Origin of the sequence: Schinkia azotoformans LMG 9581 (assembly GCF_000307855.1) — a bacterium.
Lineage (GTDB): Bacteria > Bacillota > Bacilli > Bacillales > Bacillaceae_J > Schinkia > Schinkia azotoformans.
Map to the genome: position 1 here is coordinate 1 of NZ_AJLR01000036.1, position 57,671 is coordinate 57,671.

Sequence of the window (57,671 nt, forward strand, 5' to 3'; positions counted from 1 at the left end):
TATAAGGGGGTCGATCAATGCTACCCGCCGAATAATGTCGATGAATTCGACAAAAAACGGGTGGACAGGCACTTATATCAGTTACCCTTTTTACCAGATTGAGAGAAATCCGGCATTTTTGTTACAGATGGCAGACCAGAGATATAACCAATACCACCTGTTTTATTAATACCAATTTGTTCATCAACTGCTTTAAGTAGTTCTTCTTTATTAACTGCTGTAATGGCCTTACCATCCACTTCGTCACCAGGATGCTGGAAATTACTTAAAATGTATGAGAATCCATTACGGTCATCAGCAGCAAATAAGCCAGTTGCTTCCGCTCCTGCTGGAACAGATAAAATTCGAGCTAATTCTTTAGTATCAACATTATAAGCCCAAACGAAGTTATTTGTGTGTGCACCACTATCTTCACCAATAAATAGTACTCTCATAGCTTCAGAGTAACTTAGGTTATCTGGATTCGCTACTTTATCTACATTCGCAGTGTTTCCGTATGCATCAGCTTCTTTTAAATCTTCACCAACAACTAATCCAGACATTGAAAGTGCTACATATGAGCTATTAATTGCCTTTCCTTGACTATCTTTTTGGCCACCTTGTAGGTCTAATTGATAAGTTACACCAGCTTTAATTTTTGGCAATTGAATATGGTCTGCTGGGTCTTTTCCTGTTGAATCTTTTTCCATAGCCTTACTTTGATCGGAAATTGCAATATAAACTTTTTTATCCTTTTCGTTTAGTGCTACGCCTTCCATTTTATTAAATTCTGTAGTCGCACCAAGAATAGCCGCATATCGACGAGTTTCAAGGAAGGCTGCTGCTTTTTCTTTGCCAGGTTTAAGTTTTAAGTATTCAACTTTTCCTTCATTTGAGTATGTTTTAATAGCGGTGAAACCTTCTTTAGGAGCATCTGAAGTTTCAAAAATATCATTGAATGTAATGCCGCTATCAATAATATCTTTCACTTCTTTATCCGTTGCATGTCCTAAATTAATCCATTTTAAATCTCCTGAGCCACCGTTTTCAATACCTGTTTGTTTAAATGTAGCTGCATATAATGTACCTGATGATAAATCCTTTTCTTTGTCCGCTACATACATAAACATTCCTGTATTACCACCATCATCCCCGTAAAAAACAGTTTTGTTATCAGGCATGACTTTAGCTAACTCATGAGAGAAACGTCCTGTACTGTAATGTTTTACAACTGATGTTTTACCATTCTTATCTACTGTAATTTCAGGAGTATAGCCATAGAAATAAGGATTAGCCTTTGCTGTATCTCCGAAATAGAATTGAGAGAATGTTTCAACTTGACTTCTTACTTTCGAAGTTGGGTCTAAGAAAAGACGTGCATCTGGTTCATACTCTTCAGAACCTAAATGTGTATTCCATGGAGATAATGATCCGTTACATGGAATCCAAAGTCCATTCACGGCTGAAAAATCAATTTTTTCTACTTTTACAGTTTTAAGTTCACCTGTTTTTTTGTCCTGTTCCAACTCAGTTAAAGACATAGATGCTGGAACTAAACCGTATGCTGATTTACCAGCAGCATCAACAGTTTGATATTCATAATGTGTAATCATATAAAGTTTACCGTTAATAGGCATTAATAAGCTGTTTGAATCTGGAGCATCGGAGACAAAGTAGCCTCCGTTTGTGCTGCTTGGATCCTTAATTGGATTTCCATTTACATCAATGGGAGTACCTGCAGGAATTTTTTCCCCTTTAACTGTTGCTACCTTATCTTCGGATTTAAATAGGTAGTTGTAAGACAGCGGAAATGTTTTTACTTTTCCATTGATATATTTCACATCAACTGTTGCATTTGTATATGTTTTTACCATTTCATCAATAGTAGTAGGTGCTGCCATTCCATTAAATTTAACAGATTCTATTTTAATATTTTCCTGAGAAGCCGCTACTACTGGTGTTACTGCTGGAACAGTAATAGCTAATGTAAGTGCTAAAGTAGCCCCTTTTTTCGCTAGTTTCTTATTAATCATCTAAAAAATCCCCCTAGTAGATTTATAGTTTACAGTTCAATTAAACCAAATAATTGTTAATACAATATTAACCTTGTGTATGTTTTTTATTAGTTCTAAATATTCAATGTTAACAGGGGCTTTTTTGATAACATTCCATTTTTAATTGATCAAGGTGAACTCAGGGGTTTGGATGTAAACGTAAATAATCCCCACCTGTTAAACCAGATGGGGATTACAAGGGAGGTGAAAAAAGTTCATCCTCCCTCTACAGTTGTCTTCGAATTATAATCCAATTGGAGAGAGGTCCACCATTCAAAGCATGGGACATAATGTAACAAATTCACACTATAAAATCTGGTAGTATAATAGTAAGGTACCAATGTCCACTCGTTACGATCTATTTCTTAGTCGTCTTCATGATGAATTTTTTCGGAAGGAGCAATTGCTAAACCACTAAAGGAAATTGGTCCTACAACAGCAGCTTCCGTACCATTAGTAATATTTTCAACTGTTACTTGATAAAGATGTTTACCTGCCCCCACATTCGTATCTATAGCTTGAAATGTTGCTATATAGTTTACCTCTGAGGTAGGGTCTGATTCCACTCCTTCTTGAGCCCTGAAGATTTCCCTTCCATCACGGAAGATCTTAAACAAAAGTTGAGATGTACCAGTAACTCCACGCACTCCCACTGTCGCAATTAATTCTACATTATTATTATTTGCATTTCTTCGAGGAATAGTTATATTAATATGTGCTACTATCAATCTTTTCGGAGAATGAGGAATCATTTTTGGTCTAATTGTATCAACCTTACTAACCGGTTCTGTTGCTTGATAATCAATTATACGAAACATTAAAGTCACCTCCTTATACAGTAAAATATGCAATTAAAGAGATATAGCTTGGACAATCTAATCATAGTAAGTGCAAAAAGATAAAAAATGCCATACATCAAAATAAGACTTTACAACTTTAGATGTAATTAATTCTTTCTACAAACCTTTTCGCTGCACGTGATAACGAAACGTTTTTTAAATAACAAATACCAATGCTCCTTTTTGGAATTTCCTCTTCTAACAATACCTCGTATAAATATCCCTTTTCTATGTAATCCTTTGAAAACTCTTTTATGATACAAGAAATACCTAAGTTTATTCTTGTAAATTCTATTAATAAATCATAGGATCCAAGTTCGAATACAGGTGAAACCTGGAATCCCTTCTTTTTCAAAAAGTTTTCTACAAAGATTCTTGAGTTTGATTTTTTTTCTAAAAATATTAACGGCATTTTCATTAAATACTCAAAACTAATTGGCTTCTTAGTTATTCTTTTATATTTTTCTCCACAAACAAAAATATCCTGAATCTCCTTACATGGTATGGTTTGAATATTCTCGTCTTGTATAGGTAAATTACATAAGCCTAAGTCCGCTTTGCCAGTTTTAATAAGCGCACAAATTTCGGTTGTTGTTCCATTTAATATAGTTAATTTAATTCCGGGGTATCGGAGATGGAATTCCTCCAAATAAGGTAACAGAAAATAACGTGAGATTGTATCTCCAACCCCGATTCGTAATTCTCCAAACTTTAATTGTTTAAATTCTAATAATTTATCTTCTGCAACATTAATCATTCCTATCGCTGAGTTCACGTGTTCATATAATAGACTTCCTTCATTTGTTAATTCTACGCCCTTTGATGTTCGGTAGAAAAGCTGTATATCTAATTCATTCTCCAGCTTTGAAATCGATTGACTGACAGCAGATTGTGTCATATATAGTTCCTGTGCCGCCTTTGAAAAACTTTTATTTCGACCGACAATGTTAAAAATGCGATATAAATCCAATTTCCCAATCACATTACCACCCCTTATATCACATATTATAAACATTAATTTTACTAATATCACTTAAAAGGATATAGTAGTATAGGATAAAAAAATCGTACTTCATTAATTAACAATAAATACTCTTATTAGAGGAGAGATTATATTGGAAAGAGTAGTTGGAACAGTCGTACGCGGACTTCGCGGACCAATCATTAACAAAGGCGATAACATTGAAGAAATTGTCGTAAATACTGTATTAAATACAGCTAAAGTAGAGGGTTTTTCTATTCAAAATCGTGACATCGTTACGATTACTGAATCCGTTGTAGCCCGTGCCCAAGGGAACTATGCGACTATTGACGATATTGCTACAGATATTAAGAGTAAATTTGGAGAAGAAACAATCGGTGTGACTTTTCCAATCCTAAGCCGTAATCGATTTGCGAACTGCCTAAAAGGGATTGCAAAAGGAACAAAGAATGTAGTCTTAATGTTAAGTTATCCCTCTGATGAAGTGGGTAATCACCTAGTAGATATTGACGACCTCGATATTAAAGGAATTAACCCTTGGACAGACGTATTATCAGAAGCTGACTTCCGCAAGCATTTCGGTTATAACAAACATCGATTCACAGGTGTTGACTATATTGATTATTATAAAAGTTTAATCGAAGCGGAAGGAGCAAATTGTGAAGTTATCTTCTCAAACAATGCAAAAACCATTTTAGACTTTACAAAGAATGTGTTAACTTGTGATATTCATTCTCGCTTTAGAACAAAGCGCATCTTAACAAACAATGGGGCTAAAAATGTATTGGGCCTTGATGACATTCTCAAAGAATCAATCAATGGCAGCGGATTTAACGAGGCCTACGGCTTACTAGGATCCAATAAGGCAACGGAAGACAGTGTTAAACTATTCCCTAATAACTGTCAGCCAATTGTCGATAGTATTCAAGCTAAGCTTAAAGAAGAGACAGGAAAAACAGTAGAAGTCATGGTTTACGGCGATGGTGCATTTAAAGATCCAGTGGGTAAAATTTGGGAACTCGCAGACCCTGTTGTATCACCAGGATATACGGCCGGGCTTGACGGCACACCAAATGAAGTGAAATTAAAATACTTAGCAGATAACAATTTCTCACACCTTCGTGGAAAAGAGTTAAAACAGGCTATTTCTGAATATATCCAGAATAAAAATGAAGACCTTGTTGGTGCAATGGAAGCACAAGGAACTACACCACGTAGATTAACGGACCTAATTGGATCATTATCTGATTTAACTTCCGGCAGCGGTGACAAAGGAACCCCAATGATCTATATTCAAGGATACTTCGATAACTATACAAAATAAGAGCAGTACAAAAGGGTGTCTTTTAAATTAAGACACCCTTTTGCTTTATCGTTCATAAACTGCAGCTATTTATGGTTAGGTTCATCGCACCTTATATACCTGCGGTTTTTCCACTAAATATCTCACCATAAGTAAATTAGCTTTATTTTCTTAATTAAAAAGACGAAGTAAAACCACTAAAAATAATAAAGGGTTACCTCGTCTGATTATTAATTTCCATAATGTCCCCATTATGTCCCTATTTTGTCCCCATTTTCACAATTAGTATTTGAATACTAATTATTTAAGCTCTAATGATGTCCCTATTTGTCCCTATTTTATGGTGAATAGATGTACTTCGTTCCCGCTCCTCTTCCTATAGTCTTTACACCATCAGGTTCTAATTCTTGTATTAAACGTTGAACTTGTTTACGATTCATTCCAGTTAATTGTCTTATTTCCTTATTAGTTAGGCTTCGATCTGTCTTTAAAATTGATAGGATTCGAATTTTGACTACCTCTTTATCTAAACTTTGTTGCCGTTCATATTTCAATTCACCTTTTAACATTTCATAAGCATTTCGTGAAAGGGTGAAATACCTACCTTTCCCACGACCAATTGATTCTAATAAGTTAAATTCATTATGCATACGGCTAAGTAGTTCACGGGCTTGTTCCATACTTCTTTGTGCGACATCAGCAGCTATTGAAGTATCAATTTCTTCATGTCTTATTAAATATTGCAATATAAGCAAGTGGTCAACATCAATGTGATGATTTTCTTTCGCCATATAATCAATCAAGTTTTTAAAGTCTTTATTTAGAGGAGAAGATATAAAAGTAAGCTCAATGTTACTACCAATTTCCCTATAGATAGGTGGCTCTTTTCCTTCAATTAATAATGAGCGAAATATCCTTGAAACGCCCAAATTTGAGCGATTGACTAATTTTAGCCTATCTAGTAAATCCATTAAGTGGTTATTCCTCGCTACTGGGGGATGGTGGAGGATGTTTTGAGGAGTAATACCCCCGACAAACTCCCCTGGATTAGTTAGGATTAGCTTATCCTTATATTGTTTCAACATTATAGTTCCAATCATTCGATAGTCCCGATGACCAAATGCATTAAGTAACGCTTCTCTTAGTGCTATTGTCGGATAAGTGCTAAACTCTGGATGTACAAGTCCTGATTCAACAGTTACCATTGGATTATCAACAGCAATATATCGTTCGAGTTCATATAATGCCACGGGAATAGCGTGCGTTCCGTCATCCCTAAGGGAATAATCTGTATCACTGATCATCTTTCTATACGACCATTTATGTTGAGGAATCAACCTTGAAATAGCCTCAGGTTTCCCAACAAGTAACAAGGAACCTTTTGTAAAATAATTATCTTTTAACGCTCCAATTGACCGTAATAAATCCTCATCAGATAATGATAAAAGTTTTTCGTCTACCCTTTCTCTAGACATAATTTCACGTACTCGTTCCATTGCGGAATGTGAGAAAAGACTTTTCCAATCCTCATGTATAATTTCAGCAGTGAAGTCCATTTGAGAGGAAGAATCCATCATTTTACGCCTTAATGACCCAGTATATGGAATACAATCTTTGCCCTGTCTTATTGTTGCTGACCCATCAGTTGTAGTATAAGGCGGCATACCCGGATACACATTCATTAACAATAAGCGCTTTGTTCCCTCAGGTATAACAATATCCTCAAATACCGGAGTTAGATGTGGATCTGTTTTTTCATAAATTCTTTTTTGAAGTATTGTGATTTCCACATCTTGCGGAACACCTAATATTGCATTAGATCTCCCTTTAACTTTATCCGCAACACCGAATACAACACTTCCCCCTCCACCATTGGCCATGCACACAGCCATTCTTAACATCAACTTAATATTGTCATCAAAACTTCTTGTAATCCATTGCTTAAAATCTAATTGTTGTGACTCGAGGTCATCAGCAATATTTGTTTCCAACTTATCTAGTAGACGGTAAATTTCATCTTTAGATATCATCATCTTTAACACCTCCTCCTTTTCAAATTGAATTTTTATACTGTCTGCACAAACTTGAGCATCGGATTACTATCCTTCCTAGTTATATCAAGGCTTATTGGCCAATTTCATTCTGGAAAAGTCGTGTTATTTATTATAAATTCTATATATGTGATTAATTCCCTTCTTAAAAATATTCACTAAAAAGGTAATACAGAAGACTCCGTATCACCTTTCCTAATACTTCATAATAACCATTATTGGACTTATTTCTCTAAAGGCCGCATCTATTTATGATAAGGTTCGTTCCTATTAATCCTAAAAGCCCGATATATCTGCTCCACCAATATTAGCCGCATCAATTGATGAGGAAAGGTCATTTTTGAAAATGATAATGCGTAATCAGCCCGCTTTTCGACTGCCTTGCTTAATCCTAATGAGCCTCCAATGACAAAAGCAATTTTACTTTTACCGTATGTCGCCAGTTGATCAATTTCCCGCGCCAATTCTTCAGAGGTAAGCATTTTCCCTTGAATGGCTAAAATAATAACATACGTATCATCGGAAATTTTTGCAAGAATGCGTTCTCCTTCTTTATCCTTCACTTGTTCCATTTCAACTTCGCTTAAGTTCTCCGGTGCTTTTTCATCGGCCACTTCGATGACTTCTATTTTTGCATAGGGTCCTAATCTTTTTAAATATTCATCGATCCCCTGCTTTAAATATTTCTCTTTTAGTTTGCCAACACTGAAAATTGAGATATTCACATTTGTCCTCCTGCTATAAACAAGTTATCCACAATATTTATCCACATATCCACAAAACTAATTCCGTATATTGTGGACGAATATTAGTTCGACACAACATATACTGCGGTATTTTGACAATATTCACAGGTTGTTGATAAGTCATTTCCTTCTATCTTCTCTATAGTAGGTGCAACTTCATATTCATCAACTATTATATCTAACGCTAATTCAACGTGTTCTTCACAGCATTTAATCATCCTTGTTCACCCTCTATCCACAAAATTTTACTAACAAAACTACTATCAATTATTTTACATGATTAGACATAATCCACAATCCTATTCCATCAAAAAAGGAGATCAATTTATCCACATTGGTAATAACTTGTGGATGATTGATCCCCCTTTTATTCTTAATATGTCTCTTCCTGAGTTAACTTCATTGTCGTTGTGAATTTCTTTCCATCGCGATAATAGGTCACTTCCATAGAATCACCAATCTCTTTGTCAATATACAGATGTTTACGCAACTCAAGCACATCGACGATTGGTTTACCATCTAACTCTACAATCACGTCTAACTCTTTTAAACCGGCAACTGAAGCAGGAGAGTTTGGCATAACACTCACAATGAAGACACCTTTTTCAACGTTCTTAGGCAGTTTTAATGTTTCTTGCCAGTGATAACTTGGGATCTCATTTAATGATCTTAGCCCCACTCCCATAAATGGACGACGGACTTCCCCGAATTTCTCTAGGTCTTCTATTACTGGGATTGCGCTATCAATTGGAATTGCCAGACCAATTCCTTCAACGGCTTGCTCGGCAATCTTCATCGAGTTAATTCCAATAACCTGTCCTTCGATGTTAACAAGTGCACCACCGCTATTACCCGGGTTAATTGCTGCATCCGTTTGAAGAACTTCCGACTGCCAATCAGGTATTCCATCCTTATTAAAGTCTTGAGGAATCGTTCTTTCAACACCACTTATAATACCTTGGGTAACGGACCCTGAAAATTGCAGCCCGAGCGGGTTTCCAATTGCCAGTACAGGCTCCCCAACTACTAAATTATTGGATGTTCCAATTTCAGCTACAGTCTTTACTTTAGCAGCGTCAATTTGGATTACAGCTAAATCCATTAATTCGTCGCTGCCTAGCACTTTGGCTGGAACTCGTTCTCCATCGCTTAAACTGACCTCAACATTTGACGCTCCTGCAATGACATGGTGGTTCGTTACAATGAAGGCTTTCCCATTTTCCTTTTTATAAATAACACCTGAGCCCGTTCCAACCTCACTAGTGTCTTGCCAAAAACCAGTTTCTTGAATGTTAATAACACCAACTACAGCATCGGATACTTTACTGACTGCATCCGTAACTGCAGATGAAATATTTACATTTACGGTTTGTGCTGTACCAGGTACTCCACCCTGATTTGGAACTTCTGATGCCTGCTCAATTGTAGTTCCTTTCGGTATTAAGTTATAAGGGAGAACATCATATTTCAATAAGGTTGGAATTGTAAAAATGATAATTAATGCCCCTAAAATTGCTCCAACCAGTGATGCTATAAAATATCCTCCGCGACTGCCATTCTTTCTTCTGTTGTCATAATCCTCATTAATATATCCCAATTAGATTCACCAATCCTTTCGCTGATGAATGATATTTCTAGGATGTGCGATCTGAGCTGTTACTACTCAAATTTTTCACATTCGCTCCAGTTTTTTCGTCGCTGAGCGGGTGCCTCCGCTTTTCTACACCACCGCAAGTTTTGTGGGGACTTTTGGATCTGTATCGTACAGCTTAAAGTCTTCGCCGACGGCAAATCCTTTTTCCTGCAATGTCTGGGAAACAGACATTCTTGCCAAATCTTTAATGTTATTATCTTTACTTAAATGGGCCAAATAAATACGCTTTGTTTTATCGCCGATGCAATCTGCTAAAGCAAGGCCGGCATCTTCGTTGCAAACATGACCGACATCACTAAGGATGCGGCGTTTTACATTCCAAGGATAAGGGCCCATTCTTAACATTTCAACATCATGATTGGCTTCAAAAATAAAAACGTCTGAATTGCGAATGGTTCCTTTAATTCGATCGCTTACATACCCTAGATCGGTTACTAGCGTTACCTTTTTTCCCATGCTGTGGAAGCAGTAAAACATGGGCTCTGCTGCATCATGGGATACCCCAAATGACTCCACATCAATATCAGCAAATGTTTTAACAGACCCAACATCAAAGATGAACTTTTGCTCTGTTGGGATGGCGCCGATTAATCCCTCCATCGCTTTCCACGTCTTCTCATTCGCATAGATCGGTAATTTATACCTTCTGGCCAATATCCCTAACCCTTTAATATGGTCACTATGCTCATGCGTGACTAATAATCCATCTAACTCCTTTGGGTCAAGGTTAACAGTATCCATCAACTGCTCCATTTGTTTCCCACTAAAACCTGCATCTACTAGCAATTTTGCTTTATCTGTTCCAATGTAAAAGGCGTTTCCCGTACTGCCGCTGGCGAGTACACTAAAATGCAAACTCATTTTCTCCAACTCCAGTTTGAATTAATTCAAGTACTTGTCCGTCGATGGCATTGACAAAAAAGTCTTCTTTATTATTAACAACGATATGCCAGGTCGGAACGAATATTTGAACATCACCTGATAATGGAACATTCTTGTAGTATCCTAATTCTACCTTGGTTATATGTCCACCAGATGTCAAATAATCGTTATTATATAAATTTTCAATTGCTTTCAGAGGAAGTAAAACTTCTTGATTCGACCCTTCCTCTTTAATTTCCTTTATATTCGTCAACATCGTTTGCTCATAACTGATAATTTCATTGTCTTCATTTAACTGAATCGAAAGCATTGCATTTTCGTTGAAATATAAAGGCCTTCCCCGATAGGTTTGGAAAAAGATCAGCTTATTTATCTTTTTATTCCAACCCCAATACTTATAGGAATAGCCTGAAATCACATGTTCCTTTAAAAACCCCTGCAAAAATGGCTCAATATTTGTATTTGGGAGTGGAATGGGTCTGTTCAGCTTAGATACAATCCATTCCTGGGTTAAAAATGATACCTTTTGATCTGTCAGTTTTAGTAAATCAGATGAAATAAACCTTTTTCTTTTACCGGTAATATAAGACTCACGTTCGACTTCTTCTGGAAGGCCTACATAGGTGATCTCATCTGCCTCTAACTGCTCTTCAATTGTAGACTCTGTTATATATTCAAGTTCAGCAGTCGTTCTTTTTTCAATAATTTGGAATACCAAAAACAAATCAAGGACAAGAAAAATTAGAATAAAAATAGTCTTAGTTTTACTCCAATCCAAGCTTTTCTCCCCCTTGACTAATAGACGTACTAGAAATATAGATTCCTTCCCACTTTCCGTCATATTTTATATACCATTTCGGTTTTACTGTTGCGACAGCTGTGTTTAATTTTTCTTTTGAAAAGTCATAGCCTACTAGTGCGGCCTCTAATGAACTCAACGTAAAGTCCGGTTTTACTTGCGTTAAATAACTAAGAAGCTCTCTTCCAGATGGTAAAATCACTTGTTTTTGCTCACTATCTATAGCAAATCGCAAATTAGTTAAGGACCGAACATATTCATAAATTTCATTATCTCGCCATGATTCATAGATCATTGTTGCACCCTTGTCATTAAAGACAAGATGGCCGTTCACCATTAATTGAAATTTCACTGTATGTTTAGCCCTGCTCCAATCTATTAATGAAAAAGAATCGGTCCAGCCTGAATGGTCATTAATAAACTCAATTGATTTTAAAATCATTTCTTCAGGTTCCAGCTCGTACACTTCCTGATTAGCTGGATTTACAAATCTCATCATATCTTGATTTTGTGAGATTTCTAATGCCCTTGTTCCATCGGTAAAGGATTCCTCCCCATTATTTAAACGATATTGTTTAAGAGTATTTGGATCGTTAAACAATGCATTTTTAAAATCAGAAGATAAAATATTTTGGGTTGAAAAAGTAAGCTGCTTTATCGCTATCCGTTGTTCCGGTAAATATAAAGTGTGGCCTTGGTTGCCGCTGACAGTAAAATACGGTGAATTCTTAAAATTGCTATGCAGCAACAATTCATTTATTTTGCCCGCCTCATTTTGTTCAACTTTCAATTTTACCGCTTGGTCAGTAGCGTATGAAATCAAATAAAGAGCAGGTTCCTTTGAAAAGCTTACGATAATACGATCAAAATAATTAATATCCCACTCTTGTCTTATTGGCCCCATAATGTAGTTGGAAATATTGATTGGTAAATTAACTGGAAATATCATTTCCAAGCTTCGTTCTTTCAACAAAATGGAATCCAATTGTTCCGGTGTTGAAAAAGTGATATGTTCATATTCCAATGAATTAAGGTCCATCACCATTTGATAAATTTCATCTGTAAACATAGAGTCGGTAACCCCATAATGAAGACCATCCTGATGATAAATAAATTGCGTTGGTTTGATTACTTCATTGAATTGCCGCTTTTCACCAATTGCAACGGAGTTGAGGTTATTTACCTTTTGGCGAAAGTCATACTGGGGCTGAAACGTCCATAATCCCCATGTCAAAGCTAAACTTAATAAAACGAGTAAGGCAAGAATAATTGATTTTATTTTTTCAATCCTTACTTTCATGACAAATCCTCCTCCCTTCGCGGGATGTCAAGAGGAAGCGTAAAGATGATAGTCGTTCCTTTTCCTTCTTCACTATCAGCCCAAATTTCTCCGCCATGAATTTCAATTATTTCCTTCGCGATCGCCAACCCTAAACCAGTACCGCCCATTTTCCGCGAACGGGCTTTATCGACACGGTAAAAACGATCGAATACTTTTGGCAAGTCTGATTTAGGAATACCGACTCCTTCATCTGATATTCTTACATGAAGAATATTTTCCTTTTGCAATAATTCAAATCTCACCTTTCCGCCTTCGGGTGAGTACTTTAATGCATTCGAAATAATGTTATCCAGCACTTGGGTAATCTTATCTTTATCAATCGTGACAAAGCGATCTCGGTGCGAAAAGGCCCTTTCGAAAATAAATTGATCCTCTTTCGCCATCTCAAACCGATCAATAATTTGCTGAAAAAATCCTGTGAAGTTTATGCCTTTCTTAACAAATTGATAATCCTTACTATCTAGTCGAGACAGCTGCAAGAGATCGTTAACAAGACGAATCATCCGCTCCGTTTCCGTCTGTGTAACATTGATGAATCTTGGAGCAAGGTCTTCATTTTCCCATGCACCATCAGCAAGCGCCTCTAAATAACTTCGCATTGTTGTCAGCGGAGTTCTTAATTCATGTGAAACATTGGCAACAAACTCACGGCGTTCCTGGTCGATCGTTTCTTGTTCCGTAACATCCTGTAGAACTGTAATTAATCCTGTTAATTCACCATGGTCATCTTTAATGACAGAGAAGTTAGCACGTAAAATATATTTATTTCGAAAAATATCACTAAAATCAAGCAAAACAGAATCCTTGCTATCAAAAAGCTTTTCCAAAGTTACTGTTTCCTCAAGTTTTAGTAATGACAAAATAGATGTATTTAGAACTGTTTCACGTGAAACATTCAGCATCTTTTCCGCAGGCTCATTCATTAAAATAATATATCCGTCCTTATCGGTAGCGATAACACCATCGGACATATGTGCCAAGACTGTACTCAACTTTCTTCTTTCGCCTTCCGTTGTTTCCTGGGCGATCTCGAGCTTATTCGTCAAATCATTAAAAGTCTCAGCAAGCTGACCAATTTCATCTTCCCCAAATACATTAACCTTTCGAGAAAAATCCCCTTCAGCTAAGACAAGGGCTTGTTTCCGCATATCTGCGATCGGTCTTGTAATCGTGCGGGCGACAAACACCCCTAATAATGCGGTTATTACCAGGGCAATAATAGTACCTGAGGCTAAAATAGCATTGATAACACGCATTTGTTCATAAACTTTTTCCATTGAAGCGATGATGTACATGCCGCCAATCACATCTTCATTCATCTTAACAGGGACTGCCCTTACAAACATCCTGTTTCCTGTTCGAGGATCCAATAAAATTTTCTCTGACTCAATTCCACCAATAATAGCCTTCTTTATTCGGACCTCTGTAGTTCTTCTACCAATCATCCCACGATTATACGGGTCGGAAATACCAATAACACGAAAACTGCTGTCTGCAACTTGGACAGATGTAATATCGTCTGAAAGAAAGTCTTGTAAAATCAAATTAATTTTGTCTTCAAGCTGCAACGTTCTACCACTTCGTTCTTCTTTCATTTCCTGCCCAATATTATAGACTAATAGCCTAATCCGTTCATTAATCGATTCGGTAAAATTGTTGACTAGCTGCTGTTCAAGCTCACGAACAAAGTATACGCCAATAACCTGGATGGCAAATAAGATGAGCAAAACATAAATTAATACGAATTTAAAATAGATCGATTTAAAGAAACCGACTTTTTTCATTGCTGTTACTCCTGATCTGGATTTCTGAAATAATAACCTACTCCACGACGAGTGACAATCCATGATGGATGACTGGGGATGTCCTCTATCTTTTCTCTTAACCTCCGAACAGTCACATCAACTGTGCGAACATCACCAAAATAATCATACCCCCACACAGTTTGTAAAAGATGCTCACGAGTCATCACTTGGCCTATATGTTTAGCTAAATAATGAACAAGCTCAAATTCACGATGTGTCAATTCAATCTGTTCTCCTCTTTTTGTGACAACATATGCATCGGGATGGATCGAAAGTGCTCCTACAACGATCTCCGATAATTCCCCATTGCCTTTATCTGCATCTTGTTGATGTCTTCGTAAATTCGCTTTAACCCGAGCAATTAATTCTCTATTACTAAATGGCTTTGTTACATAATCATCTGCTCCAAGCTCTAACCCTAATACTTTATCTATTTCGGAGTCCTTCGCTGTTAACATAATAATCGGCATTTCATATTTTTTTCTAACTTCACGACAAACTTCCATTCCATCCTTGTGCGGTAACATAATATCTAATAAAATTAAATCCGGTTTTACTTCTTCCACCTTGCGAAGAGCCTCTAACCCATCATAAGCACAAGTAACCTTATAGCCTTCTTTCTCTAAATTAAATTGCAAAATATCCGCTATCGGCATTTCGTCATCGACAACTAGAATGTGCTTTTCCAACTAATTCACTCCCCCATAATCGTTCAGAAGTTTCCTATTTTACTTTACCATTTCTTTAGCTTTTAAGCATCCCTTGACGTCCACTTTGTAAGATATTCCCGAGTTTTTCCCATTAATTCCAATGACAAAAAGGGCTACCCAAATGCAGCAAGCACACGCTCATTTGAGAAGCCCTATTATATTATGATTCTACAATTGTTTTCTTGGGTTTACTAATTTACCATTTTCATATACTTCGAAGTGCAAATGGGTACCTGTTGAATTACCAGTTGAGCCCATTACACCGATCTTTTGACCTTTTGAAACAGTTTGACCGACTTTTACTTCAATTTTTGATAAATGGCCGTACAATGTTTTCATGCCATTGCCATGGTTGATGACAATCTTATTTCCATAACCACCATCATAGCCTGCAGACTCTATTTTACCATTATCAGCTGCCATGATTGTGTAGTTACTTGGTCCCGCAATATCAATACCCTTATGCTGTCTTCCCCATCTGTATCCCATTGGACTTGAAATATATCCACCAACAGTTGGCCAGCTTAAATTGCCAGTTCCACGAGATGGGATCACCTTTGTTCCTTTAATCATAATCTTCTTTGTAGGTTCCTTCACGATAGCCTCATCTACGACTACCTTTTTTGCAATCGAACCATTCTTTTCAATAATGGAGTATCTTACTACTTTTTCTCCATTTACACCTTCTTGCTTAACATTGGTTGTGCCTTTAAATACGGTTTTATCCTCGATGACCTCTGTTTCGAAAGGAATTACTTCATTTCGAACAGCATTTTTTTCAACTGCTACATGAACTAACGGTTCATATGACTGTATGTTCACTTCATCCCCAATATGTATGGTTGCCTCTTCGTTTAAATTTGGATTCAATTTAAGAAATTGCGCTAATGTTAAACCATTATCATTTGCAATTTGGCCTAATACTTCCCCTTCCTTTACTACATGTTTCTTCGGTTGGAGAGTACCTTTTACTAATAGCTCCACTGCTTTATCAACAGATAAAATATCTTCCGGAACAACTTTCTCAGCGGCTGATGTAACATTTTCTTCTAGATGAACGTCAATATATACGAAGTCATCGTATTTAACTTCTTTTGAACCATTCTCCAGCTCAGTCAGAACTTTTTCTGGAACATATTTCATCTTTAACCTTTTAATAACTCGGTCAGCCTCTTCTTTATTGGATACAAATGCAACAGCCTTGCCATCAACGGCAATTCCTTCAGCATCTGCCAACACATTAAATGAACTATTTACATTTTTAATGGCTTCTTTATTATCGTATAAAGGTGTATACACTCTTTCTGGTACATATGTAATCTGATCATCTATGGAAAAATCTAATTCACTATATGTATTTTCAGCTTCTTTAATCTTTTTCTTTAGTACATCGTTAATTACGGTCTTATCACTAACAGTACCAAGCAAATTACCTTCGGAATATATGTGGTATACAGTATCAACATCTTTATCTTTATCTTTATCGTTAGCAGCATATACAGAACCAATTGACAAAGTAGCAACAACAGAAGTTGCAATAATCGCCTTTTTAATCGTTTTATTGGAATGAGGTGGTTGGAATAGTCGTGTCATATTAGCAGTCATCTTTTGTAAAAATTGAACCACGGAACTTCCTCCTATGTTTCTTCCTACTCCTTCTTTCTGTAAAGAAAATTTCAGAATTTTTTTAATGAAACATGCCCATATTTCACCTTTTTTAATTTACCATAAATTAATCTAAAACTCTACCAAAATCCTAAATTTGTCGAAAATACCCGAAAATAGAAATAGGCTATACCATATGTAGTGTACAACCACATATAATACCCAGATATAGTTCTAGGTATTATATATAGATGCTACACCTATTTAGGACAGCCAATTATCACTTTATTTTATGTTATCACTGTCTAGCTCCAGCCACCCAGCGGCTCGTAAAACTTCACTCGCCTCCCTACGATAAGTCAACATCGACTCATTTTATTCGTCGTGTTTCCTATATCTCAGTCGACGCGCTCCAGTTTTTTCGCCGCTTAACGGGTGGCTTACGCTTTTCTAATTTGAAGCATAAACGCTGCGAATCACATTTGTTTGGTTTCTGTCAGGGCCTACTGAAAAAACAGAAAGTGGAATACCTGTTAATTGTGAAACACGTTCAACATAATGGCGTGCATTTTCAGGAAGCTCATCTAACTTTTTAACACCAGTAATATCCTCAGTCCAGCCTGGCATTTCTTCATAAACTGGCTCACATTCTGCTAAAACTTTTAAGCTTGCTGGGAACTCTTCAATAACTTCACCTTTATATTTGTAAGCAACGCAAATTTTTAATGTTTCAATGCCTGTTAAAACGTCAATAGAATTTAATGATAAATCTGTAATTCCACTAACACGACGTGCATGACGAACTACTACACTGTCAAACCAGCCAACGCGGCGTGGGCGGCCTGTTGTTGTTCCATACTCACGGCCCACTTCACGAATTTGGTGACCAATTTCGTCATGAAGCTCAGTTGGGAATGGGCCATCGCCGACACGTGTTGTATAGGCCTTACAAACACCAACAACATGGTTGATTTTTGAAGGCCCCACACCAGATCCAATTGTAACTCCACCAGCAACTGGATTGGAGGATGTAACAAACGGATATGTACCTTGGTCAATATCTAACATAACCCCTTGCGCACCTTCAAATAATACACGTCTTCCCTCATCAAGGGCATTATTTAATACAACAGATGTGTCACATACGTATTTTGCAAACTGTTGTCCATAGTTATAATATTCATCTAAAATATCTTCAATCTTAAAGCCTTCTGCATCATAAAGCTTTTCAAGAATACGATTCTTTTCCGCTAAGTTCTGCGTTAACTTTCTTTCAAATTCCTCACGGTCTAATAAATCAGCAATTCTAATGCCAATACGAGCAGCTTTATCCATATAAGCCGGACCAATACCTTTTTTAGTAGTACCTATTTTGTTAGCACCTTTTCGTTCTTCGTCTAACTCATCAATTTTTAGATGATAAGGCAGGATAACATGGGCGCGGTTGCTAATTCTTAAATTATCAGTATTTACACCTTCGTTATGTAAGTATTGTAATTCCGTTACTAACGCTTTAGGGTCAATAACCATTCCGTTCCCAATTACACAAATTTTATCGTTAAAGAAAATCCCGGATGGAATTAAATGTAGTTTATACTTTTTGCCACCAAATACAATCGTGTGACCTGCGTTATTTCCACCTTGGTAACGAGCAACGACCTCTGCATTTTGTGATAGAAAGTCAGTAATCTTTCCTTTACCTTCATCGCCCCATTGTGATCCTACTACTACTACTGAAGACATTTTTGTCTGCACCTCCGAATATAAATACGGCATAATTTTTCCATGAGTCTATTGTCACTGAATTAAGTATAAATTTGCTTAAGGAATGCAAATAAATACCAAAGTAAGTGTAACAATATACAACTTTAAAGTCAATTAAACACGAACAATTTTTAATAAAATTGAATACTTTGTTCGTAAAAAAGCAACCCAATGCTTAAGCACTAGGTTGCATATCTCGATGACGTTCTAGATTAACGAATTTATTATATTCCTTAACGAACGCAAGCTCTACCGTCCCTACAGGGCCGTTACGCTGCTTGGCAATGATGATTTCAATTATATTTTGGTTTTCTGTTTCTTTATCATAGTAATCATCGCGGTATAAGAAAGCGACAATATCCGCATCCTGCTCAATACTTCCTGATTCACGAATATCTGACATCATCGGGCGCTTATCCTGACGTTGCTCAACACCACGGGAAAGCTGTGACAACGCAATAACTGGAACACTTAATTCACGTGCCAATGCTTTCAGGGATCTGGATATTTCTGATACTTCCTGCTGACGGTTCTCACCTGAACGTCCGCTGCCTTGAATTAATTGCAAGTAATCGATTAAAATCATGCCAAGTCCATGTTCCTGCTGTAATCGGCGGCACTTGGAGCGGATTTCGTTAATTCTAACCCCTGGAGTATCATCGATATAAATACCTGCATTCGATAGGCTCCCCATCGCCATTGTGAGCTTTTTCCAATCATCTTCTGACATTTTTCCAGTTCTTAAGGCTTGTGCATCAATATTTCCTTCCGCACACAGCATCCTCATAACAAGCTGCTCTGCGCCCATCTCTAGACTAAAAATCGCAACATTTTCATCCGTTTTCGTGGCAACGTTTTGGGCAATATTCAAGGCAAAGGCGGTTTTACCAACTGATGGACGGGCCGCGACGATAATTAAGTCATTGCGTTGAAATCCAGCCGTCATTCGGTCTAAATCAACGAAACCGGTTGGAATTCCCGTTACATCCCCTTTACGGTTATGAAGGACCTCGATATTATCATAAACGTTAGCCAATACATCTTTAATATTTCTAAAACCGCTCGTATTTTTTCGATTTGCTACTTCAAGGATCGATTTTTCCGCGTCATTTAATAATGCTTCCACATCATCTTCACTGTTAAAGCCATCTGTAACGATGACAGTCGCAGTACGGATGAGTCGTCTTAATATAGATTTTTCTTCCACAATTCGAGCGTAATATTCTATATTGGCAGCTGTTGGAACAGCATCAGCTAAATCACTCAAATATTGAAGTCCACCGACTTCCTCCAAAAGCTTTTTGTCAGCGAGTTCTGAAGTCACTGTTACGATATCAACCGGCTCGCCCTTTTCTGAAAGATCAAGCATAGCAGTAAATATTTTCGAATGGGCTGTTCGATAGAAATCATCAGGCACCAAAATTTCTGAAGCAGTTGTTAAAGCAGACGGCTCAAGAAAGATTGCACCAATGATCGCTTGTTCTGCCTCCAGATTATGCGGTGGTGTTCGATCAGTAAATACATCACTCATATTGACTGCCCCTCTCATTTAAGTTAAATCTTGCATTTGAAAAGAGGCTGTCCAGAATCTTTGTGGCAGCCTCTTTATAATAATTTGCGTATATCTGTCTAGCTCCTGTGCCCAGCGACTCGAAAAACTTCCGCTTTTCTATTTAGTTTCTTTTACATGTACCTTTAATGTAGCTGTAACCTCATGATGAAGCTTAACCGGTACATTTGTTACACCTAGTGAACGAATAGAGTCGTCTAGGTCTAATTTACGTTTATCAATTTTAATGCTGTAGGCTTTGTTTAGCTCATCTGCAATTTGCTTCGAAGTAATCGACCCAAATAGTCTACCGCCTTCTCCTGATTTAGCAGATAGCTCAACTGTAAGCTTTTCTAGCTTTTCTTTTAACACTTTTGCTTCTTGTAATTCTTCAGCAGCTTCGCGCTCCTGTTTTTTCTTCTGCGCTTCTAATGATTTCATATTTGCAGGTGTTGCTTCAAGGGCTAAATTATTCTTTAAAAGGAAATTATGGGCATATCCGTCAGCAACATTCTTGATTTCACCTTTTTTTCCTTTACCTTTAACATCTTGTAAAAATATAACTTTCATTATTTTTTTCCCCCTTCGAGATAATCATCGATAGCATCTTTTAATAATTGTTCAACTTCATCAATTGTTTTTCCTTCAATTTGAGTGGCTGCATTTGTTAAATGACCACCCCCACCTAAGCTCTCCATAATGATTTGAACGTTAACATCACCTAATGAACGAGCACTAATACTTATTTTACCATCTTGCCTTTTAGAAATCACAAATGAGGCGATCACATTATTCATTGATAATAGTGCATCCGCTGCTTGGGCTATCAATACTTGGCCAAAGGTTTGATCGGCTCCGGCTTTCGCAATAGCAATTCCTTTTTTATAGATTTTACTATTTTCAATTAGCTTTGACCGTTTAATATATTGGTCTAAGTCTTCTTTTAGGAATCTTTGGACAAGTACCGTATCGGCGCCATGCGAGCGTAAATAGGAGGCTGCATCAAAGGTCCGCGAACCGGTTCGCAATGTAAAACTTTTCGTATCAACGATGATCCCTGCTAATAATGCCGTTGATTCTAACATATCAATTTTTAATGTTTTCGGCTGATATTCTAATAACTCCGTAACAAGCTCTGATGTAGAGGATGCATAAGGCTCCATATACACCATAACTGGATTCTCAATGAATTCTTCACCGCGACGATGGTGGTCAACAACGACGACATTATCAAGCTTATTAAGTAGCCTCTGGTCAATGACCATAGATGGCTTATGAGTATCAACAACAACTAGTAAAGAATGGTCAGTAGCAATTTCTAAAGCCTCTTCAGGTGAAATAAATCTTTGCCATAACTCACCTTTCAATCTAACCTCGGCCATTAGCCTTTGGACACCTGAATCAATATCGTTTTCATTAAGAACAACATAGCCTTCCGTATTATTTGCCTCTGCAACCTTTAGAATCCCTATCGCTGCCCCAATCGCATCCATGTCAGGCGCTTTATGTCCCATTATAAAAACTTTATCACTAGCAAGCACCCATTCACGAAGGGCATGAGAGATTACTCTTGCTCTTACTCTCGTCCGTTTCTCCATTGGATTCGTCTTACCGCCATAAAACTTCACTTTTCCATTCAGGCTTTTAATCGCAACCTGGTCGCCTCCTCTACCAAGGGCGAGTTCCAAACTGGATTGCGCCAAACCTCCAAGCTCCGGCAAATTAGAAGAATCACTGCCAATCCCAATGCTAAGCGTCAACGAAACATTTTGTTTTGTTGTTAATTCCCGAACTTCGTCTAAAATATCAAATTTTGTTTTTTCCAGCTGGGTTAAGATTAATTGATTAAACACTGCAATAAAACGGTCCGATGAAGTTCTTTTAAGGAAAATACCGTATTTACTGGCCCAATTATTAAGGATAGAGATCACTTTGCTATTGATTGTACTTTTGGTTTGATCATCCATTCCTTGTGTTACATCATCATAATTATCTAAAAAGATGATTGCTAATACAGCTTTTTCTTCCTCGTATAATCGCTCAATTTCCTCTTGGTTCGTTATGTCGAAAAAATATAGAAGTCTTTCATCTCGTTTAATATGAACGTGGAATATTTGTCCATCTAAAATTATTTTGTTATGATCTGATTCACCTTTTAAAAGTGAAATCATACCATCAGATATTGTGTTTAAATGGCGCCCTATTAACGTTTCCTCATTTAGAACATCCGCCAAATAATGGTTAGACCACTCAATTTGATGCTCATCGTTATATAATAGAATTCCGATAGGCATTTCCATCAGCGCTTCATCGCCAACTTTTTTTACACGATGGGATAATGTTGAAATATATTGTTCCATCTCTTCATACAAATTAAGCTCATATCTTAATAAGTAATAAACGATTACGCCCATGATTACAAAGAAGATTACCCCAAACACCCATTGAAAATAAGCTATGGTTGCCATCATGGCTATTGATAATATCAAGAAGAGAATAAACGGAATGCTTCGCCATCGTTTTTTGATTGAATTTGGCATATCTTCATCTCCACATCATTGTGGGTCTTTCATGCGCTTCCGCAAATTAAACCCTAAATCAATTATACCTAAGATTCTTATTATAGATAGTAAAAAAGTCATAAACAAAGATAGAATTATGATAACAACAGGTATTGTTAAGGGCTTTTTATTTATATGAAAGTAAAAAAAGATAAACGAAAACCCTTGTATTGTCATTATTATTTCAAGCACGATAAATAGGTTAATAATTATTGTAAAAAGTATTGTACCCTGTTCCGGCCCTGTCATGAAAATAATGGTAACAATTAAATAGTACCATAATAAGCTTTTTGGAAAAGACCATTTTCTTATCGGTGGGAATGATTTTATTTCATATTTAAATCCTTTTAATATTTGATTTGCAAAAAATTGAGTTACAAAAGCCAACACGATGCTTGTAATGACCATTGCACTTGGAACAATGTAAGAAATCATCTCAATGGATTGATACATCATTTCAAATTGATCTGTAGGTTGTCCAAGCGATGTTACCATTTTTTCAGCTGTTTCCATCGATTGATACATCATCTTTTTCGTATCTTCAATAAAATTTATATGAAAGAAGACATTAGTAACAATGAACAACAGAACAAAGTTTGCGATGAAACCAAGGCTTCCACTAAGTAATATGGCATAAGCACCTTTTTTTAGTGAATATATGTACCCCATGATAAGACCGGTTGTTCCAAACATAAGGGTAATTGGCAGCGTTGCGATTGAACCAACCATATATGTAATAAATAATGCGACCGTTAACATTAATAGCCCTTTTTTCAAAGTATGACGGGTTACATAGATAACAAAAGGAACTGGAAGTATAAAAAGAAATAAGCTACCAATGAGCGGTATAAACAAGACAGCTAATAAAAGAATAGAATATAACGCTGTTAATATGGCCCCTTCAGTTATTGAACGTATTGAATTCAAATCTTCACCTCATATATCCTTTTTTTCCATTCTCTGTATGTACTATTTTATGTATTTATTTCGTTAGTTTCAAGAAATTGAAAAAAAGACAGCAAGATAATCCTGCTGCCTTTTTAAAATTCTATCAATAAATTAATCGTTAACGTATGGTAACAACGCCATTTGACGTGCGCGCTTGATAGCTGTTGTTAATTTACGTTGGTATTTTGAAGATGTTCCTGTTACACGGCGAGGTAAAATTTTACCGCGTTCAGAAACGAAACGTTTTAATAGATCAACATCTTTATAGTCGATGTGTGTAATTCCGTTTGCTGTGAAATAGCACACTTTACGACGCTTAGTGCGACCTTTACGAGCTCCACCCATTGCCATTTGAAAGTCCCTCCTTACGTATTGTAAATTGTTTAGCTTCAGCACTCGGGCGCTTCCGCTTTTCTTATTTAAAACGGTAAATCATCGTCTGATATGTCAATCGGTAAACCATCATCTTTAAATGGGTCATCATCGACAGTAGAAAAATTATCGTTCGAACGTTGATTCTGATTTGGACGATATCCGCCACCAGATGGTTTTTGGCCTCCATATCCTTGTCCAGATCCGAAGTTTCCACCCCCAGGGTTTCCTCCTCCAAATCCATAAGGATCTGCTTGACCGCCTCCTTGGCTAGCACCTTTAGGCTCCAAAAATTGTACGCTATCTGCCACAACTTCTGTTACATAAACCCGGCGACCATCTTGTCCCTCGTAATTACGAGTTTGTAAGCGGCCATCAACACCAGCTAAGCTTCCCTTTTTGAGGAAATTCGCTACATTTTCAGCTGCACGGCGCCATACAACACAGTTAATAAAATCTGCTTCACGGTCACCTTGTTGATTAGAAAATGTGCGATTAACAGCAAGTGTAAATTGGGTAACAGCAACTCCGTTTGGAGTATAACGCAATTCAGGATCTTTCGTTAACCTGCCAACGAGTACCACGCGGTTTAACATCAGAATCACTCCTTAATGGAAATTCAAACTTAAATCAAATGCGCCTTGGCGTATTTGTGCCCAGCGGATATTATCGAGCTACCATACTCGAAAAACTACCCCTGAAAATCGCAAGGCTCGCCGGAGGCTTTAACTTTATGAATAAAATTAATTACTTATCTTCTTCACGTACTGCGATGTGACGGATGATGTCTTCGCTGATCTTCGCTAAGCGGTCAAATTCGCTGATCGCTTCTGGCTTCGCCACAACGTTAAGAAGCATGTAATAACCTTCACGGAAATCGTTGATTTCGTAAGCTAAACGACGCTTACCCATGTCAGTTGACTTAGCGATTTCAGTGCCTTCGTTCGTTAAGATGTCGTTAAAACGATCGATTACAGCTTTCTTTGTTTCTTCTTCAACGTTTGGACGAATAATGTACATAATTTCATATTTACGCATATCTTTCACCTCCTCTTGGACTAAACGGCTCACTTTTTAAAAAGGAGCAAGGAGCAATATATTCATATAATTACTCACGAAACAAAATTATACCATGATTAATTAGCGTACGCAAGTGCCTGTTTACGGGGACAAGCACCTATACGTTAAATCTGAAATGCATAACGTCTCCGTCTTGAACTACATACTCTTTCCCTTCAAGGCGAACTTTACCTGCTTCACGGGCAGCTGTCATAGAGCCACCTGCCAGTAAATCTTCATAAGAAACTGTCTCTGCACGAATAAAACCGCGCTCAAAGTCAGTATGAATGATCCCTGCACACTGTGGAGCTTTCATTCCTTTTTTAAATGTCCATGCTCTTACTTCCTGTTCCCCAGCTGTAAAATACGTTGCTAAACCAAGTAATGAGTAAGCAGCCTTAATCAACTGATCTAAGCCTGATTCTTTAATGCCAAGTTCTTCAAGGAACATTTGCTTTTCTTCCCCATCAAGTTCAGCAATTTCAGATTCAATTTTTGCACAAATGACGATAACTTCAGCATTATCACTTTTTGCAAATTCATGAACCTTTTGAACATACTCATTTCCAGATGGGTCCGCCACTTCATCCTCACCAACATTGGCTACATAAAGCATTGGCTTGATTGTTAACAAATGAAGATTCTTCACAAGTTTCAATTGCTCTTCCGTAAATTCAATCGAACGAGCCATCTTGCCTTCTTCAAACGCTTCTTTAAGGATAACAAGAATTTCATGTTCTGCTGCCGCATCTTTATCTTTTTGCTTCGCTAATTTACCAACACGGTCAATACGCTTGTCCACTGTTTCAAGGTCAGCTAAAATTAATTCCAAATTAATCGTTTCAATATCTGAAATTGGGTCTACTTTACCCGCTACATGTGTTATTTCATCATCTGCGAAACAACGAACAACCTGACAAATGGCATCCACTTGGCGAATATGGGATAAAAACTTATTTCCTAAACCTTCGCCTTTGCTCGCCCCTTTAACGATACCGGCAATATCTGTGAATTCAAAAGCAGTTGGCACTGTTTTTTTCGGCTTTACTAATTGTGTTAATTTATTTAAACGCTCATCTGGTACTTCAACAATCCCCACGTTAGGATCGATTGTACAGAAAGGGTAGTTTGCTGATTCAGCACCTGCCTGTGTAATTGCATTAAAAAGCGTTGATTTTCCAACGTTCGGAAGACCAACGATTCCGGCTGTTAAACCCATTAACCATTCACTCCTTAAAAAATCTTCGTTCTAAGTATTCTTAACCAATTATAGGAACTGTTCCTTAAAAGCGCAAGCATTGATTAAAACGAAACAAGCCAACCATTACCCAAGAATCAAGCGCAATAATTGACTTGCCTCATTAATTAACTATACTTTCATGTAGTATGCTACTCTTCATGCTTAACAAGGATTTTCTTTAACTTTCTTGTGAACTCTTTTCGGGGAATTAAAACACTATGATCACAGCCTTCGCATTTAATGCGAATATCCATGCCGAGGCGAATGATCTTCCAGCGATTAGTTCCACATGGATGCTGCTTTTTCATTTCTACAATATCATTTAGACCAAAATCTTTATCAACCATTTTGCTCCCCCCTTCATTTATTCACGGTCACAATTTGTATCAGACTGCTTGTTTATATTTTACCAATTTTTCGTTACCATTTGTAGCGATTTGCTATAGGATACAACAAAAGCGCGGCCAACATATATAAATTTAACAGTCCATATAACGGATAAAGAACTGCCACTAATGTTGAAAATCCAAACGTTGTTAATGGCACCATAACTAAAAGTATAATGAATGCCAATAGCCATAATGGCATTGATGTTTTCTTTCTAAATCGTGTGGTTAAACCGACAACTCCCGAAGCAGCTGTTGTATAAATGGCACACCATAAAACAACTGACATCAATATTAACATAATATAATGATAATTTTTTAATATAGCAAACAAAGGAATTTCGTAGAGTACTATATCTGAAGCCATTTGTGACAATATTTCATTATATAGAAATGTTAGGACCCCTAATAATATCCCGCTTCCTAAACTCGCAATCCAAATTTCACCCTGATGCTTGATTTCTTTTCCGATTGCTGCGAGGACTGCAACCAATGGCAAGATATTTAGAGCTGTAAACGTGAAGGCAGATGGCCAATTCCCCTGCTCCCGCCAATCGATGATGATTGGCTGTCCATATTTTAACGTGAAGGAAAGAAGTGCCCCAATTAAACCGGCAACTAATAATGGAATGATAAAAGCATTAATGGATACCATTCCTTGAATATCCCAAACAAATAAAAATACCAATAAAATAACTGTAACGGCAATTCCAACCCAAAATGGCAAGTAAAATACTTCTAAAGCAGCTCCTGCACCAGCCAACATTACAACCGTAACTGAAAATAAATACAATATAATCATAAAATCATAAAGGCCAGCCAACTTCTTTCCCAGCAAAGTCTCCAATACTGGCAAATAGTGAACGGTTTTCTTTTCATAGCTAATTTTCATAATAAAATAACAGCTGATTATAAATAATACGGTAAATAGTAAAATGGCAAGTCCACTTTCATACCCAAAAAATTGCCATATTTCTCGTCCTGATGCATATCCCGCGCCAATCGTCGTACCCATAATAAGAAACATCCATTTAAGACCGGCTTTCCACATTATTTATCTTCCTTTCATAATCAAAGTTAAAAATTATCAACTTTATGTATAGGAACTTAATAAATTCCGTATACTGTTACTACTATTAAAGAGGAGTGGATCCTATGAATCTAAAACCAAAGTTTTTTGAAAAAAAAGAGGTCTCCTCCTACCGTATTTCTTACGAAGAGCAAAATGCCCCTTTATATATTGGCGAGAAATTAGTTGAACTTTTGCCACACCATATCCTTCAACCTGTCGTTATCGCTTGTATTGGAACTGATCGCTCAACTGGGGATGCGCTTGGACCATTAATTGGAACAATCCTTCATGAAAAAAAACCTTCTCATTTCCATGTATACGGTACACTTGAACATCCTATTCATGCTGTTAATCTAGAAGAGCAATTAGAATTAATAAATAATACACATCAGAATCCATATATTGTTGCAATTGATGCATGTTTAGGTAGATTAAAAAGTGTTGGGGATGTTACTTTAAATGTCGGCGCGTTGAAGCCTGGAGCCGGTGTTAACAAACAACTTCCACCAGTTGGAGAGGTTCACTTAACTGGAATTGTAAATGTCAGTGGATTTATGGAGTTTTTTGTTTTACAAAATACGAGGTTAAATCTTGTTATGAAAATGGCACAAACAATGGCAAGCGGCATTATGGAAGCAGATCAATTATTAAAGATTAAAAAAAATCCCCTACTTCGCAGGTAGGGGGGCAAGGTTTACTATAAACATATTACATTGTAAATTGATGATAAAAATATTGTCCAGCAACTAATAAAGCAACTACAAGGATGGCAGGCAGCATATTAGCAACTCGTATTTTTGTAATTTCCAACATATTTAAACCAATCGCTAAAATCATAATCCCACCGGCGGATGTCATCTCAATAATAAAGGCATCCATAATCGGATCTGGAATCCATTGTTCAATTTGCGTTGCAAATAAGGCAATCATTCCTTGATAGATCATAACCGGAAATGCCGAGAATAGAACGCCTACTCCCAGTGTAGTTGCAAGAACGATACTCGTAAAACCATCCAAAAGTGACTTTGTATATAAAACTTGATGGTCTCCTCTAAGACCGCTGTCAAGGGCACCAATAATGGCCATCGCGCCAATTGCAAAAATCAATGTTGCCGTTACAAATCCTTTTGCTATTCCACCTTCTTCAGTAGAACCCATTCTCCGTTCTATCCAAAAGCCAAGTTTATTTAATTTCCCATCAAAATCCATAATTTCTCCGATAATACTTCCAAATAACAAACTTAGGATGACAATCAGAAATTGTTCACTTTTGACTCCCATTTGTATCCCTAAAATGACAACGGCTAGTCCAATTGATTGTAAAACCAATGTTTTTACCTTTTCGGGAATGCGATGCATCACTTTCCCCAGAAAAGTCCCAGCAATAATCGCAATCCCATTCACGATTGTACCTAGCAAAACCATATGTCTTTTCTCTCCCCTAGGCTAAATATCCTGCTCTAATCTCATCTATAGCTTGTACAAATTTTTCAACTTCATCTACTGTATTAAAGATGCCAAAGCTTGCCCTTAATGTGCCGCCTTGTCCAATCGTTCCAATGGACTGATGGGCTAATGGAGTACAATGAAGACCTGCCCTAACTGCAATCTTATAATGTTGATCTAAAATCATCGCCACTTCTTGACTATCGACTCCATCAATATTGAAGGAAACGACAGCAAGCTGTTTGATATCTTCATCAGGTCCGTATACAGTTACACCATTCACTTTTTTTAATCCTTTTTTACAGGCGTCTATCAAAAGCTGTTCATGCTTAAAAATTACATCAAGCCCTTTTTCCTTGATAAACAGGACGCCTGCCAATAGCCCTGCAATTCCTGGAGTATTCAATGTCCCGCTTTCTAATCTTTCAGGAAGTTCATCAGGCTGTTCAATTTTTTCCGAAAAGTGGCCTGTTCCACCGGTTATAAGGGGCTTCAACTCAACATTTTTATTAATTAACAAAGCACCCGTTCCTTGTGGTCCCATTAACCCTTTATGGCCAGCAAAAGCTAAAAGGTCGATATTCATTTCTTCCATATTTAATGGTAAAATTCCCGCTGTTTGTGAGGCATCCACCATAAATATGAGATTATGTTTTTTGCTTATTTTCCCTAATACTTCAATGGGAATAATAGCCCCGGTTAAGTTGGAACCATGGGTAACTACAAGTAATTTTGTATGGGCTGTTATCGCCTTCTCAAACTCTTCAATATTAATTTCACCGTTATGGTTTGGCTGAATGTATGTAATTTCTATACCGATTTCACTTTTCAATCGTTCTAGAGGCCGGCGAACTGAATTATGCTCATAGGCGGTTGTAATCACATGATCTCCGTGCTTTAATGCAAGTCCTTGAATTCCTATATTAAGAGCTCCGGTAGCATTTTGGGTAAATACAACCCGTCTTGGATCTGCTAATCCAAAAAACTGCGCCAACTGAACCCGTGCTTCATAGATTTTATTTCCCGCTTCATTTGCTAAGGCATGGCTGCCCCTTCCAGGGTTAGCGCCATATTTCGTCAACGCTTCTACTACTGCATCTGTTACTTCTTTTGGTTTTGGAAAAGATGAAGCTGCTTGATCAAAATAAATCATAAAATGCCTCCTATCGATAAAAAATAAAACCACCTTGAAGATGGCTTTTTTACAACGACTCTTTATCAAGCAACTCTAAAATCCGATTCAAATCGTCTGGGGAGTAAAACTCAATTTCAATTTTCCCTTTATTTTTACTTTGCTTGATAGCAACAGCTGTTCCAAAACGGTCGCGGAGACGGGACTCCTGCTGCTTAATAAAAATATCCTTTGGCTTTTCCTTCTTCTTTGTTTCACGTGAAACATTTTCGTTTAGCCTTTGGACAATTTGTTCTAATTGACGTACGTTTAAGTTCTCTTTTTTTATCTTTTCTACAAGTGGAAGCATAAGTTCTTTGTCTTTAAGTCCTAATAGTGTCCGGCCATGCCCCATTGTTAAGTCGCCATTGGAAATCAATGTTTTAACTGGCTCCGGCAATGCTAGCAGGCGAATATGGTTCGCAATATGCGGGCGGCTCTTTCCTAAACGGCCAGCAAGCTCCTCTTGTGTTAACTTAAGTTGTTCAATTAAGGTTTGGTAGGCTAGTCCCTCTTCGATTGGATTTAAATCTTCCCGCTGTAAGTTCTCGATCAATGCCAGCTCCATCATTTGTTGTTCAGTATAATCCTTTATAATGACAGGGATTGTTTCTAAGCCGGCTTCTTTAGCAGCACGAAATCGCCTTTCACCCACGACAATGTCATAGCCTTTAATGCTCTTTCTTACTACAATCGGTTGTAGGATTCCGTGAGTTTCAATCGACTCTTTTAATTCTTTAATAGACTCCGGATCAAATGTTTTTCTAGGCTGATAAGGATTCGGACGGCATTCCTTTAATTTTACATTCTGGATTTTATCTGAAGGCTCCAGTACATCATCTACTGAAAAATAGGCCCCCAAGCCTAATCCTTTCCCCAAACCTTTAGCCATTAGCAATCACTTCCTTTGCAAAATCTAGATATACCTCTGCCCCTCTTGACTTAGGGTCATAAATGATAATCGGTTTACCGTGACTAGGTGCTTCGCTTAATCTAATATTGCGTGGAATGATAGAATGGTAAACTCTGTCCTGAAAATATTTTTTAACTTCATCTATTACTTGAATTCCAAGATTTGTTCTTGCATCAAGCATCGTTAATAAAACCCCATCAATTTTTAATGATTGATTTAAATGCTTTTGGACTAATCTTACTGTATTCAATAACTGACTAAGACCTTCAAGTGCGTAGTACTCACATTGTACTGGAATAATGACCGAATCCGCAGCCGTTAAAGCATTTAGGGTTAGCAATCCCAACGAAGGAGGACAATCAATAATAATATAATCGTACTCTACTATAAGCGGGTCTAGCGCCCTTTTTAACCGGACTTCTCTTGAAATAGTTGGCACTAATTCTATTTCCGCACCGGCTAACTGGATGGTTGAAGGCAATACATAAAGGTTTTCTACGTTAGTGGGCAGGACGACTGATTTTGCTTCTTCATCGTCAACTAAGACATTGTATATACATTGCGCCACGTCTGCCTTTTCAACGCCAACCCCACTAGATGCATTCCCTTGCGGATCTATATCAACAAGTAACACTTTTTTCCCTAAATAAGCCAAACATGCACTCAAATTCACCGAAGTTGTTGTTTTTCCAACTCCACCTTTTTGGTTTGCAATTGCAATAATTTTACCCATGCTGTCACCTACCTTCCTTAAAAAGAAGCTTGTCCTATAACAGATATCCTTTTGGACAAAGGATTACATTACTTTAGTTTTTCATACTTTACTATTTTATCATGAATTCCAATGAATTTCGTTTTAAAAGTAAAAAACCCATCTACTTTTTTAGAGATGGATTAAATATAGTGCTATTTTTTCGGTATTTTTATCGTAAATTGAATATAATCTTCATGTTCCTCTTCTTGGCTATCTATTTTCATTCCAGTGCTGGCTACCATGTTAAGTGATTGGCGAATTGTATTCATCGCAATTCTAGTATCCTTGCTAAATGCTTTTCTTTTCGGCTTGGGCTTTTTTACTTTACTTTCGAGCATTTTTATAACACGATCTTCTGTTTGTTTTACATTTAAGTGTTTTTCAATGATCTCTTCTAAAAGTTTTTCTTGTAATTCCTGTTCCTTAAGTGGAATCAATGCCCTGGCATGTCTTTCTGTAATTTTCTTTTGCAACAATGCCTCTTGAATAGCTTCTGGTAATTTTAATAGACGAAGTTTATTAGCAACAGTTGATTGACCCTTACCTAATCTTTGTGCTAATGCTTCTTGAGTTAAATTATGCAACTCTAAAAGTCTAGCATAAGCAATGGCTTCTTCAAGCGGAGATAACTCCTCCCGCTGAAGGTTTTCAATTAAAGCAACTGAAGCTGTTTCCGTATCATTGAAGTCTTTTATGATAGCCGGAATTGTATCCCATCCAAGCTTTGTAACAGCCCGCCATCTTCTTTCCCCAGCAATAATTTCATATTTACCTTTTTCGTATTCTCTTAAAACGATAGGCTGAATGATTCCATGGGTATGAATCGTCTGCATTAATTCATTAATTTTTTCATCAACGAATACAGTACGTGGCTGAAAACGATTTGGGACGATATCCTGAATTGGGATCCGCTTCACTTCTTCATTTTCCGTTATTAATTCTTCCTTTAGTTCTACATTATTTGTCTCTACAGTCTTTTCCCCTATACCAAAAAAGCGCGAAAAAGGGTGTTTCATTTTTCATACACCGCCTTTTGATTACTACAAAAAAAACAATACAATTCGACATATACTTCTATTCTCTATAGAAATACAAATTCCTGCAATATCAAAATTTAAAATGTCATAAATAAATCTAATAAAGAACTCCTATGTTTCACGTGAAACAATTCGAAAAGCTTAGGCGCTGGAGATAGACATTGATATACAAAATCGACCTGTTTACTCAATTGGAGTTTTATTAGGTGTTCCTGGTTTCCTTGGATACTTATTAGGTGTTTTACGTTCCTTTTTAAGGATCACGATATTACGCTCACTATTTTCAATAGGCAGTTGAAAATTATGTATACTTTCTACTTTGCAGCCTAATACTTCAATTGCTTTTTTTCCGGCATTCAGTTCTTCTGCTAGATTAGCACCTTTCATCCCTATAAAGTAGCCTCCAACCTTTGCCAATGGAATACATAATTCACTTAATACCGACATCCTAGCAACAGCCCTTGCCATTACTATATCATATGATTCCCTTATTTCAGGTCTTTTTCCGAATGTTTCAGCACGGTCATGGTAAAAGGTAACCTGATCTAATTGCAAAGTGGATGCTAATTCATTTAAAAAGGTGATCCTTTTTTGCAGTGAATCAACGATTGAAATGGAAAGATGTGGGAAACATATTTTTAAGGGGATACTAGGAAACCCTGCCCCTGCCCCGACATCACAGATTTTATATTCTTTTGTAAAATCAAAATAAAATGCTGCTGTTATCGAGTCATAGAAATGTTTTAAATATACTTCCGGCTTATCGGTAATGGACGTTAAGTTCATTTTTTCGTTCCATTCAACAAGTGTGTTATAGTACAGGTCGAATTGTTCTAGTTGCCTGGAGGAAAGGGAAATCCCCTTCTCCTCTAGGCTTGTTTGAAATAATTGAATATCCATAATCAATCCCCTTTTATAAGAAAAGCTCAAAGCTAGTTCAGCGAAGTCCACTAGTCGCTGGGCGCTGAAGCTGGACAATAATGTACCACCCTATTGTTGTATCTTCGCTATTTTCCCTTGCTCCAAATAAACTAAAAGAATAGAAATATCAGCAGGGTTTACACCGGAAATCCGGGACGCCTGTCCGACTGATAGTGGACGGATTTGTGACAGCTTTTGGCGCGCTTCGGATGCAATTCCTGTTATAGCGTTATAATCAATATCAATTGGAATCTTTTTATCTTCCATCTTCTTCATACGCTCAACCTGCTGCAATGATTTTTCGATATAGCCTGCATATTTAATTTGAATTTCAACCTGTTCCGTAACATCGACGGGCAGTTCTTCTTCAGATGGGGCTAATTGCATCAACAGTTCATACGTCATTTCTGGACGTTTTAATAAGTCAGATGCCCGTACACCATCTTTAAGTGGGCTGCCTCCCAATTGTTGAATCAAATTTTGTACCTGTTCATTAGGCTTAATAATAATACCTTCCAGCCTATTTTTTTCTCGTTCTACTTTTTCTTTTTTCTCCAAAAATCTTTCGTATCTTTCATCAGAAATTAAGCCGATTTGATGGCCAATTTCTGTAAGTCTTAGATCAGCATTATCATGACGCAATAATAATCGATATTCAGCTCTCGATGTTAATAAGCGGTATGGATCGATTGTTCCTTTTGTAACTAAATCATCAATTAATACACCGATATAGGCTTGGGAGCGATCCAAGATAACCGGTTCTTTATTTAAAACTTTACAACCAGCATTAATTCCAGCCATTAATCCTTGGCCAGCTGCTTCCTCATAACCAGAAGTTCCATTGATTTGGCCAGCTGTAAATAAATTTTTAATCAGCTTTGTTTCTAATGTTGGCCATAATTGAGTAGGATGCACCATATCGTATTCAATCGCATAACCTGCTCTCATTAATTCAGCATTTTCTAATCCAGGTACGGAGTGAACCATCTCCACTTGGACCTCTTCAGGTAAGCTTGTGGAAAGTCCTTGGACATATACTTCTTCGGTATTTCGACCCTCTGGCTCAAGGAAGATTTGATGGCGTGGTTTATCATTGAAGCGAACAATTTTGTCTTCAATCGATGGACAGTACCGTGTCCCAATCCCTTCAATCATCCCTGAATACATTGGACTACGATGTAGATTGGCATTAATAATTTCGTGTGTTTTCGGACTAGTATAAGTCAACCAACAAGGGATTTGATCCGTGATGAATTTTGTCGTTTCATAAGAGAATGCCCGTCGCTTTTCATCACCGGGTTGAATTTCCGTTTTACTATAATCAATGGTTTGTCCCTTGATACGCATTGGTGTACCTGTTTTAAATCGCCCCATATCAAGTCCTAATTCTTTAAGGTTTTTGGACAAATCTATGGAAGCCCGTTGGTTATTAGGACCACTCTCATAAGCAAAGTCACCAATAATAATCTTTCCTCTTAAAAACGTACCTGTAGTAATAATGACAGCCTTGGAATAATACATGGCGCCTGTTTCAGTTACGACGCCTTTGCATTCTTCGTTCTCCACAATTAGGCTCTTGACCATGGCTTGTTTTAATACTAAATTTTCTTCCTTCTCTAACGTGTGCTTCATTTCCTTTTGGTAATGATATTTATCAGCCTGTGCTCTTAACGCTCTAACAGCAGGGCCTTTACCTGTATTCAACATTCTCATTTGAATATGTGTTTTATCAATATTTCGTGCCATTTCGCCGCCAAGGGCATCTATTTCACGAACAACAATACCTTTTGCCGGTCCTCCAATCGAGGGATTACAAGGCATAAACGCAACCATATCTAAATTTAAAGTTAGAACTAAAGTTTTAGCACCCATTCTTGCTGAGGCAAGTGCAGCTTCACATCCAGCATGCCCTGCACCAACAACAATTACATCATACGAACCAGCATGATATTCCATAAAAAACCTCCTATATCGAAAAGCGTAAGCACCCGTTTAGCGAAGTCCACTAGTCGCTGGGTGCTGGAGCTAGACACCTATTTACCTAAACAAAATTGGGAGAATAATTGATTAATCAAGCTTTCATGTACAGTATCTCCAATTATTTCCCCTAAGATTTCCCACGTTCTTGTAAAATCTATTTGAATTAAATCAATTGGGACCCCTGCATCGATCCCTGAAAGAACATCATCAATTGCCTTTTGGGCCTGATTTAATAGTGCAATATGACGAGTATTAGATACATAGGTCATATCTCCCGATTCTATCCTTCCTGTAAAAAATAATCCTGAAATAGCTTCCTCCAATTGGTCTATCCCGGACTCTTCTTTTAAAGACGTTGAAATGACCGGATAATTGTCAGCAAGCTTTTTCACTTCATCCATATCAATTTTTCTGTTCAAATCAGTTTTATTTACAAGTACAATCACATCCATGCCACGGGCCGCTTCAAACAGTTTTTTGTCCTCCGCCGTTAAAGGTTCAGCATTATTTAGGACTAATAAGATTAGATCAGCTTCTTTAAGAACCTGTCTCGAACGTTCGACCCCTATTCTTTCAACAATGTCCTCTGTTTCCCTAATACCGGCTGTATCAACGAGTCGCAATGGGACACCGCGAACATTAACATATTCCTCTATGACATCACGAGTTGTTCCAGGAATATCAGTAACAATGGCTTTATTTTCATGCACTAAACTATTTAATAGTGACGACTTCCCAACATTCGGACGTCCGATAATCACTGTCGAAATGCCATCACGCAATATTTTCCCTTGCTTTGATGTCTCAAGCAACTTCGCAATTTCAGCTTTAATTTCAGTCGCCTTTTCTAATAATAATCGATGTGTCATTTCTTCGACATCATCATATTCTGGATAATCTATGTTCACTTCAACATGGGCAAGCGTTTCAAGGATGGTTTGCCTTAATTGCCGTACCAATTTCGACAATCTCCCTTCCATTTGACCAATCGCCACATTCATCGCCCGGTCAGTCTTAGCCCGAATTAAATCCATTACAGCCTCAGCCTGTGACAAATCAATTCTACCATTTAAAAAAGCACGCTTAGTAAACTCTCCAGGTTCTGCTAAACGTACTCCCTGATTTAATACAAGCTGCAAAACCCGATTCACGGAAACTAGACCACCATGACAGTTGATTTCGACAATATCCTCTCTCGTAAAGGTTTTTGGTGCCCGCAAAACTGAAAGCATAACCTCTTCCACTTTTTCATTCACTTCCGGGTCTACGATAAACCCATAGTGAATGGTATGGCTTTCTACTTTCTCTATGTTTTTCCCTTTAAAAATCTGGTTGGCTGCCTTTACTGCCTCTGGTCCACTTATTCTTACAATTGCGATGGCTCCTTCCCCCATCGGAGTCGATATCGCCGCAATCGTATCCATTTCCATCATACTATCACCTCTCTTATCCACAACTGCTTTTTTGAATTTTTTTATCGGAGTGATCTATAATTTATCCACAGTGGATAACTTTTCTGTTTTTAAGCAATATATCTAGTTTAACTTATCCACAACAGGGAACGCAACTGCAAAACTTTCACATATTAGAAAAACACGATATTTGCCCACAATGGCAAATATCAATATCTTTTCTTATACTATAATCCATAAAATAATAATTTCTTATAGTACAAAAAAGCATGGCAACTACTAGAATTAATCTAGTACTGCCATGCTTCTTATTATCATTTTTAGTTCGGGATAATCACGATGTGACGATTGGGTTCTACTCCATCAGAGGAAGTTGTTACACCATCTACATCGTAAAGAACAGAATGGATGATTTTCCTTTCAAACGACGGCATTGGTTCCAAAACGACTTTTGTTTTTGTCTTCTTAGCTTTTTCCGCTAGCCTTGTTGCCAGCTGTTCCAATGTTTCTTTACGTCGTAATCGATAATCTTCAGCATCTACAATTACAGTTAAGTACTCTTCTGAATACTTGTTGGCCACTAATTGAACTAAATATTGAAGAGAATTCAATGTTTGGCCGCGCTTTCCAATTAGGATCGCGACATCTTCACCTGATACTTTAAATGAAAGCTCTTTGCCATGTTGGGATTTTTCTACAGTAGCTGAAATCCCCATCTTTTTAATGACATCTTCTAAATAGGTTTGAGCTTCAAACACAGGGTCAATCTTAACTGTAAGCTTTACAATCGCAGGTCTGTTTCCAAATACACCGAATAAACCTTTTTTGCCTTCATCGATGATCGAAACATCCACTTTATCCTTTGAAACATTAAGTTCCTTTAATCCAGATTCAATCGCTTCATCAACTGTTTGCCCTGTACCGGTAGCTGTTACTTGTTTCACTTCTTCGCTCCCCCTGTAGTATTCACTTCAGTTTTTACTGGACCTTTAATGAAATAAGTTTGGACAATCATAAAGATATTACCCACTACCCAATATAGTGATAATGCAGCTGGGAATGAAACTGCGAATACAACGATCATGACAGGCATAATGTACAGCATCATTTTCATTTGCGGGTTATTTTCCATACCATGCATCATCATTTTTTGCTGCAGGAATGTAGTCAGACCAGCTATTAAAGGTAAAATATAAAATGGATCCTTATCTCCAAGGTCAAACCATAAGAAACTATGATTTGCAATTTCAGCTGTCCTCATAATGGCATGGTAAAATCCGATTAAGATTGGCATTTGAATAACTAGTGGGAAACATCCTGCTAAAGGGTTAACACCATGTCTTTGGAATAATGCCATTGTTTCTTGTTGAAGCTTTTGTTGTGTTTTTGGATCTTTAGAAGCATATTTTTGTTGAAGTTCTTTTAATTCAGGTTGAATAGCTTGCATCGCTTTTGAATTTTGTGTTTGCTTGATCATTAAAGGCAAAATGGCCAAACGAATAATAATTGTAACAACAATTATAGAAAGTCCATAATTAGCACCAAATAGATTAGCAACATACGTTATTAACCAGGATAATGGATATACAAAATACTGGTTCCAAATCCCTTCACTCTCTGCGGTGATTGGCGTGTTCACTTGCGAACATGCAGATAAAACCGCTAATAGACCCACTAAGGTCAAAATCAGGGCGATTCTCTTCTTCAAACTCCGTTCCTCCTTCTTGCGAATTCCTATGTATGATAGATTTATATTACCATTATAAATATGACACTTCCTAATATAAATCCTTTATAATTTCGACTTCTTTATATGCTTATTTTCTTTGTAAACGCTTTTGCTATTTTTAATACATGGATTAAGCTTTTCTTTGTCTCTTGGAAGTTCATTTCCGCTGTCGGTTTACGGGCAATTATGACATAATCGATATTTTGCTTTAAGTCTTCCTTCAGTTCCAGAAAAGTCTGTCTGACATTTCTTTTGATCTGATTTCTAACGACGGCTTTTCCGATTTTTTTGCTTACAGATAAGCCAATTCTCATTTCAATTTGCTCCGGTTTTTCTAGCATATAAATGACAAATTGCCGATTGGCTACGGATACTCCTCGTTTAAAAACCGCTTGAAATTCATCATTCTTTTTAATTCTATTCCTTTTGTTCACGAAAATTCACTCCGGCGCTTCTGCTTTTCTTTGTCCAGCTCCAGCCACCCAGCGACTCGAAAAACTTCCCCCCGCCTCCCTGCGATAAGTCAACATCAACTCTCTTCGCACGTTGTGTTTCCTTTATCTCAGTCGCCGTGCTCCAGTTTTTTCGTCGCTAAACAGTCACCTTCGCTTTTCTAACCTTTATAGAAAAAAAACCACTGATCTTATTCAGTGGCCTATGCTGATAATACTTTTCTTCCTTTTCTACGACGACGAGCAAGAACGTTACGTCCATTTGCAGAGCTCATACGAGCGCGAAAACCATGTACTTTTTTATGCTTACGATTATTTGGTTGATAAGTACGTTTCATTATATTTGCACCTCCCTGAGGAAAAACTCTTAAAGACAGTCCTACTAAGTATAGCGGTCAGTAGGCATATTGTCAATCTTCCATGTAAAGTTCAAGTTTTCCCAAAAATTCTTTACGTAATATCCAAAATTCATCATGTGGATATCCTTTTCGACATTTTTCTACATGTTCACTAGTTATCTACAACCTTTACACAAAATATAGTGTTGTTGATAAGTTGGCTCCACAAGGTATGGTAATTGTGGATAAAGTGCCAAAACCCATTGCAATTAAGGGTTTTATTTGTTATTATATTTGTGTTTTCCCTTTTCTTACTATATATACTTATCCACATATGTGGACAACCTGTGTATAATTTTATTAACTATTGTGGAGAAATTTGTCCACACAGCTGTGTAAAAAGTCGAATAAACACTTTTCTACTATATTATATAATTATACACTTTTCTTGTGGAATTTATTTTTATGCAATTATATACATTTATCATTTTTGAGGGTGTACAAAAGCTGTACAAGCTGTTTTTTATGCCCTCCTTCGTTTTTTTTAAATCCTTTTCAAAGGAGGGAGTCTTTCTGTAATGGAAAACATCTCTGATTTATGGACCAAGGCTTTAGAAGCGATCCAGAAAAAATTAAGCAAGCCCAGCTTTGAAACTTGGTTAAAGTCAACAAAAGCTCACTCACTTACAAATGACACTTTAATCATTACTGCACCGAATGACTTTGCTAGAGATTGGCTTGAAACAAGGTATTCAAAACTAATAGCCGATACCATTCTTGATATCACGGGAGCGGAATTGGAAATAAAATTTGTCATCCCACAATCTCAAGAAGAGGAAGTGCTAAAATTTGAAGGCCCGGCCAAAAAGAAACAAGTTGAAGAGCATTCTGAAGAAATGCCCCAAAGTATGCTGATCCCTAAATATACCTTCGATACCTTTGTTATTGGGTCAGGCAATCGTTTTGCACATGCCGCATCCCTAGCTGTTGCAGAGGCACCAGCAAAAGCCTATAATCCATTGTTTATTTATGGGGGGGTTGGACTGGGAAAAACCCACTTAATGCATGCCATCGGGCATTATGTATTAGAACATAATCCTAATGCAAAAGTGGTTTACCTATCCTCTGAAAAATTTACAAATGAGTTTATTAACTCGATTCGTGATAATAAAGCGATTGAGTTTCGCAATAAATATCGCAAGGTTGACGTTCTTTTAATTGATGATATTCAATTTTTGGCTGGAAAAGAATCGACTCAAGAGGAATTTTTCCATACCTTCAATGCATTACATGAGGAAAGTAAACAAATAGTAATTTCAAGTGACCGCCCGCCAAAGGAAATTCCAACATTAGAGGATCGCTTGCGTTCAAGATTTGAATGGGGCCTGATTACGGACATCACACCACCTGATTTGGAGACAAGAATTGCCATCCTTCGCAAGAAGGCAAAGGCCGAGGGTCTCGATATTTCCAATGAAGTTATGATTTACATTGCTAATCAAATTGATACGAATATTCGGGAGCTGGAAGGTGCCCTTATCCGTGTAGTAGCATACTCCTCATTAATTAATAAAGACATTAATGCGGATTTAGCTGCGGAAGCACTTAAAGACATCATTCCAGGAACGAAGACAAAAGTAATCACCATTCAAGAAATTCAACGGGTTGTTGGCGAATTTTATCACGTGAAATTAGAGGATTTTAAAGCTAAGAAAAGAACAAAATCTGTCGCATTTCCACGGCAAATTGCAATGTATTTGTCGAGAGAGATGACGGATTCATCACTGCCGAAAATCGGTGAGGAGTTTGGCGGTAGAGACCATACAACAGTCATTCATGCCCATGAAAAAATCTCAAAACTCTTGCAGTCGGATACAGAATTCGGGCGGAGGATCCAAGAGATAGAAGAAAAACTTAAATTATAAAAGTATGGATTATGTGAATAACTTTAACTTACTTATATACAGTCTATCCACATGTGGATAGACTCTTCTACTGTTTCAAAATTACACTTATCCACAAATCCACAAGCCCTACTATTATTATTACTATATTTTTATTTCTTAAAATAATAATATATGCCAGCCAGTTTGAAAAAATAACAAATAGGAGGCATTTAAAAAATGCAATTTTCCATTCAACAAAATAAATTAGTAGATGCTGTTAACGATGTAATGAAAGCTGTATCATCAAGAACAACAATTCCAATTTTGACGGGAATTAAAATATCGGCTACTCATGATGGCGTAACCTTAACAGGAAGTGATTCAGATATTTCAATTGAGAGCTTTATTCCAGCTGAGGAAGAAGGTAATCAACATGTGGATATCCAAAGAACAGGAAGCATTGTTCTGCAGGCTAAATTTTTCAGTGAGATTGTAAAAAAATTACCGAAGGAAACTGTGGATATCGAGGTTCAAGATAATTTTTCCACTAAAATTGTTTCTGGAAGTGCTGAATTTAATTTAATTGGATTGGACCCTGAAGAATATCCACAGTTGCCGCAAATCTCCGATCATCATGCTTTTCAAATGCCAATCGACCTGCTAAAACAAATGACACGCCAAACCGTTTTTGCGGTGTCAACATCTGAAACAAGACCAGTTTTAACAGGTGTAAACTGGCGAATTGAAGATCGAGAATTGATTTGCGTAGCAACGGACAGCCATCGTCTGGCCATGAGAAAGGCTCCAATTGAGAGCGGGGAAATATCCAATATTACAAGTGTAGTTATTCCAGGAAAAAGCTTAAATGAATTAAATAAGATTTTAGAAGATACAAATGATCTAATCGATATTGTCATTACTGATAATCAAATATTGTTCAAAACAAAGTATTTATTATTTTTTTCACGATTATTAGAAGGCAATTATCCTGATACATCAAGACTGATCCCAACTGATTATAAGACCGAAGTTATCATTACGGCCAAGGATTTTCTGCAAGCAATCGATCGTGCCTCCTTACTAGCAAAAGAAGGACGAAACAATGTCGTTAAATTAACGACATTTGATAACAACAGTGTCCAAATTTCGACAACATTGCCTGAGGTTGGTAAAGTAGAGGAAGATGTAAATTGTGAATCCCTCATTGGAGAAGAATTAAAAATTTCTTTTAGTGCTAAATATATGATGGATGCTTTGAAGGCTTTGGATAGTACGGATATTAAAATAAGTTTTACAGGGGCTATGCGTCCGTTTTTAATTCGACCTTTAGATAATGATTCAATTCTTCAGCTTATCCTACCAGTAAGAACATACTAAAAGCGGAAGAGCTGGATAAAGAAGCACCAACTTTTATTTGAAAGCTGAACGGGAAATAAATTCAATAGTTCCTGTTTTAGCTTTCTTTTATATTTATCCAACATTTAGTAAAATGAAACTAACAGCAAAAAATGTGATCGAATACAAAATTGAGGTGAGAAATGATGGCTACTGAAGTTACCATTTCAACGGAATATATCACGTTAGGTCAATTTCTAAAATTGGCTGGAATCATTGATACCGGTGGTGCCGTTAAATGGTTTTTAAGTGAACATGAAGTTTTCGTCAATGGTGAACCTGAAAATCGAAGAGGCAAAAAGCTGATACACAATGATGAAGTATCTGTTAAAGGGATTGGGGCTTTTAAAATTGTTTTTAACTGAACTATCATTAACAAACTACAGAAACTATAAGAAAACCAGGCTTTCTTTTGAAAATAAAGTAAATGTAATCCTTGGTGAGAATGCACAAGGGAAAACAAATTTGATGGAAAGTATATATGTGTTAGCGATTGCAAAGTCTCATCGGACGTCAAGAGATAAAGAACTTATCAAATGGGATGAAGAGTATGCTAAAATAGAAGGAAGAGTGCAAAAAAGAATGTCCGCTCTTTCACTTGAACTTGTAATATCAAATAAAGGCAAAAAAGCAAAGGTAAATTCGTTAGAACAAAAAAAATTAAGCAGCTATATTGGTTCATTAAATGTCGTGATGTTCGCACCTGAGGATTTAAATCTTGTCAAAGGAAGTCCTCAGGTTCGTCGACGTTTTATAGACATTGAGATCGGGCAAGTTATGCCAGTCTATATGCATGATTTAAATCAGTATCATCATATTTTGCAACAGCGGAATCATTTACTAAAACAATATAATCGCTCCCCTGAGAAAAATAAGGTTATGCTCGAAATATTGACAACCCAGCTTGTCGAAATTGCGGTAAAAATAACGAATCGTAGAATTCACTTTTTACATTTGCTGCAAAATTGGGCTGAACCCATCCATAAGGGCATCTCAAGAGGTCTAGAAACGCTGAAAATTCAGTATAATCCTTCTGTTGATGTATCAGAGGATATAGAGTTGTCAAAAATGGTAGAAGTATATTATGAAAAATTTTCAAAAATTAAAGAAAAAGAAATTGACAGAGGGATTACATTGGCTGGTCCGCATCGCGATGACATGCAGTTTTTTGTAAATGATAAGGATGTTCAAGTGTATGGCTCTCAAGGACAGCAGCGAACAACGGCTTTATCAATAAAATTGGCGGAAATTGAATTAATTAAATCAGAGGTTGGAGAATACCCGATTCTACTTTTAGATGATGTACTTTCGGAACTTGATGACTATAGACAATCACATTTACTAAATACCATTCAAGGCAAAGTTCAAACATTCGTTACAACGACAAGTGTGGAAGGAATTGATCATGAAACATTAAAAAAGGCTGCAAAATTTTATGTAACAGCAGGTGGCGTTGAAAATTCCTAAACTTTGAGCGAGGGGTGGATAAGTGTTTGTTTCTGCATTTAGGTGAGGATATTGTTCTACAAACAAAAGAAATCGTGGCTATTATTGATTCGAATTTAGCCGAAGAATCGGAAATTTTAAAGGAATTTATCGATGTGAATAACAAAAAAAATAATATTGTTCACATCTCAGATGGAACGGTTAAATCTATTGTTGTAACTGAAAATAAGGTTTATTTTTCACCGTTAACAGCCGTCACATTAAAAAGACGGTCCCAATATATCTATGAGTTGGAAATGGTAAGCGAATAAAGGTAAACAAAGTGAAGGTGGTTTTAGTGGCCATGGAAGAAAAACAAACAGTAGTAGAAACAAGCTATGATGCTAATCAGATACAGGTTCTTGAGGGTCTAGAGGCTGTAAGAAAGCGCCCAGGAATGTACATTGGATCTACTAGTGGAAAAGGTCTTCATCATCTCGTTTGGGAAATTGTTGATAATAGTATTGATGAGGCATTAGCCGGCTATTGTACGGAGATCAAGGTAACAATTGAAGCGGACAATAGTATTACGGTAACAGATAACGGGCGTGGGATTCCTGTCGGTATTCAGGAGAAGATGGGACGTCCGGCGGTTGAAGTAATCATGACTGTCCTTCATGCCGGCGGTAAGTTTGGCGGTGGCGGCTATAAAGTGTCTGGTGGTCTGCATGGCGTTGGTGCATCTGTAGTTAACGCTTTATCGACTGAACTAGAGGTTTTTGTTCACCTTGATGGTAAGATTCATTATATAAAATTTGAGCGCGGCGCTGTTGTCGAAGAGTTAAAAGTTATTGGGGAAACTGATAAAACTGGAACGATCGTCCATTTTAGTCCTGACCCTGAAATTTTCCAGGAAACAACCGTTTACGAGTACGATGTATTAGCGACTCGTCTTCGTGAGCTGGCTTTCTTAAATCGCGGTTTAAATTTAATCATTGAAGATAAGCGCCCGGAAGGAAAAACGCAGCATTGGTGCTATGAAGGCGGTATTATTTCCTATGTTGAACATTTAAACCGTTCTCGTGAAGTTATTCATGAAGAGCCTGTCTATGTGATGGGTGAAAAAGATGGGATTACTGCCGAGGTGGCCCTTCAGTACAATGACAGTTATGTTAGTAATATATATTCTTTTGCAAATAATATTCATACATATGAGGGCGGAACCCATGAGGTTGGTTTCAAAACAGCTTTAACACGTGTTATTAATGACTATGCAAGAAAAAGCGGTATGTTTAAAGAAAATGACCCCAATTTAACCGGGGACGATGTTCGTGAAGGGTTGACAACGATTATATCCGTTAAACATCCTGACCCACAATTCGAGGGCCAGACAAAGACAAAGCTTGGGAATAGTGAAGTTAGAGCGATTGTTGATTCTGTATTCTCAGAGCAATTAGATAAATTTTTAATGGAGAATCCTTCAGTAGGTAAAAAAATTGTCGAAAAAGGATTAATGGCTTCAAGGGCAAGAATTGCTGCTAAAAAGGCGAGAGAATTGACACGCCGTAAAGGTGCCCTGGAAATATCAAGTCTACCTGGAAAACTGGCTGACTGTTCATCCAAAGACGCTTCTATTAGTGAATTATATATCGTTGAGGGTGACTCTGCGGGTGGTTCAGCTAAATCAGGAAGGGATCGCCATTTCCAAGCCATCCTTCCATTACGCGGTAAAATCCTTAACGTAGAAAAAGCACGTTTAGATAGAATTTTATCAAATAATGAGATTCGTACGATTATTACAGCACTTGGAACTGGAATAGGCGAAGATTTTGATATTTCAAAGGCAAGATATCACAAGATTGTCATTATGACCGACGCGGATGTTGACGGAGCACATATTCGTACACTGCTGTTAACATTCTTCTATCGCTTTATGAAGCCAATCATCGAAAATGGCTATATTTATATTGCTCAACCACCTTTATATAAGGTGCAGCAAGGGAAAAAGGTGATATATGCTTATAATGACCGTGAGTTAGAAGCGGTTTTAGCCGAATTACCTGATAACCCTAAACCAAGTTTACAACGCTATAAAGGTCTTGGGGAGATGAATCCAGAACAGTTATGGGAAACTACAATGGACCCGGAAGTTCGGACATTGCTTCAAGTACAGCTTCAGGATGCAATGGAAGCAGATGAAGTATTTGAAATCTTAATGGGGGATCAAGTAGAGCCACGACGTGAATTTATCCAAGAAAATGCCCGTTATGTTAAAAATCTAGATATATAGAGAGGAGGGGCTTAAGATATGCAGGAAGAACGTCAACAAATACAAGAAATAAATTTAAGCACTGAAATGAAGACATCCTTTTTAGACTATGCCATGAGTGTTATCGTATCTCGTGCTTTACCTGATGTAAGGGATGGCCTGAAGCCAGTGCATCGAAGAATCTTATTTGCGATGAATGAGTTGGGGAATACAGCAGATAAGGCACATAAAAAATCTGCCCGTATCGTTGGTGATGTAATCGGTAAATATCATCCACACGGTGATTCTGCCGTATATGAAGCAATGGTTCGGATGGCTCAAGATTTTAACTTTCGCTATATGTTAGTGGATGGTCACGGAAACTTCGGATCCGTGGACGGAGACCCAGCAGCTGCGATGCGTTATACAGAAGCACGGATGTCTAAGTTGGCAATGGAAATGTTGCGCGATATCAACAAAGATACGATTGACTATCAAGATAACTATGATGGATCGGAAAAGGAGCCAGTCGTATTACCTGCAAGATTTCCAAACCTTTTAGTAAATGGAGCTTCAGGTATTGCCGTAGGGATGGCCACTAATATTCCCCCGCATCATTTAGGGGAAGTCATTGACGGAGTTTTAGCAGTCAGCCGTAATCGTGACATTACCATTGCTGAATTGATGGAAATTGTACCTGGACCTGACTTTCCAACAGCTGGACAAATATTAGGCCGCAGTGGTATACGCCGGGCCTATGAGACAGGAAGAGGGTCCATTACCCTCCGTGCTAAATCATTTATTGAGGAAAAGGCAAACGGAAGACAAACAATTATCATCAATGAAATACCTTACCAGGTTAATAAAGCAAAGCTGATTGAAAAAATAGCGGAGCTTGTGCACGACAAAAAAATTGAGGGAATATCAGATCTCCGTGATGAATCAGACCGTAATGGTATGAGAATCGTGATTGAGGTTAAGCGGGATGCAAATGCTAATGTCCTTTTAAATAACTTATTTAAACTAACGGCATTGCAATCTAGCTTTGGTATCAATATGCTTGCCCTTGTCGACGGTCATCCAAAGGTATTGAACTTAAAACAAATGTTAAGCCATTACCTTGATCATCAGATTGTGATCATTCGCCGCAGAACTGAATTTGAACTGCGCAAGGCTGAAGCCCGTGCTCACATTTTAGAAGGTTTAAGAATCGCTCTAGACCATATAGATGAAATTATTTCCTTAATTCGCGCCTCGCAAACAACGGATATTGCGAGACAAGGATTGATGGAGAGATTTAATTTATCTGAAAAGCAAGCACAAGCAATTTTAGATATGCGCTTGCAGCGTCTAACAGGTTTAGAACGTGAGAAAATTGAAGAAGAGTATCAGGAACTGATCAAACTCATTGCAGAATTAAAAGCAATATTAGCGGATGAAGAAAAGGTTCTTGATATTATTCGCGAAGAATTAACTGAAATTAAAGAGCGCTTTTATGATAAACGCCGCACTGAAATTATTTCCGGCAGCTTTGGCGAGATTGAAGACGAGGATTTAATCCCAGAGCAAAGCATCGTTATTTCGCTTACCCACAAAGGTTATATTAAGAGATTGCCGGCTGATACTTACAGAAGCCAAAGAAGAGGTGGTCGTGGGGTACAAGGAATGGGCACCAATGAAGATGACTTTGTTGAACATTTACTTTCTACTTCAACCCACAATACGATTCTTTTCTTTAGCAATAAAGGAAAGGTGTATCGCCTAAAAGGCTATGAAATTCCTGAATTCAGCCGAACAGCAAAAGGAATTCCAATCATTAATTTATTGGAAATTGAGAAAGATGAATGGATCAACGCTGTGATTCCGGTTGAGGAATTTTTAGACGACTGGTACTTGTTCTTTGCAACGAAGCAAGGTGTTGTCAAGCGTTCATCATTATCTTCATTTGCCAATATTCGAAAAGGTGGTTTAATTGCCCTTCATTTAAGGGAAGGTGACGAGGTTATCTCAGTCGGACTAACTGACGGCCAACGAGAGATTATGATTGGTACTAAGAATGGGATGTTAATTCGCTTTAATGAGACCGATGTTCGTTCAATGAGCCGGTTGGCGACTGGTGTAAAAGGAATCAATCTAAATGAAGATGATCATGTCATCGGTATGGAAATCATTGAAGGAAAAGAAGATGTATTAGTTGTAACGCGTCATGGCTACGGTAAACGTACACCTTTAAGTGAATACCGTATGCAAAGCCGCGGTGGAAAAGGTATTAAGACTTGTAATATTACTGAAAAAAATGGACCATTATCGGCGATTAAAGCAGTTACAGGTGAAGAGGATTTAATGCTCATCACCGAAAGCGGCATCGTAATTCGGATGGCTGTAGATACAATTTCAATTACCGGACGTAATACACAGGGTGTTAAACTAATGCGTCTTGATGAAAATGAGGTTGTTTCTACTGTTGCAAAAGTTGACCGTGAAGAAGAGGAAGAAGAGCAACCGGAGAATGAAGTGGCGGTTGAAGAAACAAATGAAGAAGCGCCAGAGGATTCAGAACCGGATCAAAATGAATAAGTAACACAAAGTCTATGACACTTTTGGAAATTAGTTAAGGGGGAGAGACATTTATGAAAGTCCAGACTAGTCAATTAATAGAAGGCTGTATATTATCTGCAGATGTCTTTTCACTAACTAATTTTCCGATTGTTTCACAGAAAACAGTCTTATCAAAAAAAACAATAGAAATACTTAATGCCTTTTTAATAAAAGAAGTTGCGGTAGAGCCTACTCTTGTTACTGGTGAGCCATTTAATCCTGCTTGGATTGAAGATGGGAATCAATTCAAAAAGGAAGAATCTACAATAGTCCAACATAGCTTTACGGAGAAGTATCTAAAGGCTGTCCAAGGCTATAAAAAACTGTTTCAAAGTTGGCAGTCAGGTATGGTCATTGATATGCCAGCTGTAAGGACATTAGTAGTACCGATTATTGAGGGAGCAATTGAAAATCCACGGGAATTATTTACTCTTCACCATTATTCAACGATGGAGGACTACCTATATCATCATGCTATTTCAGTTGCAGCAATGTCAGCTGTATTGGCTAGTGTGCTTAACTTCTCAAAAGGAGATTATATTCAGATTGGTATTGCGGGTGCTATGTGTGATTGCGGTATGGCCAAAATTCCAATGAAAATCATGAATAAAAAGGGACCATTGACAAGAGAGGAATTTGAAGAAGTCAAAAAACACCCAGTCTATAGCTACATCCTTTTAAAGGATATTAAACTTCTCAGAGATGAAGTGAAAAAGGCTGTCTATCAGCATCATGAACGAATTGATGGAAGCGGCTACCCTAATGGTGTTCATTCAGATTATTTACACCCTTATGAAAGAATTATTTCTGTTGCCGATGTCTATCATGCCATGACGTCAGAAAGAAATTACCGCAGTAAGCAATCTCCATTTAAAGTATTAGAATCAATATTGCAGGATCAGTTTGGCAAATTTGATATGAAGGTTGTCCAAACTTTAACTAAAATAATGACGAACTTTTCTTCCGGGACAAAGGTCCGATTATCGAATAATAAAATTGGAGAAATTGTTTTTATTGAGCAAAAATCCCCAACAAGGCCAATGGTCAGATTAGATGAATCAGGGGAGATCATCCAGCTTGTTAATCAGCGAGATCTTTTTATCGAAGAAATACTATAACCTTATTCAGCAAAAAGCGTGCTGAGTAAAGTTAAGCCTCCGGCGGATGTCTCAGATTTTCAAAGGTAATTTTTCGAGCAAGCTCGAAAAAATCTGGGCGCAAATACTCCAAGGCGCATTTGATTAATTGGGAAGGGTCTGTCCAAAAGTGCTGCTCTAAAGCATTTTCATGGGCAATCCCTTCCTTTTACTTAAATTTTTGTTTTTTGCAAGTATTGATTAATAAGATACGGAACTTTTACAGCAGTAACACTTAAGAATTGCTCAATAAATGGGTAATCCAAGCTGTCGAAGCCATGTAATAGCTCACTCCACCATTCAGTCTCATACCTGCTAATCATACTTAAATTATAAAGCAGCAAATAATGTGTTAAGATCTCTGGAAAAAACAAAAACTGCTCTTTGTCGGTGGGGATATGTAATGTATTTTCAAAGCAATCAAATTGGAGCGGCGAACAGTCATTAGGATTTATTGGGCCATTCGCTCGCAATTCAATATAGTTTGGTTGTTTGCAACCCGCGCCCGCCTTGTTGATTATTTGGTAATCAAAAGACAATATTTCTTTTAAAAAATGATCAAAGCGGTCAACCGTCATATGCAAATCATCTAATATGCAAGCAGGTATGATAAAAGTTTGGTCATCTAGGCCTGCTATTTTATAGTTTTGTTGCTTCTCTAAGCTAACTTGAAAAAGGTAATCTAATTCAGGAATCCGCCCTAATAGAAAGTCCATAGTGTATTTTTCCGAATCTAGATGGTGTTTCACATGGAACATTTTGACGGCAACATGTGAGAACAAACCATTTTTTTGGGCCTTTACTTCATCCTTTAGAAAGTCATAGTTTCTTTTTTTTCTTTTACGTGTTGTCACACCATGTGCTAAAACAGTGGAGGATTCAGGGTATTCCGGGTCAACTGTCAGTAGACAAGCTTTAAGCAACTGAACCATTCCGTAAAACAATAAAATGGGCTTGATTGACAAAGGAGCTTGTTTAGAAAGCTCATAATAGCTTTTTCCATGATCTAGATAATAAATAAATGGATAGCAGTTTTCGAAGCTCTTCTTTTCGGAATCATCGACACCGTTATGTTGGTAGCTATGTAAAAGGTATCTCTGTACATTGATTGAGGAATGAAAAATTGCGAATGATTTCCAAACAGAATCCCAAGAGCCCATACTGATTTTGCCTCCAATTAAAACTTATTATAAAAATATTGTCGAGATCATTGTCGTTCCTTGACAGTATTGTGTCCAATTGTTAAGCTACTAATAATATTTTTCAGAAATTTATGCGAGGGAGAAGATTTTACCATGTGGGAAAGTAAGTTTAGTAAGGAAGGATTAACATTTGACGATGTGTTGTTAGTTCCGGCTCATTCTAATGTTTTACCAAAAGATGTTAAAGTAAAGACCGTTCTTTCAGAGACATTAAAGCTCAATATTCCATTAATTAGCGCCGGTATGGATACTGTTACAGAAGCAGACATGGCTATTGCAATGGCAAGACAAGGTGGCCTTGGTATTATCCATAAAAACATGTCAGTTGAACAACAAGCTGAGCAGGTAGACAAGGTAAAACGTTCTGAAAGTGGCGTTATTACAAATCCATTCTTTTTAACACCAGAACATCAAGTGTTCGATGCAGAACATTTAATGAGCAAATATCGGATTTCTGGTGTTCCTATCGTTAATAATGAAAACGACCTTAAATTAGTTGGTATTCTAACTAACCGTGACCTTCGCTTTATTCAAGATTACTCAATCAAAATTTATGATGTGATGACAAAAGAAAACTTAGTTACCGCCCCAGTTGGGACAACTTTAGTACAGGCAGAAAAGATTCTCCAACAATATAAAATTGAGAAATTACCTTTAGTTGATAATGAAGGTACATTAAAAGGATTAATCACAATTAAAGATATTGAAAAAGTCATTGAATTTCCTAATTCCGCAAAAGACAGTCAGGGAAGATTGTTGGTTGGAGCAGCAGTTGGTGCAACGGTTGATGCCTTGATTCGCGTTGAAGCATTGGTGAATGCTGGCGTCGATGTAATTGTGATCGATACAGCACACGGACATTCTGAAGGTGTTCTAAAAAGAGTTCGCGAAATTAGAGATGCCTATCCAAATTTAAATATTATTGCAGGTAATGTTGCTACAGGTGAAGGTACGAAGGCGTTAATCGAAGCTGGTGTTAATATTGTTAAAGTTGGTATTGGACCAGGTTCTATTTGTACTACTCGTGTAGTTGCTGGTGTTGGCGTACCGCAAATTACAGCTGTTTATGATTGTGCTACGGAAGCAAGAAAGTATGGTGTTCCAATTATCGCGGACGGCGGTATTAAGTATTCAGGGGATATTGTAAAGGCGATTGCAGCAGGTGCAAATGCTGTTATGCTTGGAAGTATTTTTGCTGGTACAACTGAAAGCCCTGGTGAAACGGAAATTTTCCAAGGCCGTCGTTTTAAAGTATATCGCGGCATGGGTTCTGTTGGAGCTATGGAAAGAGGAAGTAAGGACCGTTATTTCCAAGAAGAAAATCAAAAGTTCGTTCCAGAGGGAATTGAAGGACGTGTTCCATATAAAGGGCCACTAGCCGATATGGTCTATCAATTAGTTGGCGGACTTCGTTCAGGAATGGGATATTGTGGTGCTGAAGACCTTGAGTATTTGCGTGAAAATGGACAATTTATTCGTATGACTGGCGCCGGCTTGCGCGAAAGCCACCCGCATGATGTCCAAATTACAAAAGAATCACCAAATTATTCTGTGTAATTTTCATATACTTGTAAAATTTTAACAACTGTTCTTTTTAAAACAGAGGAGGTTTTCCTCTGTTTTTTTTATGTTAAATTTGATAGAATAGCCGTTGGGATTAAAAAGTAAAATAACCATTGAAGGTAGATCTCTATAGATGGTTTTGAGAAATTATTGGAGGGATTTGAATTGAAAAAACATATAAGGAACAAAGGTTTCCTTTATAGTTTGCTTACACTACTGTTATTTACTACTTTATTTGCAAATTTCCCTACTAAAGCGAGTGCTGTCGAGCTTGGTCTGGAAGCGGAAGCAGCGATCTTAGTTGATGCAAATTCGGGGAAAATCTTATATGAGTTAAACCCAGATATGACTTTACCTCCTGCCAGTATGTCAAAAATGATGACAGAGTATTTATTGCTAGAGGCAATTCACAACAAACAAGTAAGCTGGGACCAGGAAGTATCCATTACTGACTATGTATACAAAATCTCTCAAAATACAAAGCTATCAAATGTTCCGTTAAGAAAGGACATTAAATATACAGTAAGAGAGCTTTACGAATCAATGGCAATCTACTCTGCCAATGGTTCAACAATTGCATTAGCTGAAACAATTGCCGGCTCTGAGACAAATTTCATTAAAATGATGAATGATAAAGCTCAAGCATTAGGGATGGAGGATGCTAAATTCGTCAATTCAACGGGTTTAAATAATCAAGACCTATTAGGCATGCATCCCAAGGGGACAGGTGAGACAGAAGAAAATATGATGTCACCACGATCTGTAGCAATCTTGGCTTACTCCTTACTTAAAGATTATCCTGAGGTTTTGGAAACTGCGAGCATTCCTTTTAAAAAATTCACAAAAGGAATTGATGGCGAAGGAATTAGCATGTTGAACTGGAATGCTATGCTCCCTAATATTCCTGGATATTTACAGCAATTCGCGTACCAAGGTGTAGACGGACTTAAGACAGGTTCTACATCTCTTGCAGGCTATTGCTTCACAGGAACAGCAGAGCGTAATGGAATGAGACTTATAAGTGTTGTCATGAAGACCAATTCGCAATATAAACGTTTTGAAGAAACTAAAAAACTATTTGATTATGGATTTAGTAACTTTGTAGAAAAAGAACTTTTCCCTGCAAACTATCAAGTCAAAAAGCATGATGTCCTAAAGGTTGAAAAGGGAAAACAAAAAGAGGTTCAAATTGCTAGTAAAGAAGCTTTAAAAACTGTAATTAAAACAAATGAAGAAGAGCTATATGAACCAAAGTTAATATTAGACAAAAAGGCCCTTACGAAAAAAGGCACATTAGTCGCTCCCGCAGAAAAAGGGCAAAAGGTTGGCTACTTAACCTATGAATATAAAGGTGAAAATAACTATGGCTACCTATTAAAAAATGGTGCTGCTAGTGAAAAGGTAGCTATCGTTACACAAACAGGTGTTGAAAAAGCAAATTGGTTCTCATTAACAATGCGGGCGATCGGTGGCTTCTTCGCTGATATTTGGTCAAGTGTAGCCGGTGGTATCGCAGGTTTATTTTCATAATAATACGAAGTAAAAAACAGTAAAATCCATAAAGTCTACGATGGAATATTCGAGTATTCCTAGTAGAATTTATGGATTTTTTATTTTTTTATAAATAAAAATAGGAATTTTCGATATTTTAGGTTAAAATATTTGATAGGCCTTTATTTGTACATGATGATAGTATAAAAAAGATAAAGATAAAGAATGAATACATACATTTAGGAGGAGTTTTTAAAATGTCACAGAATATTGGAACAGAAAGAGTAAAACGTGGAATGGCTGAAATGCAAAAGGGTGGCGTTATTATGGACGTTGTCAATGCAGAGCAGGCTAAAATTGCAGAAGCTGCTGGTGCGGTCGCAGTAATGGCACTTGAGCGTGTACCTGCAGATATTCGTGCAGCTGGTGGAGTTGCTCGTATGGCTGATCCAACAATCGTAGAAGAAGTTATGAACGCTGTGTCAATCCCTGTTATGGCAAAAGCTCGTATTGGTCATATTGTTGAAGCACGCGTTTTAGAAGCAATGGGAGTAGACTACATTGATGAAAGTGAAGTATTAACTCCTGCTGATGAAGTGTATCACATTAATAAGCGTGAATACACAGTTCCATTTGTTTGCGGATGCCGTGATTTAGGCGAAGCATTACGCCGCATTGGTGAAGGTGCTTCTATGTTACGTACTAAAGGTGAACCAGGAACAGGTAATATTGTTGAAGCTGTTCGTCATATGCGTATGGTTCAATCACAAATTCGTCAAGTTGCTGCAATGTCAGAAGATGAGTTAATGACATTCGCTAAAAATATCCAAGCTCCATTTGAGCTAGTTCTTCAAATTAAGCGCGAAGGCAAACTTCCAGTTGTTAACTTTGCTGCTGGCGGTGTTGCAACACCTGCCGATGCTGCATTAATGATGCAATTAGGAGCAGACGGAGTATTCGTTGGTTCAGGTATCTTCAAATCTGACAGCCCTGAAAAGTTTGCTCGTGCAATCGTTGAAGCAACAACTCATTATGAAGACTACAAATTAATTGCTGAGCTTTCAAAAGGCTTAGGAACAGCGATGAAGGGTATTGAAATTTCATCATTACAACCTAGCGAGCGCATGCAAGAGCGTGGCTGGTAATTAGAAAAGCGCAAGCGCCTTGCTTAGCGCCGTACAAACTGGAGGGGCTTCGACTGAGATAAAGGAAACACGGCGAGCGTAGAGAGCCGATGTTGACTTATCGTAGGGAGGAGACCTGAAGTTTGCTAGGCGCTGGAGCTGGACAATGAAAAACGCAGGCAGATAGAGTAAAAAGGAGAATGTTACATGGTTAAAGTGGGTGTTTTGGCTCTACAAGGGGCTGTAAGAGAACATATTCGCGCCCTTGAAGCAGCAGGTGCAGAAGCAGTTGCCGTTAAAAGGGTTGAACAATTACAAGACATCGACGGTCTTATATTCCCTGGTGGTGAAAGCACGACCATGAGACGTTTAATTGATAAATATGGTTTTTTTGAACCGCTTAAAGAATTTGGAAAAAGCGGCAAGCCGATTTTTGGTACTTGTGCAGGTTTAATCTTGATGGCAAGCAAGCTTGCTGGCGGGGAAAATGCACATTTAGGGTTAATTGACATGACCGTTGAACGTAATGCTTTCGGGCGTCAGGTAGATAGCTTTGAAGCAAGCCTGATGATTACAGATGTCGCCGATGACTTCGTAGGTGTATTCATTCGTGCACCAAGAATACTTGAAGTTGGCAACGATGTTGAAATCATTTGCAAGCATAACGATAAAATTGTTGCAGTTAAACAAGGCAATTTTTTAGCATGTTCATTCCATCCAGAATTAACGGATGATCACCGTATGGCTGAATACTTTGTTAAAATGGTTGAAGGTGCAAAAGAAAAATTAGCTGTATAACAGAAGACTTTTTGTGGTAAAATATAGTTATAAATACGTTATAGTGTTGACGGGAACTAGTAACAATAATTCTTTTTCTAGAGAGTCGGTGGCTGGTGCAAACCGATAAAGGGCTATTGTGAATCCATCCCTGAGCAAAATATTGAACAGCTGTAAGGCCAATGGATAGCTTTAGAGCTAAGTAAGTATTTTCGGTTTGAAAACCGTTATGATTATGAGTGGAAAAAGGGCTAGTGTCTTTTTTCAATCAGGGTGGCAACGCGGGTTAACTCTCGTCCCTTTTTATAGGGACGGGAGTTTTTTGTTTAGAAAAGCGTAAGTGACCGTTTTTCGAGTCGCTGGTCACTGGAGCTAGACAGTGAAACACTAACTATAATAAAGGAGGAACATAAAATGCTTGATATGAAATTTTTACGAGAAAATTTTGCGGGAATTAAAGAAAAGCTGCAATGTCGTGGTGAGGATTTAGGAGACTTTGACCGTTTTGGTGAGTTGGATGCAAGGCGCCGTGAACTCATTGCCGAAGGTGAAGAACTTAAAAGTAAGCGTAATGAAGTTTCAAAGCAAGTATCTGTATTGAAAAGAGAGAAGCAGGATGCTGATCATCTTATTGCTGAAATGAGAGAAGTTGGCGACCGTATTAAAGTACTTGATGATGAATTACGCACTGTGGAAGATGATCTTCAGCTTTTATTGCTTTCTATTCCGAATGTTCCACATGAAACAGTACCGGTTGGTGAGTCTGAGGATGATAACGTTGTTGTTCGCAAATGGGGCGATATTCGACAATTTTCATTTGAAGCAAAGCCACACTGGGATGTTGCAGATACTCTTGGAATCCTTGACTTTGAGCGGGCAGGAAAGGTTACCGGCAGCCGTTTTGTATTTTATAAAGGCCTGGGTGCCCGCCTTGAACGTGCCCTTATCAGCTTTATGATGGATTACCATTC

General features: G+C 37.5%; 52 protein-coding genes and 1 other annotated feature (1 of these 53 running past the window's edge). Of the genes, 15 read left to right on the plus strand and 37 right to left on the minus strand.

Annotated features, from left to right (window positions below; all coding sequences use genetic code 11):
- Positions 1 to 77: 77 nt before the first annotated feature.
- The 3 genes from BAZO_RS02745 to BAZO_RS02755 all read right to left on the minus strand — a co-directional run bounded on the left by BAZO_RS02745 (position 78) and on the right by BAZO_RS02755 (position 3,854).
- Positions 78 to 2,012, minus strand: coding sequence for a PhoX family protein (locus BAZO_RS02745; RefSeq protein ID WP_003329726.1), 1,935 nt, complete (start codon positions 2,010 to 2,012; stop codon positions 78 to 80).
- A 386-nt stretch (positions 2,013 to 2,398) separates the two neighbouring features.
- On the minus strand, positions 2,399 to 2,851 hold the full coding sequence (locus BAZO_RS02750) for a hypothetical protein (protein ID WP_003329727.1): 453 nt from the start codon (positions 2,849 to 2,851) through the stop codon (positions 2,399 to 2,401).
- Positions 2,852 to 2,969: 118 nt separating this feature from the next.
- Complete coding sequence (locus BAZO_RS02755) at positions 2,970 to 3,854, minus strand: LysR family transcriptional regulator (protein WP_003329728.1); 885 nt, start codon at positions 3,852 to 3,854, stop codon at positions 2,970 to 2,972.
- A 133-nt stretch (positions 3,855 to 3,987) separates the two neighbouring features.
- Here BAZO_RS02755 and BAZO_RS02760 point away from each other — a divergent pair, with 133 nt between their 5' ends.
- Positions 3,988 to 5,178, plus strand: a complete 1,191-nt coding sequence (locus BAZO_RS02760; RefSeq protein WP_003329730.1) for a coenzyme F420-0:L-glutamate ligase — start codon at positions 3,988 to 3,990, stop codon at positions 5,176 to 5,178.
- Positions 5,179 to 5,495: 317 nt separating this feature from the next.
- On the opposite strand, the gene BAZO_RS02765 is transcribed toward BAZO_RS02760, so the two are convergent.
- The 21 genes from BAZO_RS02765 to BAZO_RS02860 all read right to left on the minus strand — a co-directional run bounded on the left by BAZO_RS02765 (position 5,496) and on the right by BAZO_RS02860 (position 27,681).
- On the minus strand, positions 5,496 to 7,190 hold the full coding sequence (locus BAZO_RS02765) for an RNA-binding domain-containing protein (RefSeq protein ID WP_003329731.1): 1,695 nt from the start codon (positions 7,188 to 7,190) through the stop codon (positions 5,496 to 5,498).
- Between the two features lie 263 nt (positions 7,191 to 7,453).
- On the minus strand, positions 7,454 to 7,933 hold the full coding sequence (gene rlmH / locus BAZO_RS02770) for a 23S rRNA (pseudouridine(1915)-N(3))-methyltransferase RlmH (RefSeq protein WP_003329732.1): 480 nt from the start codon (positions 7,931 to 7,933) through the stop codon (positions 7,454 to 7,456).
- Positions 7,934 to 8,016: 83 nt separating this feature from the next.
- Positions 8,017 to 8,172 carry a CxxH/CxxC protein gene (locus BAZO_RS21520; protein WP_003329733.1) on the minus strand — a complete coding sequence of 52 codons (156 nt, stop codon included), beginning with the start codon at positions 8,170 to 8,172 and terminating at the stop codon, positions 8,017 to 8,019.
- Between the two features lie 155 nt (positions 8,173 to 8,327).
- Entirely contained in the window at positions 8,328 to 9,551 is a 1,224-nt protein-coding gene (locus tag BAZO_RS02775) for a S1C family serine protease (RefSeq protein ID WP_003329734.1), read from the minus strand.
- Positions 9,552 to 9,674: 123 nt separating this feature from the next.
- A complete protein-coding gene (locus BAZO_RS02780) occupies positions 9,675 to 10,469 on the minus strand; it encodes an MBL fold metallo-hydrolase (protein WP_003329735.1) in 795 nt (264 codons plus the stop codon).
- Entirely contained in the window at positions 10,453 to 11,268 is an 816-nt protein-coding gene (locus tag BAZO_RS02785; RefSeq protein WP_003329736.1) for a two-component system regulatory protein YycI, read from the minus strand. Before BAZO_RS02785 ends, BAZO_RS02780 begins: the two co-directional genes overlap by 17 nt.
- Positions 11,255 to 12,589, minus strand: coding sequence for a YycH family regulatory protein (locus tag BAZO_RS02790; protein WP_003329737.1), 1,335 nt, complete (start codon positions 12,587 to 12,589; stop codon positions 11,255 to 11,257). The genes BAZO_RS02785 and BAZO_RS02790 overlap by 14 nt, the downstream gene beginning before the upstream one ends.
- A complete protein-coding gene (walK, locus tag BAZO_RS02795) occupies positions 12,586 to 14,415 on the minus strand; it encodes a cell wall metabolism sensor histidine kinase WalK (protein WP_003329738.1) in 1,830 nt (609 codons plus the stop codon). Before walK ends, BAZO_RS02790 begins: the two co-directional genes overlap by 4 nt.
- Before the next feature lie 5 nt (positions 14,416 to 14,420).
- A complete protein-coding gene (yycF, locus tag BAZO_RS02800) occupies positions 14,421 to 15,125 on the minus strand; it encodes a response regulator YycF (RefSeq protein WP_003329740.1) in 705 nt (234 codons plus the stop codon).
- Positions 15,126 to 15,314: 189 nt separating this feature from the next.
- The gene (locus tag BAZO_RS02805; RefSeq protein ID WP_003329741.1) at positions 15,315 to 16,772 is read right to left on the minus strand and encodes a peptidoglycan DD-metalloendopeptidase family protein; all 1,458 of its coding nucleotides are present in this window, start codon (positions 16,770 to 16,772) and stop codon (positions 15,315 to 15,317) included.
- 429 nt (positions 16,773 to 17,201) lie between these two features.
- A complete protein-coding gene (locus BAZO_RS02810; RefSeq protein ID WP_003329742.1) occupies positions 17,202 to 18,494 on the minus strand; it encodes an adenylosuccinate synthase in 1,293 nt (430 codons plus the stop codon).
- A gap of 196 nt (positions 18,495 to 18,690) precedes the next feature.
- Positions 18,691 to 20,046, minus strand: a complete 1,356-nt coding sequence (gene dnaB, locus BAZO_RS02815) for a replicative DNA helicase (RefSeq protein WP_003329743.1) — start codon at positions 20,044 to 20,046, stop codon at positions 18,691 to 18,693.
- A 138-nt stretch (positions 20,047 to 20,184) separates the two neighbouring features.
- A complete protein-coding gene (gene rplI, locus BAZO_RS02820) occupies positions 20,185 to 20,634 on the minus strand; it encodes a 50S ribosomal protein L9 (protein ID WP_003329744.1) in 450 nt (149 codons plus the stop codon).
- Positions 20,634 to 22,604, minus strand: coding sequence for a DHH family phosphoesterase (locus tag BAZO_RS02825; protein ID WP_003329745.1), 1,971 nt, complete (start codon positions 22,602 to 22,604; stop codon positions 20,634 to 20,636). The genes rplI and BAZO_RS02825 overlap by 1 nt, the downstream gene beginning before the upstream one ends.
- A 15-nt stretch (positions 22,605 to 22,619) precedes the next feature.
- Positions 22,620 to 23,552 (minus strand): YybS family protein, encoded by a 933-nt coding sequence (locus BAZO_RS02830; protein WP_003329746.1) that lies wholly within the window; start codon positions 23,550 to 23,552, stop codon positions 22,620 to 22,622.
- 132 nt (positions 23,553 to 23,684) lie between these two features.
- The gene (rpsR, locus tag BAZO_RS02835) at positions 23,685 to 23,918 is read right to left on the minus strand and encodes a 30S ribosomal protein S18 (protein WP_003329747.1); all 234 of its coding nucleotides are present in this window, start codon (positions 23,916 to 23,918) and stop codon (positions 23,685 to 23,687) included.
- A 74-nt stretch (positions 23,919 to 23,992) separates the two neighbouring features.
- A complete protein-coding gene (gene ssb / locus BAZO_RS02840) occupies positions 23,993 to 24,541 on the minus strand; it encodes a single-stranded DNA-binding protein (protein ID WP_003329748.1) in 549 nt (182 codons plus the stop codon).
- A gap of 151 nt (positions 24,542 to 24,692) precedes the next feature.
- Positions 24,693 to 24,983 carry a 30S ribosomal protein S6 gene (rpsF, locus tag BAZO_RS02845; protein WP_003329750.1) on the minus strand — a complete coding sequence of 97 codons (291 nt, stop codon included), beginning with the start codon at positions 24,981 to 24,983 and terminating at the stop codon, positions 24,693 to 24,695.
- A gap of 139 nt (positions 24,984 to 25,122) precedes the next feature.
- Entirely contained in the window at positions 25,123 to 26,223 is a 1,101-nt protein-coding gene (gene ychF, locus BAZO_RS02850; RefSeq protein ID WP_003329751.1) for a redox-regulated ATPase YchF, read from the minus strand.
- Positions 26,224 to 26,393: 170 nt separating this feature from the next.
- Positions 26,394 to 26,591, minus strand: a complete 198-nt coding sequence (locus tag BAZO_RS02855; RefSeq protein WP_003329752.1) for a DUF951 domain-containing protein — start codon at positions 26,589 to 26,591, stop codon at positions 26,394 to 26,396.
- A gap of 73 nt (positions 26,592 to 26,664) precedes the next feature.
- Entirely contained in the window at positions 26,665 to 27,681 is a 1,017-nt protein-coding gene (locus tag BAZO_RS02860) for a YkvI family membrane protein (protein ID WP_003329753.1), read from the minus strand.
- A gap of 104 nt (positions 27,682 to 27,785) precedes the next feature.
- Here BAZO_RS02860 and yyaC point away from each other — a divergent pair, with 104 nt between their 5' ends.
- On the plus strand, positions 27,786 to 28,385 hold the full coding sequence (yyaC, locus tag BAZO_RS02865; protein ID WP_003329754.1) for a spore protease YyaC: 600 nt from the start codon (positions 27,786 to 27,788) through the stop codon (positions 28,383 to 28,385).
- A gap of 25 nt (positions 28,386 to 28,410) precedes the next feature.
- On the opposite strand, the gene BAZO_RS02870 is transcribed toward yyaC, so the two are convergent.
- The 12 genes from BAZO_RS02870 to rpmH all read right to left on the minus strand — a co-directional run bounded on the left by BAZO_RS02870 (position 28,411) and on the right by rpmH (position 39,855).
- Positions 28,411 to 29,127 carry a DUF554 domain-containing protein gene (locus tag BAZO_RS02870; protein WP_003329755.1) on the minus strand — a complete coding sequence of 239 codons (717 nt, stop codon included), beginning with the start codon at positions 29,125 to 29,127 and terminating at the stop codon, positions 28,411 to 28,413.
- 16 nt (positions 29,128 to 29,143) lie between these two features.
- Positions 29,144 to 30,301: an aminotransferase class V-fold PLP-dependent enzyme gene (locus BAZO_RS02875; RefSeq protein WP_003329756.1), complete on the minus strand. Its 1,158-nt coding sequence runs from the start codon at positions 30,299 to 30,301 to the stop codon at positions 29,144 to 29,146.
- 49 nt (positions 30,302 to 30,350) lie between these two features.
- A complete protein-coding gene (locus BAZO_RS02880) occupies positions 30,351 to 31,211 on the minus strand; it encodes a ParB/RepB/Spo0J family partition protein (RefSeq protein ID WP_003329757.1) in 861 nt (286 codons plus the stop codon).
- On the minus strand, positions 31,204 to 31,965 hold the full coding sequence (locus tag BAZO_RS02885; protein WP_003329758.1) for a ParA family protein: 762 nt from the start codon (positions 31,963 to 31,965) through the stop codon (positions 31,204 to 31,206). Before BAZO_RS02885 ends, BAZO_RS02880 begins: the two co-directional genes overlap by 8 nt.
- A 173-nt stretch (positions 31,966 to 32,138) precedes the next feature.
- A complete protein-coding gene (gene noc, locus BAZO_RS02890) occupies positions 32,139 to 33,002 on the minus strand; it encodes a nucleoid occlusion protein (protein ID WP_003329759.1) in 864 nt (287 codons plus the stop codon).
- Between the two features lie 204 nt (positions 33,003 to 33,206).
- Positions 33,207 to 33,923: a 16S rRNA (guanine(527)-N(7))-methyltransferase RsmG gene (rsmG, locus tag BAZO_RS02895; RefSeq protein ID WP_003329761.1), complete on the minus strand. Its 717-nt coding sequence runs from the start codon at positions 33,921 to 33,923 to the stop codon at positions 33,207 to 33,209.
- Between the two features lie 90 nt (positions 33,924 to 34,013).
- Complete coding sequence (mnmG, locus tag BAZO_RS02900; RefSeq protein WP_003329762.1) at positions 34,014 to 35,900, minus strand: tRNA uridine-5-carboxymethylaminomethyl(34) synthesis enzyme MnmG; 1,887 nt, start codon at positions 35,898 to 35,900, stop codon at positions 34,014 to 34,016.
- A 77-nt stretch (positions 35,901 to 35,977) separates the two neighbouring features.
- Positions 35,978 to 37,354, minus strand: coding sequence for a tRNA uridine-5-carboxymethylaminomethyl(34) synthesis GTPase MnmE (mnmE, locus tag BAZO_RS02905; protein WP_003329763.1), 1,377 nt, complete (start codon positions 37,352 to 37,354; stop codon positions 35,978 to 35,980).
- A gap of 302 nt (positions 37,355 to 37,656) precedes the next feature.
- The gene (jag, locus tag BAZO_RS02910; RefSeq protein ID WP_003329764.1) at positions 37,657 to 38,280 is read right to left on the minus strand and encodes an RNA-binding cell elongation regulator Jag/EloR; all 624 of its coding nucleotides are present in this window, start codon (positions 38,278 to 38,280) and stop codon (positions 37,657 to 37,659) included.
- Positions 38,277 to 39,044, minus strand: coding sequence for a YidC family membrane integrase SpoIIIJ (gene spoIIIJ / locus BAZO_RS02915; RefSeq protein ID WP_003329765.1), 768 nt, complete (start codon positions 39,042 to 39,044; stop codon positions 38,277 to 38,279). Before spoIIIJ ends, jag begins: the two co-directional genes overlap by 4 nt.
- A 101-nt stretch (positions 39,045 to 39,145) precedes the next feature.
- A complete protein-coding gene (gene rnpA, locus BAZO_RS02920; protein WP_003329766.1) occupies positions 39,146 to 39,499 on the minus strand; it encodes a ribonuclease P protein component in 354 nt (117 codons plus the stop codon).
- 221 nt (positions 39,500 to 39,720) lie between these two features.
- Positions 39,721 to 39,855, minus strand: coding sequence for a 50S ribosomal protein L34 (gene rpmH / locus BAZO_RS02925; RefSeq protein ID WP_003329767.1), 135 nt, complete (start codon positions 39,853 to 39,855; stop codon positions 39,721 to 39,723).
- Between the two features lie 578 nt (positions 39,856 to 40,433).
- Here rpmH and dnaA point away from each other — a divergent pair.
- The 8 genes from dnaA to BAZO_RS02965 all read left to right on the plus strand — a co-directional run bounded on the left by dnaA (position 40,434) and on the right by BAZO_RS02965 (position 50,525).
- Positions 40,434 to 41,780, plus strand: a complete 1,347-nt coding sequence (gene dnaA, locus BAZO_RS02930; RefSeq protein ID WP_003329768.1) for a chromosomal replication initiator protein DnaA — start codon at positions 40,434 to 40,436, stop codon at positions 41,778 to 41,780.
- Positions 41,781 to 41,978: 198 nt separating this feature from the next.
- Entirely contained in the window at positions 41,979 to 43,118 is a 1,140-nt protein-coding gene (gene dnaN, locus BAZO_RS02935) for a DNA polymerase III subunit beta (RefSeq protein WP_003329769.1), read from the plus strand.
- 164 nt (positions 43,119 to 43,282) lie between these two features.
- The gene (gene yaaA, locus BAZO_RS02940; RefSeq protein ID WP_003329770.1) at positions 43,283 to 43,501 is read left to right on the plus strand and encodes a S4 domain-containing protein YaaA; all 219 of its coding nucleotides are present in this window, start codon (positions 43,283 to 43,285) and stop codon (positions 43,499 to 43,501) included.
- A complete protein-coding gene (gene recF, locus BAZO_RS02945) occupies positions 43,488 to 44,603 on the plus strand; it encodes a DNA replication/repair protein RecF (RefSeq protein WP_003329771.1) in 1,116 nt (371 codons plus the stop codon). The genes yaaA and recF overlap by 14 nt, the downstream gene beginning before the upstream one ends.
- 26 nt (positions 44,604 to 44,629) lie before the next feature.
- Positions 44,630 to 44,893 (plus strand): extracellular matrix regulator RemB, encoded by a 264-nt coding sequence (gene remB, locus BAZO_RS02950; RefSeq protein WP_003329773.1) that lies wholly within the window; start codon positions 44,630 to 44,632, stop codon positions 44,891 to 44,893.
- Between the two features lie 32 nt (positions 44,894 to 44,925).
- Entirely contained in the window at positions 44,926 to 46,851 is a 1,926-nt protein-coding gene (gene gyrB, locus BAZO_RS02955; protein WP_003329774.1) for a DNA topoisomerase (ATP-hydrolyzing) subunit B, read from the plus strand.
- A gap of 18 nt (positions 46,852 to 46,869) precedes the next feature.
- Positions 46,870 to 49,386: a DNA gyrase subunit A gene (gene gyrA / locus BAZO_RS02960; RefSeq protein ID WP_003329775.1), complete on the plus strand. Its 2,517-nt coding sequence runs from the start codon at positions 46,870 to 46,872 to the stop codon at positions 49,384 to 49,386.
- A gap of 53 nt (positions 49,387 to 49,439) precedes the next feature.
- The gene (locus tag BAZO_RS02965; RefSeq protein WP_003329776.1) at positions 49,440 to 50,525 is read left to right on the plus strand and encodes an HD-GYP domain-containing protein; all 1,086 of its coding nucleotides are present in this window, start codon (positions 49,440 to 49,442) and stop codon (positions 50,523 to 50,525) included.
- 191 nt (positions 50,526 to 50,716) lie between these two features.
- Here BAZO_RS02965 and BAZO_RS02970 read toward each other — a convergent pair whose 3' ends face one another.
- Positions 50,717 to 51,703: a YaaC family protein gene (locus tag BAZO_RS02970; protein ID WP_003329777.1), complete on the minus strand. Its 987-nt coding sequence runs from the start codon at positions 51,701 to 51,703 to the stop codon at positions 50,717 to 50,719.
- A gap of 135 nt (positions 51,704 to 51,838) precedes the next feature.
- Between BAZO_RS02970 and guaB the strand changes: the two genes are divergently transcribed.
- The 5 genes from guaB to serS all read left to right on the plus strand — a co-directional run.
- On the plus strand, positions 51,839 to 53,302 hold the full coding sequence (guaB, locus tag BAZO_RS02975) for an IMP dehydrogenase (protein WP_003329778.1): 1,464 nt from the start codon (positions 51,839 to 51,841) through the stop codon (positions 53,300 to 53,302).
- Between the two features lie 171 nt (positions 53,303 to 53,473).
- On the plus strand, positions 53,474 to 54,838 hold the full coding sequence (locus BAZO_RS02980) for a D-alanyl-D-alanine carboxypeptidase family protein (RefSeq protein ID WP_003329779.1): 1,365 nt from the start codon (positions 53,474 to 53,476) through the stop codon (positions 54,836 to 54,838).
- A 218-nt stretch (positions 54,839 to 55,056) separates the two neighbouring features.
- Positions 55,057 to 55,944, plus strand: coding sequence for a pyridoxal 5'-phosphate synthase lyase subunit PdxS (pdxS, locus tag BAZO_RS02985; protein WP_003329780.1), 888 nt, complete (start codon positions 55,057 to 55,059; stop codon positions 55,942 to 55,944).
- A 186-nt stretch (positions 55,945 to 56,130) separates the two neighbouring features.
- Positions 56,131 to 56,721, plus strand: a complete 591-nt coding sequence (gene pdxT / locus BAZO_RS02990) for a pyridoxal 5'-phosphate synthase glutaminase subunit PdxT (RefSeq protein WP_003329781.1) — start codon at positions 56,131 to 56,133, stop codon at positions 56,719 to 56,721.
- A gap of 37 nt (positions 56,722 to 56,758) precedes the next feature.
- Positions 56,759 to 57,004, plus strand: a binding site (T-box leader).
- 110 nt (positions 57,005 to 57,114) lie between these two features.
- Positions 57,115 to 57,671: the beginning of a serine--tRNA ligase gene (gene serS / locus BAZO_RS02995; protein ID WP_003329782.1), read on the plus strand. 730 nt of this gene lie beyond the right edge of the window; the window shows 557 of its 1,287 coding nt (coding positions 1-557); it begins with the start codon at positions 57,115 to 57,117; its stop codon lies beyond the right edge, outside the window.

Coding starts and splice junctions, on each gene's coding strand:
- BAZO_RS02745 (WP_003329726.1), bottom strand. CDS start 2,012: ATGATTAATAAGAAACTAGCGAAAAAAGGGGCTACTTTAGCACTTACA.
- BAZO_RS02750 (WP_003329727.1), bottom strand. CDS start 2,851: ATGTTTCGTATAATTGATTATCAAGCAACAGAACCGGTTAGTAAGGTT.
- BAZO_RS02765 (WP_003329731.1), bottom strand. CDS start 7,190: ATGATGATATCTAAAGATGAAATTTACCGTCTACTAGATAAGTTGGAA.
- BAZO_RS21520 (WP_003329733.1), bottom strand. CDS start 8,172: ATGATTAAATGCTGTGAAGAACACGTTGAATTAGCGTTAGATATAATA.
- BAZO_RS02780 (WP_003329735.1), bottom strand. CDS start 10,469: ATGAGTTTGCATTTTAGTGTACTCGCCAGCGGCAGTACGGGAAACGCC.
- BAZO_RS02790 (WP_003329737.1), bottom strand. CDS start 12,589: ATGAAAGTAAGGATTGAAAAAATAAAATCAATTATTCTTGCCTTACTC.
- walK (WP_003329738.1), bottom strand. CDS start 14,415: ATGAAAAAAGTCGGTTTCTTTAAATCGATCTATTTTAAATTCGTATTA.
- BAZO_RS02810 (WP_003329742.1), bottom strand. CDS start 18,494: ATGTCTTCAGTAGTAGTAGTAGGATCACAATGGGGCGATGAAGGTAAA.
- dnaB (WP_003329743.1), bottom strand. CDS start 20,046: ATGAGTGATGTATTTACTGATCGAACACCACCGCATAATCTGGAGGCA.
- rplI (WP_003329744.1), bottom strand. CDS start 20,634: ATGAAAGTTATATTTTTACAAGATGTTAAAGGTAAAGGAAAAAAAGGT.
- BAZO_RS02825 (WP_003329745.1), bottom strand. CDS start 22,604: ATGCCAAATTCAATCAAAAAACGATGGCGAAGCATTCCGTTTATTCTC.
- rpsR (WP_003329747.1), bottom strand. CDS start 23,918: ATGGGTGGAGCTCGTAAAGGTCGCACTAAGCGTCGTAAAGTGTGCTAT.
- ssb (WP_003329748.1), bottom strand. CDS start 24,541: ATGTTAAACCGCGTGGTACTCGTTGGCAGGTTAACGAAAGATCCTGAA.
- rpsF (WP_003329750.1), bottom strand. CDS start 24,983: ATGCGTAAATATGAAATTATGTACATTATTCGTCCAAACGTTGAAGAA.
- ychF (WP_003329751.1), bottom strand. CDS start 26,223: ATGGGTTTAACAGCCGGAATCGTTGGTCTTCCGAACGTTGGAAAATCA.
- BAZO_RS02855 (WP_003329752.1), bottom strand. CDS start 26,591: ATGGTTGATAAAGATTTTGGTCTAAATGATATTGTAGAAATGAAAAAG.
- BAZO_RS02860 (WP_003329753.1), bottom strand. CDS start 27,681: ATGTGGAAAGCCGGTCTTAAATGGATGTTTCTTATTATGGGTACGACG.
- yyaC (WP_003329754.1), top strand. CDS start 27,786: ATGAATCTAAAACCAAAGTTTTTTGAAAAAAAAGAGGTCTCCTCCTAC.
- BAZO_RS02870 (WP_003329755.1), bottom strand. CDS start 29,127: ATGGTTTTGCTAGGTACAATCGTGAATGGGATTGCGATTATTGCTGGG.
- BAZO_RS02875 (WP_003329756.1), bottom strand. CDS start 30,301: ATGATTTATTTTGATCAAGCAGCTTCATCTTTTCCAAAACCAAAAGAA.
- BAZO_RS02880 (WP_003329757.1), bottom strand. CDS start 31,211: ATGGCTAAAGGTTTGGGGAAAGGATTAGGCTTGGGGGCCTATTTTTCA.
- BAZO_RS02885 (WP_003329758.1), bottom strand. CDS start 31,965: ATGGGTAAAATTATTGCAATTGCAAACCAAAAAGGTGGAGTTGGAAAA.
- noc (WP_003329759.1), bottom strand. CDS start 33,002: ATGAAACACCCTTTTTCGCGCTTTTTTGGTATAGGGGAAAAGACTGTA.
- rsmG (WP_003329761.1), bottom strand. CDS start 33,923: ATGGATATTCAATTATTTCAAACAAGCCTAGAGGAGAAGGGGATTTCC.
- mnmG (WP_003329762.1), bottom strand. CDS start 35,900: ATGGAATATCATGCTGGTTCGTATGATGTAATTGTTGTTGGTGCAGGG.
- mnmE (WP_003329763.1), bottom strand. CDS start 37,354: ATGGAAATGGATACGATTGCGGCGATATCGACTCCGATGGGGGAAGGA.
- rpmH (WP_003329767.1), bottom strand. CDS start 39,855: ATGAAACGTACTTATCAACCAAATAATCGTAAGCATAAAAAAGTACAT.
- dnaA (WP_003329768.1), top strand. CDS start 40,434: ATGGAAAACATCTCTGATTTATGGACCAAGGCTTTAGAAGCGATCCAG.
- dnaN (WP_003329769.1), top strand. CDS start 41,979: ATGCAATTTTCCATTCAACAAAATAAATTAGTAGATGCTGTTAACGAT.
- yaaA (WP_003329770.1), top strand. CDS start 43,283: ATGGCTACTGAAGTTACCATTTCAACGGAATATATCACGTTAGGTCAA.
- gyrB (WP_003329774.1), top strand. CDS start 44,926: ATGGAAGAAAAACAAACAGTAGTAGAAACAAGCTATGATGCTAATCAG.
- gyrA (WP_003329775.1), top strand. CDS start 46,870: ATGCAGGAAGAACGTCAACAAATACAAGAAATAAATTTAAGCACTGAA.
- BAZO_RS02965 (WP_003329776.1), top strand. CDS start 49,440: ATGAAAGTCCAGACTAGTCAATTAATAGAAGGCTGTATATTATCTGCA.
- BAZO_RS02970 (WP_003329777.1), bottom strand. CDS start 51,703: ATGGGCTCTTGGGATTCTGTTTGGAAATCATTCGCAATTTTTCATTCC.
- guaB (WP_003329778.1), top strand. CDS start 51,839: ATGTGGGAAAGTAAGTTTAGTAAGGAAGGATTAACATTTGACGATGTG.
- pdxS (WP_003329780.1), top strand. CDS start 55,057: ATGTCACAGAATATTGGAACAGAAAGAGTAAAACGTGGAATGGCTGAA.
- pdxT (WP_003329781.1), top strand. CDS start 56,131: ATGGTTAAAGTGGGTGTTTTGGCTCTACAAGGGGCTGTAAGAGAACAT.